The sequence below is a fragment of the Pantoea sp. Cr_R13 genome (assembly GCF_029222565.1).
GTDB classification, from domain to species: domain Bacteria; phylum Pseudomonadota; class Gammaproteobacteria; order Enterobacterales; family Enterobacteriaceae; genus Pantoea; species Pantoea eucalypti.
Window position 1 is genome coordinate 1 of sequence record NZ_JARHXL010000009.1, and the last position, 57,671, is coordinate 57,671.

General features: G+C 54.5%; 47 protein-coding genes (1 of these 47 running past the window's edge). 20 read left to right on the forward strand and 27 right to left on the reverse strand.

Annotated elements, in window-relative coordinates; genetic code table 11:
- Window positions 1–326 precede the first annotated feature (326 nt).
- Together P2R09_RS03990 and P2R09_RS03995 are read right to left on the reverse strand one after the other, a co-directional pair.
- Complete coding sequence (locus tag P2R09_RS03990; RefSeq protein WP_275767329.1) at window positions 327–1,523, reverse strand: MFS transporter; 1,197 nt, start codon at window positions 1,521–1,523, stop codon at window positions 327–329.
- Between the two features lie 259 nt (window positions 1,524–1,782).
- Window positions 1,783–2,676, reverse strand: coding sequence for an ABC transporter six-transmembrane domain-containing protein (locus P2R09_RS03995; RefSeq protein WP_275767331.1), 894 nt, complete (start codon window positions 2,674–2,676; stop codon window positions 1,783–1,785).
- 104 nt (window positions 2,677–2,780) lie between these two features.
- Here P2R09_RS03995 and P2R09_RS04000 point away from each other — a divergent pair, with 104 nt between their 5' ends.
- The 3 genes from P2R09_RS04000 to P2R09_RS04010 all read left to right on the forward strand — a co-directional run bounded on the left by P2R09_RS04000 (window position 2,781) and on the right by P2R09_RS04010 (window position 6,696).
- Entirely contained in the window at window positions 2,781–3,356 is a 576-nt protein-coding gene (locus P2R09_RS04000; RefSeq protein WP_275767333.1) for a TetR/AcrR family transcriptional regulator, read from the forward strand.
- 473 nt (window positions 3,357–3,829) lie between these two features.
- Window positions 3,830–5,215 (forward strand): diaminobutyrate--2-oxoglutarate transaminase, encoded by a 1,386-nt coding sequence (locus P2R09_RS04005; protein WP_003851454.1) that lies wholly within the window; start codon window positions 3,830–3,832, stop codon window positions 5,213–5,215.
- Between the two features lie 14 nt (window positions 5,216–5,229).
- Entirely contained in the window at window positions 5,230–6,696 is a 1,467-nt protein-coding gene (locus tag P2R09_RS04010) for an aspartate aminotransferase family protein (protein WP_275767338.1), read from the forward strand.
- Between the two features lie 62 nt (window positions 6,697–6,758).
- Here the strand turns inward: P2R09_RS04010 and P2R09_RS04015 are convergent, their stop codons facing one another.
- Together P2R09_RS04015 and P2R09_RS04020 are read right to left on the reverse strand one after the other, a co-directional pair.
- Window positions 6,759–6,908, reverse strand: a complete 150-nt coding sequence (locus P2R09_RS04015) for a hypothetical protein (RefSeq protein WP_275767340.1) — start codon at window positions 6,906–6,908, stop codon at window positions 6,759–6,761.
- Window positions 6,909–7,073: 165 nt separating this feature from the next.
- Window positions 7,074–8,387, reverse strand: coding sequence for an MFS transporter (locus tag P2R09_RS04020; protein WP_275767342.1), 1,314 nt, complete (start codon window positions 8,385–8,387; stop codon window positions 7,074–7,076).
- Between the two features lie 207 nt (window positions 8,388–8,594).
- Between P2R09_RS04020 and P2R09_RS04025 the strand changes: the two genes are divergently transcribed.
- Entirely contained in the window at window positions 8,595–8,903 is a 309-nt protein-coding gene (locus P2R09_RS04025) for a VF530 family protein (protein ID WP_039661404.1), read from the forward strand.
- 71 nt (window positions 8,904–8,974) lie between these two features.
- Here P2R09_RS04025 and mqo read toward each other — a convergent pair whose 3' ends face one another.
- Window positions 8,975–10,624 (reverse strand): malate dehydrogenase (quinone), encoded by a 1,650-nt coding sequence (mqo, locus tag P2R09_RS04030; RefSeq protein ID WP_008924706.1) that lies wholly within the window; start codon window positions 10,622–10,624, stop codon window positions 8,975–8,977.
- A 351-nt stretch (window positions 10,625–10,975) separates the two neighbouring features.
- Between mqo and dcuS the strand changes: the two genes are divergently transcribed.
- Window positions 10,976–12,565, forward strand: a complete 1,590-nt coding sequence (gene dcuS / locus P2R09_RS04035; protein WP_275767345.1) for a DcuS/MalK family sensor histidine kinase — start codon at window positions 10,976–10,978, stop codon at window positions 12,563–12,565.
- Window positions 12,562–13,281: a two-component system response regulator DcuR gene (dcuR, locus tag P2R09_RS04040; protein ID WP_003851470.1), complete on the forward strand. Its 720-nt coding sequence runs from the start codon at window positions 12,562–12,564 to the stop codon at window positions 13,279–13,281. The genes dcuS and dcuR overlap by 4 nt, the downstream gene beginning before the upstream one ends.
- Here the strand turns inward: dcuR and P2R09_RS04045 are convergent.
- Both P2R09_RS04045 and P2R09_RS04050 read right to left on the reverse strand, forming a co-directional pair.
- Entirely contained in the window at window positions 13,275–14,237 is a 963-nt protein-coding gene (locus tag P2R09_RS04045) for an FAD:protein FMN transferase (RefSeq protein WP_275767348.1), read from the reverse strand. The two genes, dcuR and P2R09_RS04045, sit on opposite strands and share 7 nt — an antisense overlap.
- Window positions 14,238–14,300: 63 nt before the next feature.
- On the reverse strand, window positions 14,301–17,081 hold the full coding sequence (locus tag P2R09_RS04050) for a flavocytochrome c (protein WP_275767350.1): 2,781 nt from the start codon (window positions 17,079–17,081) through the stop codon (window positions 14,301–14,303).
- Window positions 17,082–17,670: 589 nt separating this feature from the next.
- On the opposite strand from P2R09_RS04050, the gene P2R09_RS04055 reads away from it, so the two are divergent.
- Window positions 17,671–19,179, forward strand: coding sequence for a DASS family sodium-coupled anion symporter (locus P2R09_RS04055; protein ID WP_003851475.1), 1,509 nt, complete (start codon window positions 17,671–17,673; stop codon window positions 19,177–19,179).
- 156 nt (window positions 19,180–19,335) lie between these two features.
- Window positions 19,336–20,982, forward strand: coding sequence for a class I fumarate hydratase FumA (gene fumA, locus P2R09_RS04060; protein ID WP_275767352.1), 1,647 nt, complete (start codon window positions 19,336–19,338; stop codon window positions 20,980–20,982).
- Between the two features lie 224 nt (window positions 20,983–21,206).
- On the opposite strand, the gene P2R09_RS04065 is transcribed toward fumA, so the two are convergent.
- Both P2R09_RS04065 and P2R09_RS04070 read right to left on the reverse strand, forming a co-directional pair.
- A complete protein-coding gene (locus P2R09_RS04065; RefSeq protein WP_275767354.1) occupies window positions 21,207–21,863 on the reverse strand; it encodes an SDR family oxidoreductase in 657 nt (218 codons plus the stop codon).
- 86 nt (window positions 21,864–21,949) lie between these two features.
- A complete protein-coding gene (locus P2R09_RS04070; protein ID WP_275767356.1) occupies window positions 21,950–23,017 on the reverse strand; it encodes an SDR family oxidoreductase in 1,068 nt (355 codons plus the stop codon).
- A 100-nt stretch (window positions 23,018–23,117) separates the two neighbouring features.
- Here P2R09_RS04070 and P2R09_RS04075 point away from each other — a divergent pair, with 100 nt between their 5' ends.
- The 4 genes from P2R09_RS04075 (at window position 23,118) to P2R09_RS04090 (ending at window position 27,725) form a co-directional block, all read left to right on the forward strand.
- Window positions 23,118–24,020 carry a LysR family transcriptional regulator gene (locus tag P2R09_RS04075; protein WP_275767358.1) on the forward strand — a complete coding sequence of 301 codons (903 nt, stop codon included), beginning with the start codon at window positions 23,118–23,120 and terminating at the stop codon, window positions 24,018–24,020.
- A 319-nt stretch (window positions 24,021–24,339) separates the two neighbouring features.
- The gene (locus tag P2R09_RS04080) at window positions 24,340–25,782 is read left to right on the forward strand and encodes a sugar porter family MFS transporter (protein WP_275767360.1); all 1,443 of its coding nucleotides are present in this window, start codon (window positions 24,340–24,342) and stop codon (window positions 25,780–25,782) included.
- A gap of 94 nt (window positions 25,783–25,876) precedes the next feature.
- Window positions 25,877–26,704 carry a TIM barrel protein gene (locus tag P2R09_RS04085; protein WP_275767362.1) on the forward strand — a complete coding sequence of 276 codons (828 nt, stop codon included), beginning with the start codon at window positions 25,877–25,879 and terminating at the stop codon, window positions 26,702–26,704.
- A gap of 10 nt (window positions 26,705–26,714) precedes the next feature.
- Window positions 26,715–27,725, forward strand: a complete 1,011-nt coding sequence (locus P2R09_RS04090; RefSeq protein WP_003851488.1) for a Gfo/Idh/MocA family oxidoreductase — start codon at window positions 26,715–26,717, stop codon at window positions 27,723–27,725.
- A 108-nt stretch (window positions 27,726–27,833) separates the two neighbouring features.
- On the opposite strand, the gene P2R09_RS04095 is transcribed toward P2R09_RS04090, so the two are convergent.
- The 4 genes from P2R09_RS04095 to P2R09_RS04110 all read right to left on the reverse strand — a co-directional run bounded on the left by P2R09_RS04095 (window position 27,834) and on the right by P2R09_RS04110 (window position 31,260).
- On the reverse strand, window positions 27,834–28,307 hold the full coding sequence (locus P2R09_RS04095; RefSeq protein ID WP_275767366.1) for an OmpA family protein: 474 nt from the start codon (window positions 28,305–28,307) through the stop codon (window positions 27,834–27,836).
- 24 nt (window positions 28,308–28,331) lie between these two features.
- A complete protein-coding gene (locus P2R09_RS04100; protein WP_275767368.1) occupies window positions 28,332–29,540 on the reverse strand; it encodes a diguanylate cyclase in 1,209 nt (402 codons plus the stop codon).
- 1 nt (window position 29,541) lies between these two features.
- Window positions 29,542–30,096: a YfiR family protein gene (locus tag P2R09_RS04105; RefSeq protein WP_275767370.1), complete on the reverse strand. Its 555-nt coding sequence runs from the start codon at window positions 30,094–30,096 to the stop codon at window positions 29,542–29,544.
- 258 nt (window positions 30,097–30,354) lie between these two features.
- A complete protein-coding gene (locus P2R09_RS04110) occupies window positions 30,355–31,260 on the reverse strand; it encodes a LysR family transcriptional regulator (protein ID WP_275767372.1) in 906 nt (301 codons plus the stop codon).
- Window positions 31,261–31,516: 256 nt separating this feature from the next.
- On the opposite strand from P2R09_RS04110, the gene P2R09_RS04115 reads away from it, so the two are divergent.
- A complete protein-coding gene (locus P2R09_RS04115; RefSeq protein ID WP_275767374.1) occupies window positions 31,517–31,810 on the forward strand; it encodes a DUF1330 domain-containing protein in 294 nt (97 codons plus the stop codon).
- Window positions 31,811–32,144: 334 nt separating this feature from the next.
- On the opposite strand, the gene malT is transcribed toward P2R09_RS04115, so the two are convergent.
- Complete coding sequence (gene malT / locus P2R09_RS04120; RefSeq protein WP_275767376.1) at window positions 32,145–34,847, reverse strand: HTH-type transcriptional regulator MalT; 2,703 nt, start codon at window positions 34,845–34,847, stop codon at window positions 32,145–32,147.
- 281 nt (window positions 34,848–35,128) lie between these two features.
- Here malT and malP point away from each other — a divergent pair, with 281 nt between their 5' ends.
- Window positions 35,129–37,531, forward strand: a complete 2,403-nt coding sequence (gene malP / locus P2R09_RS04125; RefSeq protein ID WP_275767378.1) for a maltodextrin phosphorylase — start codon at window positions 35,129–35,131, stop codon at window positions 37,529–37,531.
- An 8-nt stretch (window positions 37,532–37,539) separates the two neighbouring features.
- The gene (malQ, locus tag P2R09_RS04130; RefSeq protein WP_275767380.1) at window positions 37,540–39,615 is read left to right on the forward strand and encodes a 4-alpha-glucanotransferase; all 2,076 of its coding nucleotides are present in this window, start codon (window positions 37,540–37,542) and stop codon (window positions 39,613–39,615) included.
- 187 nt (window positions 39,616–39,802) lie between these two features.
- On the opposite strand, the gene P2R09_RS04135 is transcribed toward malQ, so the two are convergent.
- The 5 genes from P2R09_RS04135 to malK all read right to left on the reverse strand — a co-directional run bounded on the left by P2R09_RS04135 (window position 39,803) and on the right by malK (window position 44,621).
- Complete coding sequence (locus P2R09_RS04135) at window positions 39,803–40,273, reverse strand: type II toxin-antitoxin system YhaV family toxin (RefSeq protein ID WP_039661390.1); 471 nt, start codon at window positions 40,271–40,273, stop codon at window positions 39,803–39,805.
- 6 nt (window positions 40,274–40,279) lie between these two features.
- A complete protein-coding gene (locus P2R09_RS04140) occupies window positions 40,280–40,624 on the reverse strand; it encodes a type II toxin-antitoxin system PrlF family antitoxin (protein ID WP_275767383.1) in 345 nt (114 codons plus the stop codon).
- 499 nt (window positions 40,625–41,123) lie between these two features.
- A complete protein-coding gene (gene malM, locus P2R09_RS04145) occupies window positions 41,124–42,062 on the reverse strand; it encodes a maltose operon protein MalM (protein ID WP_275767385.1) in 939 nt (312 codons plus the stop codon).
- A gap of 104 nt (window positions 42,063–42,166) precedes the next feature.
- Window positions 42,167–43,468 carry a maltoporin gene (locus P2R09_RS04150; RefSeq protein ID WP_275767387.1) on the reverse strand — a complete coding sequence of 434 codons (1,302 nt, stop codon included), beginning with the start codon at window positions 43,466–43,468 and terminating at the stop codon, window positions 42,167–42,169.
- A 43-nt stretch (window positions 43,469–43,511) separates the two neighbouring features.
- Window positions 43,512–44,621, reverse strand: a complete 1,110-nt coding sequence (gene malK / locus P2R09_RS04155) for a maltose/maltodextrin ABC transporter ATP-binding protein MalK (protein WP_003851511.1) — start codon at window positions 44,619–44,621, stop codon at window positions 43,512–43,514.
- 362 nt (window positions 44,622–44,983) lie between these two features.
- On the opposite strand from malK, the gene malE reads away from it, so the two are divergent.
- Genes malE through malG form a run of 3 tightly spaced genes read left to right on the forward strand, consistent with a single transcriptional unit; the run spans window position 44,984 to window position 48,656 of the window.
- A complete protein-coding gene (gene malE / locus P2R09_RS04160) occupies window positions 44,984–46,174 on the forward strand; it encodes a maltose/maltodextrin ABC transporter substrate-binding protein MalE (protein ID WP_275767390.1) in 1,191 nt (396 codons plus the stop codon).
- A gap of 55 nt (window positions 46,175–46,229) precedes the next feature.
- Window positions 46,230–47,756, forward strand: coding sequence for a maltose ABC transporter permease MalF (malF, locus tag P2R09_RS04165; RefSeq protein ID WP_003851515.1), 1,527 nt, complete (start codon window positions 46,230–46,232; stop codon window positions 47,754–47,756).
- A gap of 9 nt (window positions 47,757–47,765) precedes the next feature.
- A complete protein-coding gene (gene malG / locus P2R09_RS04170; protein WP_003851518.1) occupies window positions 47,766–48,656 on the forward strand; it encodes a maltose ABC transporter permease MalG in 891 nt (296 codons plus the stop codon).
- An 85-nt stretch (window positions 48,657–48,741) separates the two neighbouring features.
- Here malG and P2R09_RS04175 read toward each other — a convergent pair whose 3' ends face one another.
- The 6 genes from P2R09_RS04175 to P2R09_RS04200 all read right to left on the reverse strand — a co-directional run bounded on the left by P2R09_RS04175 (window position 48,742) and on the right by P2R09_RS04200 (window position 53,452).
- Window positions 48,742–49,350, reverse strand: coding sequence for a TetR/AcrR family transcriptional regulator (locus P2R09_RS04175; protein WP_105099695.1), 609 nt, complete (start codon window positions 49,348–49,350; stop codon window positions 48,742–48,744).
- Window positions 49,340–49,942, reverse strand: coding sequence for an NAD(P)H-dependent oxidoreductase (locus P2R09_RS04180; RefSeq protein ID WP_275767393.1), 603 nt, complete (start codon window positions 49,940–49,942; stop codon window positions 49,340–49,342). The genes P2R09_RS04175 and P2R09_RS04180 overlap by 11 nt, the downstream gene beginning before the upstream one ends.
- A 230-nt stretch (window positions 49,943–50,172) precedes the next feature.
- Entirely contained in the window at window positions 50,173–50,841 is a 669-nt protein-coding gene (locus P2R09_RS04185; protein ID WP_003851521.1) for a methionine ABC transporter permease, read from the reverse strand.
- Complete coding sequence (locus P2R09_RS04190) at window positions 50,829–51,617, reverse strand: ATP-binding cassette domain-containing protein (RefSeq protein WP_275767396.1); 789 nt, start codon at window positions 51,615–51,617, stop codon at window positions 50,829–50,831. Before P2R09_RS04190 ends, P2R09_RS04185 begins: the two co-directional genes overlap by 13 nt.
- Window positions 51,610–52,413: a MetQ/NlpA family ABC transporter substrate-binding protein gene (locus tag P2R09_RS04195; RefSeq protein ID WP_275768079.1), complete on the reverse strand. Its 804-nt coding sequence runs from the start codon at window positions 52,411–52,413 to the stop codon at window positions 51,610–51,612. The genes P2R09_RS04190 and P2R09_RS04195 overlap by 8 nt, the downstream gene beginning before the upstream one ends.
- Before the next feature lie 19 nt (window positions 52,414–52,432).
- Window positions 52,433–53,452: an isopenicillin N synthase family oxygenase gene (locus P2R09_RS04200; protein WP_275767399.1), complete on the reverse strand. Its 1,020-nt coding sequence runs from the start codon at window positions 53,450–53,452 to the stop codon at window positions 52,433–52,435.
- Between the two features lie 477 nt (window positions 53,453–53,929).
- On the opposite strand from P2R09_RS04200, the gene proP reads away from it, so the two are divergent.
- The gene (proP, locus tag P2R09_RS04205) at window positions 53,930–55,396 is read left to right on the forward strand and encodes a glycine betaine/L-proline transporter ProP (RefSeq protein ID WP_275767401.1); all 1,467 of its coding nucleotides are present in this window, start codon (window positions 53,930–53,932) and stop codon (window positions 55,394–55,396) included.
- A 114-nt stretch (window positions 55,397–55,510) separates the two neighbouring features.
- Here the strand turns inward: proP and P2R09_RS04210 are convergent, their stop codons facing one another.
- On the reverse strand, window positions 55,511–56,059 hold the full coding sequence (locus P2R09_RS04210; RefSeq protein ID WP_275767403.1) for a YbhB/YbcL family Raf kinase inhibitor-like protein: 549 nt from the start codon (window positions 56,057–56,059) through the stop codon (window positions 55,511–55,513).
- A 254-nt stretch (window positions 56,060–56,313) separates the two neighbouring features.
- On the opposite strand from P2R09_RS04210, the gene P2R09_RS04215 reads away from it, so the two are divergent.
- Window positions 56,314–57,192 carry a LysR family transcriptional regulator gene (locus P2R09_RS04215; protein ID WP_275767405.1) on the forward strand — a complete coding sequence of 293 codons (879 nt, stop codon included), beginning with the start codon at window positions 56,314–56,316 and terminating at the stop codon, window positions 57,190–57,192.
- A gap of 14 nt (window positions 57,193–57,206) precedes the next feature.
- Here P2R09_RS04215 and P2R09_RS04220 read toward each other — a convergent pair whose 3' ends face one another.
- A protein-coding gene (locus P2R09_RS04220; protein ID WP_275767407.1) for a dihydroxyacetone kinase subunit DhaK crosses the window boundary here: on the reverse strand, window positions 57,207–57,671 show its end. The gene runs 1,173 nt beyond the window's last position; only the last 465 of its 1,638 coding nucleotides appear in the window; its start codon lies beyond the right edge, outside the window; its stop codon occupies window positions 57,207–57,209.

Consider the following 57,671-nt stretch of genomic DNA (forward strand, 5'->3'; position numbering starts at 1 on the left):
GGGTATCTTGAGATATCGCTTACACTGAGGACTGCTTTACTAAAACTGCTTTGATAAGGTCTGTGTTCCAAACCGATGACGCTATTAAGCCAGACCTTACCGACTATAGCAAACATTATTTTAATTTACTTTTAACATCCAGACGTCCGGACCGCCTTTATTGATTTTCTTAGCCTTTTGAAATTTTCAGTCAGGCAGAATGATAATCTTCATTGAACGATCAGAGTAAAAGGCATTACTGACAATCAATGTTGAAAAATGATACGAGTAATAGTGTGAATAACGCGCAGCGATAAAATGTATCGCTGCGCCCTCTTCTCTTTATATCAGGCCAGCTGTGTCTGCTGACGGGCAGCATGTCGCGCCGTCATGACAAACACCATAAGACCGGCAACACCCAGCGCAACGCCCACCCAGGCGGTAGAGATCCAGCCGTAGCCCAGCGACACCGTCAGACCACCGAGATACGCGCCCATGGCATTAGCAATGTTCAGCGCCGAGTGGTTCATTGCGGCAGCCAGGGTTTGCGAGTCATTGGCGACATCCATCAGCCGAATCTGCAGCGACGGCAGCAACACCGAACAGGTGCCGATCAGGAAGGTCGCCAGCAGTCCGGTCGCCACATGCTGAACCAGCACCGGGAAGGCCAGCATCACCAGCACATTCCATAACAGCGTCCAGCCAATAATATTCAGCACCGAACCATCCGCCAGACGGCCACCGACCAGATTACCGATGATCATCCCCAGACCGAATGCCACCATCGCCCAGGGTATTAACGAAGGTGAGATGCCGGCAATATTAATTAGCGTCGGTGCGATATAACTAAAGATCGCGAACATTCCGCCAAAGCCTACCGCGCCCACCAGCAGGGTCAGCAACACCTGTGGGTTCTTCAGCGCGCCCAGTTCACGCAGCGGATGCGCATCAACATCACCAGGCGTATAGGGAACATAACGACCAATCAGCAGGCAGGTCAGCAGACCTATCGCGCCCACAAAGGTGAACACCACATGCCAGCTGAAAAGTTGTCCTATCCAGGAGCCCAGCGGCACGCCGATCAGGGTCGCTACCGTCAGTCCCAGCATCAGGGACGCCAGCGCGCGGCCACGTCGCTCAATGGGTACCAGCGATGCCGCCACCAGCGAAGCCACACCGAAGTAGGCGCCGTGCGGCAAGCCTGTGAGGAAACGCGCAACAAGCAGACCGTGATAGCTATCAGCCATCGCGCTGGCGACATTACCGATGCTGAACAGCGCCATCAGGATCAGCAGCAGTGATTTACGCGCCATCCGCGCCGCCAGTACCGCAATAAACGGTGCACCTACCACCACGCCCAGCGCGTAACTGGCAATGGCGTTACCTGCCTGCGGCTCAGTGATTGCCAGAGAGCGTGAAACATCCGGCAGCAGGCCCATCATTATGAACTCACCCGTCCCGATGCCAAAGCCGCCCAGCGCAAGGGCCAGTAATGCCCAGCGGACAAAACCGGCATCGTCGGTTTTATGATTTTTTCTTAACAAAATTGATTCCCAATGGCCTGAACTGAAAAAAACGGAAGTGAGGCGGAGGGAGAAAGCAGAACATGTTCCCGTCCGGATAGAGCGGTCAGACTATAAAAAGGAAGAACGTGCTTAGCAACCAATTTTGTGATCTGGATCACTATAAGCATTCAGTGACGTGCAATGCCTGCTTTGCTGATCGGAACCAGACCGCCGGGAACCCGTTCAGGATACGAAGGTCATTCAGGCCTGGAGAGCCGATAACTGCTTTACGGGCCTGTCAGCGCGTGCCTGTATTCACCCGGCGGCCAATGTCTTTCAGCTGGGAGTATTTCTCCAGCAGCTGTGGACCATCATCCAGGCTCATGGCAAACATCCACATATAGGTCATCACCGAATAGATGTGACCCGCATCAGTACCGCCACGGCTGGACATCACTGCAATGGTGGCAGCAAACAGCAGCGCCGCCACGCTGCCAATCGCCAGATAACCGCACGCTTCCCTGTCGGAGAGGCGGATTCGCAGGCTGGCCAGCACGCCATAGTGACGGCCAAGTGACGCGGCGTTCGCATTGCTGACAAAGCTCACCTCTTTCTCCAGCCGGTTATTCAGACGACCAAACAACGCGTCGTTTTTACGGGTAAACCCCGGCAGAAAACAGGCAAAGAACAGCAGGATCGCCAGACAGCCTGCGCCGGTCCAGAACTCGATAGCCAGCAGCATCACGGCGGCACCGGTCATCGACGCCAGCGAGGTTATCAGCACTGGAAGATGTTTCTCAAAAAAGTCGACAAATTCACGTGACAACGCCACCCGCGCGGCAACCGTTGAAGCGCTCTGGTTTTCGCTGCGCTGCGCCACGATCACCGGCACGGCCAGTTCGGCGTAGATCCGGGCAAAGGTGCGGGTATCCACACTACGTCGTGCTGCGCCAATGGCCCACATAGTAAAGACCATTGCGGCATAGAGCACTGCATGCCAGGTCCTGCCAGAGATGATCGCATTGATCGCGAAGCCTGCCAGCAGCGGATAGAGGAGATACATGACATTCTCCGCCACCACCAGTAGCAGCGTGAGGAACAGCTTGCGGCTATGGCGACGGCCGAGCATTTTTAATGTCAGAATAGCGCTGCGGGGAGCCGCAACAGGAAGAATAGTTTTTGAGGAATGCATAGTTTCTGTTTCTGATATAGTTATTATTGAGCGGCCGCTCAAGTACAAAAAACAGTCTATTTGAGCAATTGCTCAAAGTCAATGTAGCCATTATCGGGAGAATAATGAAAGAGTCAGCTGAAACATTAAGAACCAGGATACTGGATGCGGCGATAGTCCTGTTTATTGAAAAAGGGATCGAAAAAGTGACCACCCGGGAACTCACCGAATCAGTGGGTATCTCACGCAGTCATATCTACCACTATTTCAGTAACTGGCAGACACTCTGCCTGGCGGCGCTGGAGCGCTTCATGCAGGTGGATTTTGAAACGTTTGCTGACTCCCTGAAGATGCTCACACCCCGCCAGCGGCTGGCGACGCTGATCGAAAGCCATCTGCCGAGCGCACCGGATGCAACCTGGCAACTCTATGCGTCGTTCTGGCAGACGGCTGCACATAACGAAGCCTATGCGGCGCTGGCCGATGAGATGACGGATGCCTGGCAGGGTTTGATGGAAGCGATTATCCGTGACGGCGTCACGGATGGAACACTGCAGTGCAGTAACGTGCCCCGTACCGCCAGACAGATCAGCGCCATGCTCAACGGCTATGCCGACCTGCTGACCATCAATCCTTCTGAAAATAAAGCACGAGAAGCACTGGCAGACTTAAATAATTTTATTGATGCTGTCCTGTCATAAAACCGATTAACCGGTTTATTAGCGATACGGCAACGACCAGATATTAATTAAATGTTAATAAAAGGTTTATTATTTTAATTAGTCGGCGGTTTATTGCTACTATGAATGCAGCTTCCGCAGTAAAACAGACTTATACCGTTTCTGTCTGAAAAGGCCTCTTTTTGATAGCGTTTTTACCCGGAAACAGCTGTTTACACAGATTATTATCATTGACTTAGCGCAACCGGAGTCAGGTAAGCTGGTGTTTTTACGCCAGTTATTGGAAAGCAGCTAACGAAGCGGCAAGAATAGATGCGCTCATAATCCCACCAAATGATTGATTCCTATAGTAAAGAATCCGATATCTGATGATGAAATTAAACATTGAGTCGGACCTTAAAAACACCTATATTGGCCGCGCTTTATACATAGCCACCCATTTTAATTCATTTATTCAACTGTGACGCTACGCCCGTCCCGGTTGTAGGAGAGATATGATGACGGATAAAGTCCGTATTGATAGTTTGAATGCACAGAACGCAAACGCTACCAACGAAACGTATTTAGCCCGTCAGGCTGAATTTGAATCAAACGTTCGCAGTTATCCTCGTAAATTGCCATTCGCAATTGCGAAAGCTCAGGGTGTCTGGATTACAGATGTCGAGAATAATCAGTATCTCGACTGTCTTGCAGGTGCAGGAACGCTGGCGCTGGGACATAACCATCCCGATGTTTTGCAGAGCATTCAACATGTCATTACCAGCGGCTTGCCGTTACATACTCTTGATTTAACTACGCCTTTAAAAGATGAGTTCTCTGAGTACCTGCTCTCCTTATTACCGGGCCAGGGCAAAGAGTACTGCCTGCAGTTTACTGGCCCGTCCGGCGCAGATGCCGTTGAAGCGGCGCTGAAACTGGCGAAAAAGCACACCGGTCGTTCTGGCATTATCAGCTTCTCCGGTGCCTATCACGGTATGACCCACGGCGCGCTGTCGGTCACCGGCAACCTGTCTCCGAAAGAAGCCGTTGATGGCATGATGCCGGAAGTGCAGTTCATGCCTTATCCGCACCTTTACCGCTGCCCGCTGGGCATTGGTGGTGAAGCGGGCGTAAAAGCGCTGACTTACTACTTCGAAAACCTGATTAATGACGTTGAAAGCGGCGTTCGCAAACCTGCTGCCGTCATTCTGGAAGCGGTTCAGGGTGAAGGCGGTGTTAACCCGGCGCCAGCGGAATGGCTACAGCGTATCCGCAAAGTCACCAAAGAGCATGGCATTCTGCTGATCATTGACGAAGTCCAGGCGGGTATTGCCCGTACCGGTAAATTCTTCGCCTTTGAGCACGCGGGTATCGAGCCAGACATCATTGTGATGTCCAAAGCGGTCGGTGGTGGTCTGCCACTGGCGGTACTCGGCATTAAGAAAGAGTTCGATGCCTGGTCACCAGGTCACCACACCGGCACCTTCCGTGGTAACCAGCTGGCAATGGCCACCGGCCTGACTACCCTGAAACTGCTGAAAGATAATAACATCGCTGACAAAGTCGCGGCACAGGGCGAATGGCTGAAAGGCAAACTGGGCGAGCTGCAGCAGCGCTATCCGGTCATCGGCAATGTGCGCGGTCTGGGTCTGATGATCGGCATTGAGCTGGTGAAACCCGACGAGCCTGCTGACCACATGGGCAGCTTCCCGGCAGACGGCGAGCTTTCTGCGCTGGTTCAGAAGAAATGCTTCGAGAACGGCCTGATTCTGGAGCGCGGCGGACGTCACGGCAGCGTATTACGTCTGCTGCCTTCCCTGCTGATCACGGATGCAGAACTTGACGTGTTCATGGATAAATTTGAAAACGCCCTGCTGTCAGCTGGCGTGAAACCAGTTTGAGTGGAGTGAATGCAATGTCCCGGTTAAACCCGATTCTGGCGGCCTCAGCACAGAGTATCGAGGCCTACCAGCAGGCGATTGCCCAGAGTAGCGCGGCCGTCGTTAAATGGCTCGAACAACCTGAGATGTATCAGGGAAAAACCGTCGCAGAGCTGCGCGAGCGCATCACGCTGGACTTCAATCCTCAGGGCCTGGGCAACCAGGCCGCGATTGAACGCGCCATTGAGTACTTCCTCAAAGATAGCCTGTCGGTGCATCACCCGCAGTGTGTGGCGCACCTGCATTGTCCGAGCCTGGTTATCAGCCAGGCGGCGGAAGTGCTGATCAACGCCACCAATCAGAGCATGGATTCATGGGATCAGGCACCGTCTGCCACCCTGATTGAAATGAAGCTGATTGAGTGGCTGCGCACCCAGGTGGGTTATCAGCCTGGCGACGCGGGTGTCTTCACCAGCGGCGGTACACAGAGCAATCTGATGGGGCTGATGCTGGCACGTGATGCCTGGTTTGCCCGCCAGGGACATTCGGTACAACAGGATGGCTTAACAGGCGATCTGAAGAAGATAAAAGTCTTCTGCTCAGAGAACGCACACTTCTCCGTACAGAAGAACATGGCGCTGCTGGGTCTGGGTTATCAGTCCGTCACGCAGGTAAAATGTGACCGCTTTGCCCGCATGGACATGGATGACCTGCGCCACAAGCTGGCCGCATCCAAAGCCAACGGCGAAAACATTCTGGCGATCGTTGCCACAGCCGGTACCACCGATGCGGGTGCGATCGATCCACTGCGTGAGATCGCGGCGCTGGCGGCGGAAGAGAACATCTGGGTGCACGTCGATGCAGCCTGGGGTGGCGCACTGCTGCTCTCAGAAAAATATCGCGATTATCTGGATGGCATTGAGCTGGTCGACTCCATCACCCTGGACTTCCACAAGCAGTTCTTCCAGACCATCAGTTGTGGCGCTTTCCTGCTGAAGGAAGCACGTCATTATGAGCTGATGCGCTACCAGGCGGCCTACCTGAACTCTGAGTTCGATGAAGCGCAGGGCGTGCCGAATCTGGTGTCCAAATCGCTGCAGACCACCCGCCGTTTTGATGCACTGAAACTGTGGATGGGCCTGGAAGCGCTGGGTCAGAAGCAGTATGCCGAAATCATCGATCACGGTGTGACGCTGGCGCAGCAGGTTGCTCAGTACGTTGATGAACAACCTGCGCTGGAGCTGGTGATGAAACCGCAGCTGGCCAGCGTGCTGTTCCGCTATCGTCCGGCGCATCTGGCGCACTTCAGCAGTGCGGATATCGCCCTGTTGAACCAGCGTATCGGTGATGCTCTGCTGGAGTCAGGCCGCGCTAACGTCGGCGTGACCGAACACGATGGCGTGACCTGCCTGAAAATGACGCTGCTGAACCCGACAGTGACGCTGGATGATATCAAAGTGTTGCTGACACTGGTGGAAAGCACGGCACAAAAGCTGGTGTAATTTCCCTGCAATCCGCAGTCCGTCGCATACAACAAAACCAGCCGCCAGGCTGGTTTTTTCGTTCAGGCACCTCTGTTTTCCAGTCCCAGCTTTTCAGCCAGCCGATGCACGGCAGAAGCCGAAAGGTACTCCTCTGCGATCTCCGAAAATTCCGACCAATGCTGGCTCAGAAACCAGGCCACGACTTCGCTTTCCTCTTGTGACAATTCCATATCGTCTCCCGTTAGAATCAGGAAAGTATGGTTGGCGATATATATCGGGACATCAAGCGCGTATTGCCGGATGAGCGACAGAATCGGGTCCCATTTGACCCAACATACAGCCAAGGCACTGATGCAGACCTGGACGATTGCCAGATGCTCTGTTCCTGGTCTGTTTCAGCGCGTGGGTGGCTCATCCAGCATCCGCAGATGGTCATCTTTATTGAGCGTCATCAGTGCCACAATACTTACCAGTGCTGTCGCCATCACATACCAGGCGGGAATATCGGGGTTACCCGTCTCCTTAATCAGTCCGGTGATAATCAATCCTGCGCAGCCGGAAAACACCGCATTGGAGAGTGAATAGGCCAGCCCAAGCCCGGTATAGCGCACTCGCGTCGGAAACATTTCGGACAGCATCGCGGGTCCTGGCCCGGCGAGCAATCCGACTACCCCGCCCGCGATAAACACCACCAGCGCTTTTAGCAGCAATCCGGCGCTCTCTGACTGCAACACGTTTAACAGCGGCAGAGAAAGCACCAGCAGCAGTACCGCCGCCGAGACCATAACTGCCCGTCGCCCAATCCTGTCGCTCAGCATTCCGGCCGGAATAATCGTGGCGGCAAAGCCGAGGTTGGATATCACCGCAATCAGCAGCGCCTGGTTAAAGCCAGTATGCAGCAATGCCTGCAGATAAGTCGGCATGATCACCAGCCAGGTATAGCCCGCGGCCGACCACACCATCAGTCGGCAGATACCCAGCAGAATCGTTTTCAGTGTGTCACCCAGGCTGGCGTCGATTTTTGCTACAGGTTGCGCCTGCTGCTGAATAAATGCCGGCGTCTCCTCCATCTGAACCCGCAGCCAGAGCGCCAGAACGCCCAGTGGCAGCGCGACAAAGAACGGAATGCGCCAGCCCCAGCTCAGCATCTGCTCCGGCGTCAGCAGCACCGAGAGCAGCGCGACAATGCCCGCGCCTGCCAGCAAACCCAGCGCCACGGTAAAGGATTGCCATGCGCCATACAGACCCCGCTTTCCGCGCGGCGCAAACTCGGTCATCAGTGAAACCGCCCCGCCATACTCGCCCCCCGCGAATAGCCCCTGCAGGATGCGAAGACCGGTCACGATCAGCGGCGCCAGAATGCCCAACCGGGCGTAGGTGGGAACCAGACCAATAGCCGCCGTCGCCAGCGTCATCATGATCAACACAAAGATCAGCACAGGTTTGCGCCCGATGCGGTCGCCCATACGGCCAAAGATGATCGCACCCAGCGGACGGAAGAAAAAAGCGATGGCGAATGAGGCATAGGTCAGCAGCAGCCCGGTCAGCGCGGATTCCCCTTCCAGCCGGAAGAAGTTCTGCGCAATAACGGTAGCCAGAAAGCCATAAACCGCGAATTCATACCATTCAATGAAATTCCCTACCGAACCGGCAAGCAGCGCACGTTTACGGCTAGAGGAGCTGAGCAGATTTCCAACGGGTACGGACATGGGCGACGTTCCTTTTTACAGCATCATCAGTTGCTTATGATTAGCACAATCACTGCATGCCTGCGCGCTCTTCTGCACGTCACATTAACCTGAACACATAAAAGCAGCGATGATGCGCCGCGGGTGAGCTTTTTCACCTTCAGTCCTTGCACAACCGCTTTACGATTGTCAGGATGTGCGGCATTGACTGAATCAGGCGGATAGATGATGAACGCACACACCTCAAAAGATCCTCTGCATGGCGTAACGCTGGAGATGCAGATTAACAGTTTAGTCGCGCAGTACGGCTGGGCAGAGCTGGGAAAACGGATCAACATTAACTGCTTTAAAAGCGATCCCAGCGTTAAATCGAGCCTGAAGTTTTTACGTCGTACTCCCTGGGCGCGGGCTGAAGTCGAAGCGCTTTATCTCGACTCGTTAAGCGCGCAACCGGCAGCGCGTGAAGAACCGTCAGACGCGGATCAGGCCCCTGCTGAAGATCCCTGGGGCAACTGGCGCGACAAAACGCCGGAGTAATACCGATCAGGCGACAATAAAAAAGCCCGCACAGGTTAACCTGTGCGGGCTTTTTTTACGTCAGGTCGCTGTTACAGCGCCATATCGTGTTTCGCTGAAGGCGCAGCTTTCTCAGGCTGTGCGGCCGGCGCATCTGTGGTTTTGCCTTCCATGTTGATCACGGGCGGCGTGGTCAGTTGCAGAGTCTGAGCGGTCTCATTCCAGACCTGCTGCAGCAACGGCACGTTGTCATTCAGTTTCTGACCGTAGCCTGGGATCATCTTGTGGATCTTCGCCTGCCATTCCGGTGACTTAAACTCTTCCGGGAACAGTTTCTGCATCACGCTCAGGGAGATAGGCGCTGCGGTTGAGGCACCAGGAGACGCACCCAACAGTGCCGCCACGGTTTTCTGCTGATCGGTCACAATTTCTGTACCCAGCTTCAGCACGCCACCTTTATCAGCATCTTTCTTGATGATCTGCACACGCTGACCGGCCTGAATCAGTTTCCAGTCCTCTTTCTTCGCGTCCGGATAGTATTCCTGCAGTGCTTTAAAGCGATCTTCATCACTCAGCATGACCTGTCCGATCAGGTATTTCACCAGGTCGAAGTTATCCATACCCACATCGGTCATCGGCACGATGTTATGAGTCGTGGTGGTGCTCAGCAGATCAAACAGCGAACCGTTTTTCAGGAACTTGGTGGAGAAGGTCGCAAACGGTCCAAACAGCACGACGCGTTTGCCGTCCAGATAACGGGTATCCAGATGCGGAACCGACATCGGCGGTGCACCGGTTGACGCCTGACCATAGACTTTCGCCAGGTGACGATCGGCAATCGCCTTGTTTTCAGTCACCAGGAATGATCCGCCTACCGGGAAGCCCGCATAGTTATCCGCTTCCGGGATACCGGTCTTCTGCAGTAATTTCAGCGCACCTCCACCCGCACCGATAAAGACATATTTCGCGTCAACAGCACGTTCGTTGCCGTTTTTAGCGTCTTTAATAGTGACGTGCCAGGAGTTGTCGCCGTTACGTTTGAAGTCGGTAACTTCAGAGGAAGTTTCAAGACGGAAGTTATCGTTCTTTTTCAGGCTGCCGATCAACTGACGGGTAATTTCACCATAGTTAACATCGGTGCCAACTGGCGTCCAGGTTGCGGCCACTTTCTGCTGTGGATCGCGACCTTCCATGACCAGTGGTGCCCACTGCTCGATCTGCTTGTGATCGGTAGAGAACTTCATGCCCTGGAACAGCGCCGTTTTCTGCAACGCCGCATAGCGTTTGGTCAGGAAGTCGACGTTGTCGCCCCAGACGAAGCTCATGTGTGGTGTTGAGTTAATGAAAGAGCGCGGATCGTGCATTACGCCCTCTTTAACCTGTGAGCTCCAAAACTGGCGAGAAATCATGAACGCTTCGTTAATTTCCAGCGCTTTAGAGACGTCGATAGAACCGTCTTTACGCTCAGGCGTATAGTTCAGTTCCATGTTGGCAGAGTGACCTGTACCGGCATTGTTCCAGCCGTTAGAGGATTCCAGTGCCACGCCATCCAGCTTCTCAACCATGATCTGTTTCCAGCCAGGCTGCAGCTCTTCCAGCATGGTGCCCATTGAGGCGCTCATAATGCCGCCACCAATTAACAGGACGTCAGTTTTTTCTGGTGAGGTTTCAGCGTGAAGGGCTGAAGAAACTAACAAGGCCGCGAGGGAAAGAGTGGGAATAACTTTCTTTGAATTCATCATTTTAATCTACAGCTCAGACGGTACTGGTTAAAAAAAGTCCTCAAAGTTTAAAATAATGTTATTTGTGAGTTAATGTGAAAATAGTTATAAAATTAAAAATAGCAATTTAGCCTTATTTTAATTACAAAAGGCTTACTGAATTGCTCACATATTTTAACCACACATTAAGGGTGTCCTTTGAATTATACAATCCCCTAACACAAATATTGTTTGAGTGCGACTGCCCACGCGCAGGCCGCTAAAACTGTACTGATGCGGTGTGTTAGCGTATGTTTCCTGGCGATCTCCCATCCGTGCTGGACATTCATGAAAAGCCAAACACAGAATCGACATGCCGTGCCGAAACGACCAATGAAACTCAGTACTCTGACCACCCTGATGATGACCGCCGTTATCATCACTGTGTTGGTCGCTGTCCATCTGCTCTATTTCGTTCAGATTGATAACTTTGCTCAGTCGCATCTCAAAGACAAGGCGATGGCAGTGGCTCGCACGCTGGCAGACACGCCTGAAGTTCAGCGTGGTTTGTTGTTGCCGGACGGCAGCAGCCAGATTCAGCCGCTGGCTGAAGCGGCCCGCAAACGTAACGGTCTCCTGTTCGTGGTGGTCACGGATATGCAGGGTATTCGCTTTTCACATCCCAATGCGGCGGTGATTGGCAAACACTTTGTCGGAAATGATATCTATCCCACGCTGGGCGGGCGGGAAAATGTCGCCGTCAATCATGGCGTACTGGTGGAGGCACTGCGGGTATTTACGCCCGTTTATAACGCACAGCATCAGCAGATTGGTGTCGTGGCGATCGGCATCGCACTGAATGATGTGGCGGCTCAGATTGCTAAAAGCCGCTGGAATATCGTCTGGACCGTCCTGTTTGGTGGTCTGGTAGGCCTGCTGGGTATGCTTATTCTGGTCAGGCGATTAAAAACCATCTTACTGGGGCTGGAGCCGCACGAAATTTCCAGCCTGTTTGAGCAGCGTCAGGCCATTCTGAATTCAATTAAAGAGGGTGTGATTGCAGTAGACGATCAGTCGCGCGTCAGCCTGATCAACCACGCGGCTCAGCAGTTGTTACATGAGACCACCCGCAAGATGCCGTCAAGCGGCGATTTGATTGCAGAAGAGAGTGTGATGCATCGTCATCAGCAGGATGCACTGCATGCAGGTAAAGCCTGGTACGACCAGGAGTTGACGCTGGGTAACCGGATCCTGATCAGCAACACCGTGCCTGTTCGCAGTCGCGACCGCATAATTGGCGCGGTGACCACCTTCAGGGACAAGACGGAGATTAGCCAGCTGATGCAGCGGCTGGACGGCATGGTAAACTATGTGGATGCATTACGTGAGCGGTCCCATGAGTTCATGAACAAGCTGCATGTGATACTGGGCCTGCTGCATATGAAAAATTATGCGCAGATGGAAGAGTACATCCTGAAAACGGCTAACGCCTATCAGACTGAAATCGGTTCACTGCTGCAAAAGATTAAGTCGCCGATCATTGCCGGCTTCCTGCTCAGTAAAATCAACCGGGTGACCGATGAAGGCCATCAGCTGATTATTGATGAAGCGAGTTTTCTGCCTGACTGCGGCAGCGAGGAGCAGAACGCGGTTTTGATCACCGTACTGGGCAATTTAATTGAAAACTCGCTTGAGGCGATGGACCCGGAAACTGAAGGGGAAATTCACCTCATGCTGCATTATCAGAACGGCTGGCTGGCCTGCGAAGTGAGTGATGATGGGCCGGGCATTGACGGCAACCAGCTCAGCACCATTTTTGAGCGCGGTGTTTCATCAAAAGGCGATGATCGTGGTGTCGGATTATTTCTGGTGAAGCAGCAGACCGAAAGTCTGGGCGGCAACGTCAGTGTCGAGTCGGAACCGGGTGTATTTACCCAATTCTTAGTACAACTTCCGTGGGAGAGAGGAATGATTACCCAATGATCAATGTGTTAGTTGTCGACGATGATGCGATGGTAGCCGAACTTAATCGCTGCTATATCGGGCAGATCCCAGGCTTCATGTGCTGCGGCACCGCCTCGACCTTACAGCAGGCAAAAGAGCGGCTGGCTCAGGAGGAGCCACAGGTTGATTTAATCCTGCTGGATATTTATATGCAGCAGGAAAACGGCCTCGACTTACTGCCGGAACTGCGCAGTGCCGGACGTCCGGTTGATGTGATTATCATCTCGTCAGCCGCCGATGCCGCCACCATCAAAACCTCGCTCAACTATGGCGTAGTGGATTATCTGATCAAGCCGTTTCAGTTTGCCCGCTTTGAAGAGGCGCTGACCGGCTGGCGACAGAAAAAATCACTGATGGATAACCACCAGTTCTATCAGCAGTCGGACGTTGATCAGCTGTTGCATGGAAATCCGCCAGGCGCCAGCGAGCAGAAACGTCTGCCGAAAGGATTAACGCCGCAGACGCTGCGCACCCTCTGTCTGTGGATCGATTCGCATCCTGGCACCGAGTTCTCTACCGATGAGCTGGCAACGGAAGTGAATATCTCTCGCGTCTCCTGCCGCAAATACCTGATTTGGCTGGCGCAGATTAATATTCTGTTCACCAGTATTCACTATGGTGTCACGGGCCGTCCGGTTTACCGCTACCGCCTGCAGCCGGAGTATCACACCTTACTCAAACAGTACTGTCAGTGAACCAGCCGGTACCCGGTGTCCAGTAACTGAAACGAAAAGTGACGTTGTGACGAGCAGATGACCTGCCTGTCACGGGTCACAAAGATCGCTTCAATGCCCGGTTTATCTGCCAGGCATGCCATGCCCTTTTCGACACCTAAGCCATAGAGCAGTGTCGTGTAGATGTCACCATCCAGTGATCGATCAGAGATCACCGTGACGCTCATCAGGTCGGTATCGAGTGGATATCCGCTGTGCGGATTGAGGATGTGGTGATAACAGATGCCATCCAGCTCGAAATAGCGCTCATAGACACCCGACGTCACCACCGAGCGGTTGTTCACGCCAATCACGCCAATCAACTCATCGGCCTCACCAAAAGGTTTTTTCAGGCCAATTGCCCAGCCCGCCTCTTCGGGCGGCGCGCCCACCGTCTGCACGTTCCCGCCCAGATTAATCAGCGCACTGCTAACCTGCTGCTGGCGCAAAAACGCCTGCACTACGTCGGCGATATAGCCCTTGGCGATGGCGCCCAGATCAATCTCCATTCCCGGCCGGGCCAGCATGACACTGCGACTTGTGGCATCAAGGATGACGTCATGGGGATTCGTCAGCGCCATGCGCATCTGAAGGTCGGTTTCTGTGGGGACGCTGTGTCCCTGAAAACCGATTTTCCAGCACTTCACCAGCGGCCCGATAGCAAGATTAAACAGGCTGTCCGGCAGCAGGCTGACGGCATGTGCGCAGGCGATCAAATCAAAGACTGGCTGGCTGACGACCACAGGATGCTGACCGGCCGCGTCATTAACGGCCATCACTTCAGACGCCGCGCGATTCACCGTGAAAAGGTTCTCCTGCTGTTTGATCAGGCGGAAAACCTGAGCGGCCAGCGTCTGGTTGTCTTCGAAGAGCTTCAGCAGAATGGGCGACCCCATTAAAACAGCGGAGTAAGCATAGACACGCGCATCAGTTAACATAGGCGACTCTGCTTTGAATAGGAAAAGACCGGCACCCGCAGGTGCAGATGCCGGAGACTGCCGTTAACGTCGGGCGTAAGCGGCGGCGTTACCACCGGCCAGAATACCGAAGATGATGATATCTGCCACGGCGTTACCGCCGATACGGTTCGCGCCGTGGATGCCGCCAACCACTTCACCACATGCCCAGGCACCGTTAATCACCTGCTTCTGGCTGTCCAGCACCGCTGTTGTGGTGTCGATAGTGACACCGCCCATGGTGTGGTGGACGCCCGGAGCAACACGAATCGCGTAGAACGGTGCTTCACTAAGCGGATGACGCAGCGCGGTCTGACGACCAAAGTCTTCATCCTTCTGCATGATGACGAAGTTGTTGTAACGGGCCAGCGTTGCTTCCAGCGTGTGATGCTCACTCATGTTGAGTTTCACCGCCAGTTCTGCCACGGTTGGCGCGCTGATCACAAAGCCTTTGGCGATATATTCGTCAGCAGCTTTATTGTTCATACGCACCTGCTCATCAAACACAATCCAGGCACTCTTTTCTGGCAACGCGATGATCTGTGCGGAGACTTTATCGCGGGTTTCCATTTCGTTGTAGAAACGTTCGCCCGCCTGGCTGACCAGGATGGCGCCGCCGCCGCGAATGGATTCGGAGACCAGATAAGAGGTGGTCTGCTCAACCGTTGGGTGAATCTGGATTTCGCCCATATCCACGGTGCCGGCACCAATTTTTTCCAGCATCGCAATACCGCTGCCGGTAGCGCCTTTATGGTTGGTCGTTACGAAGCCATCGAGTTCAGGGCGGTATTTCACCACCAGCTCACGGTTAGCACTGAATCCTCCGGTCGCCACAATCACGCTTTTGGCGTTCAGGATACGGCTGTCGTTGTACTCATCGACCACTTTCACACCCGCGACTGCACCATTTTCGTAGAGAATCTCCGCAACGGAGGTTTCCAGCAGGACTTCGATGTTGCGGCTGTTGATATTTTTTACCAGGCCGCTAATCAGGAAGCCACCTACCGCTGAACGGTCAGCCGGGCGGTGCGTACGGTCGATGCTCATTCCGCCGGTAATAGTGATGTCGTTAAGCTCAATGCCTTTATCCGCCAGCCACTCAATTGCTTCAGGTGCCAGGTCAACAAACTCACGCAACAGCACCGGATTGTTTTTGAACTGACCGCCTTTCAGCGTCTCTTCATAGAACAACTCTTTGCTGTCTTCAATGCCTTTGAGTTTCTGGAAGCGGGTTTCAGCGGCGTTCATGCCTACTGACGCTTTAATTGTGTTGCCGCCAATGGTCGGCATCTTCTCGATGATCACCACGCGCGCGCCTTCATCGTGCGCCTGAATCGCCGCCGCCAGACCGGCACCGCCGCTACCCACAATCACCACATCGTAATTCTGTGGTGCGTTAGGGTTACCGCCTTCCTCGATCACGTGTTCCTTACTGGAGGTGGTCATCGCGCGTGAAACCGCTTTTTTAAGCGCCTCACTCTGAGTGGTTGCACCGGTAATCGCATCGACGTGTGGGCTGTTCGCCACCAGGATGCGGCTACGCAGGCTTTCAAAGGTGGTGGTGAAGTCCACATCCAGCGTGTCATCCGGCACCAGCGAGATGTCGGTGATACGGTCGGTATCCAGCGTGACGTTGATTTTCAGCTTCAGCGCTTCGGCTTCAACTTTTTCCTGATAGACGCCCGCTTTGTATTTACGGCCTGATTCGCTGGTGTCGCGGATCATCGCATCGACCAGCGAGAAGCGCCACAGCGGTTCAGGAATCTGCAGCTCTTCGCGTTTGTTGCTGTCGATGTAGAGCTCAAGGTGTTCATTGTTGATGATGCGATCGGCCCAGTTCGGATAGGCAATACAGGCTTTACCAATCGCGACCAGATCGTAGCCCTTCTCCAGCGCCAGCTCCGCATCCGCTTTGTTCACCACGCCGCCGACACCGATTACCGGTACTTTTGCCAGCTCAGGTGAGCGCATCGCGATGAATTTCTCAATCAGCGGCGTCGGGTCCTGAGTATCGACAATCGACGGACGCAGCAGCTGGCCGACAGAGAAGTGAACGTAATCGAGTCCACGCGCGGCCAGTTTTTCCAGCAGATAAAGCGTGTCATCAAAACGGATGCCGGGGACTTCGATCTCTTCCGGCGAGAAGCGATAGCCGATAATGAACGAGTTATGAGCGAAGCGCTCCGCCATCTTATGGGTGATTTCCAGCACTTCAAGCGGGAAACGCGCGCGGTTATCGCGGCTGCCGCCCCACTTGTCATCGCGCTGGTTAGAGTTAGGTGAATAGAACTGCTGAATCAGGTAAGTGTTGGCACCATGAATTTCGACACCGTCGAAACCGGCCTTGATGGCGCGGTTCACTGCGTCACCAAATTTGGTGATCATGGTATCGACCTCTTCAGCGCTTAGCGCGAGAGGCTGCGTTGCCCCTTCACGAGGCGCCGCGATGGCGCTGGGCGCAACCGGTGTTTTTCCGCCAATCAGTTCTGGCTCAACCATACGGCCGCCGTGATATATCTGCAGAATGGCGGTTGAGCCTTCAGATTTAATTGCGTCCGCAATACGTTTGAGACCGGGAATTTTATTGTCGCTGTCGATAGCAATGGCACCCGGAAATGCCGGGCCACGGTTATCAATAAAACAGCACTCTACAATCACCGTACCGATGCTGCCCGCGCGGGCGCGATAGTACTCGACCAGCTCGCTGGTGACCGTGCCGTCGTAAAAACCGGTACAGGTGGTCATCGGAGCCATGACCAGCCGGTTTTTTAAAACAGCGCCATTGGGCAGGGTAAGTGGATTAAGAATGGGAGTGAGAGATTTCATTGCGATAAACTCCAAAATTTATAAAGTCTGGAAATTTTTAGCGGACGCAAATTATCGCTTAATTAAGTGGTCCGATGTCATAACGTTAATATACTCTTTTCTTTGCTTTCTTAAGCGATAACTTTAATTTTATAACTTTTAAACGATTTTTATTTTTTTATTTGCCGGGAGAGTAAAACGAAGTTATATTAATTGTTAACTATCAGTTACCAAAAATCAACCATTCATTTACACAACAAACAATCTAAATAAAATCATAGAATTATAGAAAAACACTTGCTTTACAGAGTCATTTTGTTGTTGATCGGCTTCACAGAGTCGTGAAATATTTGACATCGCAAAAATAAATTAATAATAAATGTTAAAAAATGGGAATAATGAATTAATTTCTTTGATCTGGATCAAAATTCTTATTTCTAAAAATCGCATTATATTTACATGGATTTAAAAACGCTGCTCATTATCACAGCAGCAGATTATAGAAATCAGTGCATCGCGGTTTATTCACACTATTAAGAATATAAAAGAAAGTCATCAGTGAAGGTCCGGGGCGCAAATCGCATTCTTATTAACTTGCAGATAAAACACTATGAAAACACTCTCAGCTGTTACTGAACCCCCAAAAGCCGATCCTGTGGCGGCGGGTAAAAAGAAAGCTATCATGCTGGCTCTGCCGGTAATCGTTGCCGTACTGCTGTTGCTTGTTCCCACCCCAGCCGGACTCGAACCCTACGCCTGGCACTTTTTTGCCATTTTCGTGGGCGTGATTGTCGGGTTGATTTTTGAACCTTTGCCTGGTGCCGTGATCGGTCTGACTGGCGTGGTGGTCATCGCGCTGTTCAGCCAGTTTCTGCTCTTCAGCCCGGCTGAACTGGCTAACCCGAAATTTAAGGTCGCCAGTGAGTCTTTTAAGTGGGCGGTCAGCGGTTTTGGCAACTCTACAGTCTGGCTCATCTTCGGTGCCTTTATGTTCGCCGCAGGTTATGACAAGACGCAGTTCGGGCGTCGCCTTGCGCTGATTCTGGTGAAATATCTGGGTCGCCGGAGTCTGACGCTGGGTTATGCCATTACCTTTGCTGACCTGTTACTCGCACCCTTCACTCCGTCAAACACCGCGCGCAGTGGCGGCACGATTTACCCGATTATTGCTAACCTGCCGCCGCTGTATGGTTCTAAGCCTAATGACCCAAGCGCCCGTAAAATCGGCTCTTACCTGATGTGGGTTGCGATTACCGCAGCCTGTATCACCAGCTCAATGTTCCTCTCTGCACTGGCTCCTAACCTGCTGGCGCTGGCGCTGGTGAAAAGCATCATCGGTTTTGATATTTCTTGGGGCATGTGGTTCCTGGCCTTCCTGCCACTGGGCTTGCTGCTGATTCTGACCATGCCGCTGCTGGCTTACTGGTTCTACCCACCTGAAGTCAAAATCAACGATGAAGTGCCAAAATGGGCTATCGCTGAACTGGAAAAACTGGGCCGACTGACCCGCAATGAAATCCTGCTGCTGGTGTTTGTGGTCTGTGCCCTGCTGATGTGGATTTTCGCCACCTCGTGGATTGAGCCTGCGATGGCGGCGTTACTGGTTGTCGTGCTGATGCTGTGGACCGGCGTCCTGAACTGGAACGACATTACCAGTAATAAACCGGCCTGGAACACCTTTGCCTGGTTCGCAACCCTGGTCGCGCTGGCAGATGGCCTGGCCCGTGTCGGATTCATCACCTGGTTAGGTAAAGAGGGTGGCATGCTACTGCAGGGTTATGACCCGCAGGTTTCAGCCGTGGTGCTGTTAATCGCCTTCTTCCTGCTGCACTACCTCTTTGCCAGCACTACCGCGCACACTACCGCGCTGTTACCGGCCATGCTGACCATCGCAGCGTCAATCCCAGGCATCAACATGCCCGTCTTCTGCCTGATGCTGTGTACCTCTCTGGGTGTGATGGGCATCATCACGCCATACGGCACTGGCCCAAGTCCGATTTACTACGGTAGCGGCTATCTGCCTACCAAAGATTACTGGCGTCTGGGTACGATCTTCGGTGCCATCTTCTTAGGTTCGATGATGCTGATTGCTTATCCGTGGATGGTGTGGATGTTCTGACGGATACAACATGCAGATCAACGCGTTATAAGATACCATTCCAGCACTTCCTCACCGCACCCACGGTGAGGAAGCATAATAAACGATTAATTCGCCTATGATGTTGTGCCCCGCAGCCTGCACGCGGAGGTTCAGCCGGTCATTAAGTGAGAAAAAATGTCGAACAAACCTTTTGTCTATCAGAACCCTTTTCCGCTGTCCCACGAAGATACTGAATACTATTTGCTGAGTCGCGATCATGTCTCCGTCGCCGAGTTTGAGGGTCAGGAGATCCTGAAAGTTGACCCGCAGGCACTGACGCTGCTGAGTCAGCAGGCTTTCCACGACGCCTCTTTCATGCTGCGTCCGGCCCACCAGCAGCAGGTTGCCTCCATCCTTGATGACCCGGAAGCCAGCGACAATGACAAATATGTGGCTCTGCAGTTTTTAAGAAACTCTGAAATTGCTGCCAAAGGCGTGCTGCCTACCTGTCAGGATACCGGCACCGCGATCATCATGGGCAAAAAGGGCCAGCGCGTCTGGACCGGCGGTGGCGATGAAGCCGCGCTGTCACTGGGTATCTACAACACTTATATTGAAGATAACCTGCGCTATTCCCAGAATGCCGCGCTGGATATGTATAAAGAGGTGAATACCGGCACTAACCTTCCTGCGCAGATCGACCTCTATAGCGTCGATGGCGATGAGTACAAGTTCCTCTGTATCGCTAAAGGCGGCGGCTCCGCCAACAAAACTTATCTCTATCAGGAAACCAAAGCGCTGCTGAGCCCAGGCAAACTGAAAAATTACCTGGTGGACAAAATGCGTACCCTCGGCACCGCTGCCTGCCCGCCATACCATATCGCGTTTGTTATCGGCGGCACCTCGGCAGAGAGCACACTGAAAACCGTGAAGCTCGCCTCAACGCACTACTACGATGGCTTACCGACCGAAGGCAACGAGCATGGTCAGGCATTTCGTGATGTGCAACTCGAGCAGGAATTGCTGAAAGCAGCGCAGGACCTTGGCCTTGGTGCGCAGTTTGGTGGCAAGTACTTCGCCCACGACATCCGCGTGGTGCGTCTGCCACGTCACGGCGCGTCCTGCCCGATCGGCATGGGCGTTTCCTGCTCGGCTGACCGCAATATCAAAGCGAAGATTAACCGCGAAGGTATCTGGATTGAGAAGCTGGAATCAAATCCAGGCCGTCTGATTCCGGAAGCGCTGCGTCAGCAGGGCGAAGGTGAAGTGTTGCAGGTGAATCTTAACCGTCCGATGGAAGAGATTCTGGCCCAGCTCTCCGCGTATCCGGTTTCTACCCGCCTCTCACTGACCGGCACCATTATCGTGGCGCGTGATATCGCACATGCCAAACTCAAAGAGCGCATCGATAATGGCGAAGGATTGCCGCAATACATCAAAGATCACCCGGTCTATTACGCCGGTCCGGCTAAAACGCCTGAAGGATACGCGTCCGGTTCACTCGGCCCGACGACAGCCGGACGCATGGATTCCTACGTGGACTTGCTGCAAGCCCACGGCGGCAGCAAAATCATGCTGGCAAAAGGTAACCGCAGTCAGCAGGTGACGGATGCCTGCCATAAACATGGCGGCTTTTATCTGGGCAGCATCGGTGGTCCGGCCGCGGTGCTGGCGCAGCAGAGCATCAAGAGTCTGGAATGCGTGGAGTATCCTGAGCTGGGAATGGAAGCGATCTGGAAAATCGAGGTAGAGAATTTCCCTGCCTTTATCCTGGTCGATGACAAAGGTAATGACTTCTTCCAGCACATTGAGCGCGCGCACTGCGCGAAATGCGTGAAGTAATACCTGCGTCAGCTAAGCAAAAAGCCCCGGATTCGGGGCTTTTTTGTTGATAAAGTAAGGGCTATTGGCTGTCAGAGAGTCTGCGCAGGGAGCACGGTCAGAGGCGGAAAGCGTCCCGTACCAGGGACGGTGCGGGCCGAGCGTGTCACGGATGACGGCTTTTGAGTCTTTCCGAACTGACCGCGTTCCCTGAGCAGGCTCGATCCAGCAACAACCCTACCTTTCTATCCCCGCTGCAACCGCTGCAACGCCACATCAATCTGCACATCACCCTGGGTGAGTTCGATTATCTGATATTTAATCGCCGGATTCTCAATCAACCCGACCAGCGTCGCCGCCACATCTTCACGCGGGATTTCCCCATAAGGAATAGCGAGATCAGCATGCACCCGCCCTGTCCCGGCTTCATCGGTCAGCGTTCCCGGCCGCAGGATCACCCACTCCAGCTTGCTCGCCACCAGCACGGCATCCGCCAGACGTTTCACCCGCATGTAATTCTCAAAACCCTCTGATGGCGTTTTACCACGGCCTGCATCCGGAAACGCCGAGACCAGCAGGAAGCGCGAGACACCCGCCTGCTCTGCTGCAGCTACCGCCAGCTTCAACCCTTCACCGTCAATAGCATTGGTCAACTCGATCCCGGCACCGCCGGCACCCGCTGTGAAAACAACCACTTCGTGACCCGTCATTAAACCGGACAGAGCCGTCACGCTGAGATGCTGAATATCACCCGCAACAGGCTTCGCGCCTGCGGCCTGAAGAGTCTCAGCCTGTTCCGGTTTACGGTGCAGCGCCGTGACCGCATGGTTTCTGCTGCTCAGTTGACGCGTCAGCTTCTGGCCAACCTTGCCCGCCGCCCCGATAATGAAACATGTTGTCATCGATCTGCTCCTCCATTCACTGATTCAGTGCCTGAGTATAGTCTCTGCCAGAAACGAAACAGGCGCCTGATGCGGCGCCTGCTGGGTTATTCCGGAATCACTTTTTCCGCTTTCAGCTTATCAAACAGCTGAGTAAAAGAGTCGAGCGTGCTGCGATAGCCGGTAAAGCCCGCTTTGCGGCTCTTACTCATATCAGTAAAAGCTTCCATCGGACGGCCCAGATCCGCATCGGTGTGCCACCATGAAGCCAGCTTAGTTACATCTGCCTCACGCAACTGATTCTGCTCTGCAATCGCCTGCCATGCACTGGCGGCTTCCTGCATACGATTTTCCAGCGGCATCATCTGCGCCGGATACTCCGCAGCTTCAATACCGAAATAGTCTGCCAGTTTTGGCCACATCCAGTTCCAGCGGAAGACGTCGCCGTTTACGGCATTGAAATCCTCATTTGCGCCATTCGGTGAAGTGGCAGCCCAGTGCAACTGCTCAGCAAGCAGGCCCGCATCGGTCATATCCACAATGCCGTTCCACTGCTCAGGCGAGCCAGGGAAGATAAAAGGCCAGCCCTTCTCTTTGCACAGCGTCGCGTAAACCGCCAGCGTCTGCCCCATATTCATCGCGTTACCTACGGCATGACCGATGATGGTATGCGGACGGTGCACGCTCCAGCGATAGTCATACTTCTCAGCGCCCGCGAAAACTTCATCTTCCTGCGCGTAATAGAAGTTATCGACTGGCTGACGACCCTGCTCTTCGCGGAACGGCGTCACCGGCACTGCCCCTTTGCCGTAAGCTTCAAACGGGCCCAGATAATGCTTCAGTCCGGTAACCAGTGCCACGTGTGAACCCTTCAGGCGATCGCCAAGTGCTTCAATCACATTGCGAACCATGCCGCCATTAACGCGAATGTTCTCTTTCTCATTTTCCTGACGCGCCCAGACGCTGAAGAAAAGCGCATCCGGTTTTACCTCTTTCAGTGCGTCACGAACGGCGTCAGCGTCGGTCAGATCGGCTGTCAGACTGGCTGCACCTTCAGGAACCGCACCGCGTCCGCGTGAAAGACCGGTGACCTGCCAGCCTTCTGTTTGTAATTTCTCTGCCAGTGCGCGACCAATAACACCGCTGATGCCAACAATCAAAGCGTGCTTTTTCATTTGATTTCTCCTCGTTTTGCGTAATCCTAAGCCTAATAGAGAATTCAGTTCTTATCTCTGGCATTTATTCACAGCATTCTTAACCTGAGTTCATCAATCAATGCACGATCATCGCCTCAAAGATATTCTGCCGTTTGTTGCCAGCGTCGAGTGCGGCAGCTTTACCGCCGCGGCTGAGCGGCTGCATGTGACCGGTTCGGCAGTCAGTAAAAGCGTCAGCCGCCTGGAAACGCGACTGGGCTCGCGGCTGCTGGAACGCACCACGCGAAGCCTGCACCTCACCGACGCGGGCAGCGCCTATTATCAGACCTGCCTGCGCATCCTGGAGGATCTGGCCGAAGCCGAGGCAGTGCTGGCGGCGCAGCGCATCATTCCGTCCGGTCGTCTGCGTCTGGCGGTGCCCACGACCTATGGCCGTCTCAACGTCATGCCGCTCTTGATGCCATTTTGCCAGCAGCACCCGGAACTGGCGCTGAGCCTGAGTTTGTCCGATCGCTTTGTGGACCTGTTTGAGGAAGGCGTGGATGTGGCAGTACGGATCGGCGGTGCGCCTGACCTGCCTGCGTCCCTGGGATGGCGCAATATGGGCCGCGAGCAGATGCAGTTCTGTGCTTCTCCTGCTTATCTGGACCGTGAAGGTCGTCCGGAGAATGAGGCGGCGCTGCTGAATCATCCTGCCATCCTATATGAGCGCGTGGATGGCTCAACCAAACCCTGGCTGTTCACCACAGAAGATGGTCAGCCACACTGGCGCGAGGTGCCGTTCAGGCTGGCAGTGGGCGACGTTGATGCGCAACTGCAGGCGGTCATCGCCGGACTGGGTGTGGCCCAGATGCCTTCATGGCTGATTCAGCGCGCCCTAGCAGCCGGCGAACTGGAGATTATCCTGCCGCAGTTACAACCCGACGGGCTGACGCTAAGCGTGGTATGGCCACGGCGTAAACAGTTTCTGCCAAAAGTAGACGCGCTGTTATCCGCATTAAACGCACTCACCATCCGCTAACCTCAACATTCTCCCTTCTTCTGGTCAGGATATTTCATCCTGACCCTGATTCGTCACACTCTGCTTTCCCGAAATTATTCCCATTTTGCCCTGAAAAAAACACCGCCTTTTTATTACCGTGAATAATAACCCACTTTAATTTAACGCTTTTTATTACGCCCTGATGGAATCCAATCAAAATAAAAATGGCGCACGGGTTGAGCTCACATAATGAAAACTAAGTTTCAAATATAATTTAACCCGAAATAAAAATATCAGTAGGGTGATGGCTTCTTCATGTTCTGACGTTTTGTCTTTGCCGTAATGACCAGGAGTATTCATGGAAAAAGAACTTTATATTTCGTCGAACCCGGCCTCCGGTCCTAATAGCGCCACCCGCACCGAGCCTTTTGTGAAGATTATTGCGTTGGTTGCCACTTTAGGTGGGTTGCTATTTGGTTATGACACCGGTGTGGTCTCGGGTGCGCTGCTATTTATGCGTGGCGATCTGCATCTCACGCCGTTTACAACGGGACTGGTGACCAGCTCCCTGCTGTTTGGCGCAGCTTTTGGCGCGCTGGCAGCCGGCCATCTGGCAGATGGCCTGGGCAGACGACGCATTATCATCGCGCTGGCGCTGATTTTTGCTCTGGGTGCGGTGGGATCAGCCCTGGCACCGGACGTCACCTGGATGATCGCCTCGCGTCTGTTTCTTGGCTTTGCCGTGGGCGGTGCAGCCGCCACCGTGCCGGTCTACATCGCGGAGATCGCACCCGCGAACAAACGCGGCCAGCTGGTTACCCTGCAGGAGCTGATGATCGTCAGCGGTCAGTTGCTGGCCTACATCTCAAACGCCACGTTTAACGATATCTGGGGCGGCGAAAATACCTGGCGATGGATGCTCGCGTTATCGATTGTGCCCGCCGTTCTGCTCTGGATCGGCATGATATTTATGCCAGAAACCCCGCGCTGGCACGTGATGAAAGGCCGGAGTAACGCCGCCCGTGAGGTGCTGGAAAAGACCCGTGCCGCTGAAGATGTTGAGTGGGAACTGGAAGAGATTGAGGAAACCATCGAAGAGAACCGCCAGCGAGGCAAAGGCCGCCTGCGCGATCTTGCGACGCCCTGGCTGATGAAAATTTTCCTGCTGGGCGTGGGCATCGCCGCCATTCAGCAGCTGACCGGCGTCAATACCATCATGTACTACGCGCCGACCATGCTGACCGCTGCCGGACTGAGCAATGATGCGGCGCTGTTTGCCACTATCGCCAATGGCGTGATTTCGGTGGTGATGACGCTGGTCGGTATCGGGTTAATCGGCAAAGTGGGCCGTCGCCCTCTGGTGTTAATTGGACAGATGGGCTGCACCTGCTGCCTTTTCTTTATCGGGCTGGTCTGCTGGCTGATGCCGGAATACCTCAATGGCAACGTCAATCTGCTGCGGGCGTATCTGGTGCTGGCGGGCATGCTGATGTTTCTGTGCTTTCAGCAGGGCGCGTTGTCACCGGTGACCTGGTTACTGCTGTCAGAAATCTTCCCCGCCCGGATGCGCGGCATCTGTATGGGCGGCGCAGTCTTCTCACTGTGGATTGCTAATTTTGCCATCTCTATGGCCTTCCCGCTGTTATTAGCCGCGTTTGGTCTGGCTGGTGCCTTCTTTATATTCGCGGCTATCGGCATCGGCGGTTCTGTTTTTGTTGTGAAGTTTATTCCCGAGACCCGGGGAAGAAGTCTTGAGCAGGTCGAGCACTATTTCTATGCGCTTTATAACGGCAAAAAATAGTGCCTGCTGCGCAGTAAAAAAATAACGGCCCGCGTCATTACGCTGACGACCCGATTGCTATTAACACCGATACCCTACGTTCAAGGAAATTGTTATGAGCCTGAATATTCCGAACTCGCGCTTTTGCATCAACCGTAAAATAGCGCCCGGCCTCACCCTTCCGCAATTTTTTAACCTCGTCAGCCAGCTGGGAATTCACAATGTCGAGCTGCGTAATGATATGCCCAGCGGACGCGTCACCGACAATCTCAGCGGTGACGACGTCAGGGCACTGGCGCGTGAGTCAGGTATTCGTATTGTCACCATCAATGCGCTCTATCCGTTTAACCAGCTGAATGAAGAGGTACTACAACGCGCCCGCCAGTTATTAAGCGATGCGCAGGCAGTTGGCGCGGAATCACTGGTGCTCTGTCCGCTCAATGACGGCACGCCCATCAGCGCAGCCGATACCGTCGCTGCACTGAAAACCCTGGCACCACTTTTCGCCGACGCAGGTATTCAGGGACTGGTAGAACCGCTGGGCTTTCCTCAGAGCTCACTACGTTCGGCAACTCAGGCGCAGACACTGATTCATGAAGCAGGCGTGCCGTTCAGATTACTGATCGATACCTTCCATCATCATCTGTTTGAGGATGCGGAAAAGACCTTTGAACAGGAGATCGATATCGGACAGATCGGGCTGGTTCACCTCTCCGGCGTCACTGACCCGCGCCCGGTCAGCCAGCTCACCGACGAAGAGCGCATCATGCTCAGCGCGGACGACCGCCTGCACACTAAGCAACAGGTAGCGCGGCTGGAGAAGATGGGCTACAGCGGCCTTTACGCTTTTGAACCTTTCTCGTCGGTAATGAACAGCTGGCAGGAAGCGGACATCACCCGCGAAATACGCGACAGCATTCGTTTGTTAAATCACTCAGCTTAAAGGAATCATCATGACAATTAACATTGGTGTTATCGGCACCGGCGCAATTGGCCGCGAACATATCCGTCGTTGCAGCACAGTGTTACAGAATGCGCGCGTGGTGGCGCTCAACGACATCAACCGCGACAACTGCCAGCAGATTGTGAATGAGCTGACGCCGGAAGCACGCATTTATGACAATGCGCTGGATCTCATTAACGATCCGCTGGTGAATGCGGTGCTGGTCACCTCCTGGGGGCCGACACATGAAGCCTTTGTGCTGGCCTGTATCGAAGCGGGCAAAGCGGTGTTCTGCGAAAAACCGCTGGCGGTCACCGCTCAGGGCTGTATGAATATTGTTGAAGCGGAGATTCAGGCGGGACGGCAGCTGGTGCAGGTCGGCTTTATGCGCCCTTATGATAGCGGCTACCGTGCGCTGAAAGCGGTGATCGACAGCGGCGAAATTGGTGAACCGCTGATGCTGCATTGCGCACACCGCAATCCGGAAGTGGGTGACAGTTACACTACCGACATGGCAATCACCGATACGCTTATCCACGAACTCGATGTGCTGCGCTGGTTGCTGAATGATGACTATGCCAGCGTACAGGTGATCTTCCCACGCAAAACCCGCAAGGCGTCATCACATCTGCGCGATCCACAAATCGTGCTGCTGGAGACAGCCAAAGGCGCGCGTATTGATGTCGAAATCTTTGTGAACTGTGAATATGGCTACGACATTCAGTGTGAAGTTGTGGGTGAACGCGGCGTTGCCCGCCTGCCGGAGCCCGTTTCTGTGCAGACGCGCAGCGCGGCAAAACTCTCGACTACCATTTTGACCGACTGGAAAAAACGCTTTATCGATGCCTATGACGTGGAGCTACAGGCGTTTATCAACAACGTCATCAGCGGTGAGATGACGGGTCCCTCGGCGTGGGATGGTTACGCGGCGGCAGTCGCGGCCGATGCCTGTGTTGCGGCACAAACCTCTGGCGAGATTGTGCCGGTTAAGATGTCGGTTAAACCGGCGTTTTATCGCTGATAAAAACAACGCATGGTGGACTCCGCCGTGCGTTCATCTTTTCCCATAGTCAGCGGCGCGTCACGCGCGGGTAACCCCGCCGACAAACAGGCGTTGGCCGCGGGTTTATCATGGTGCAATGATCACAATAGCCACGCGGCGGTTTTGCGCACGCCCTTGCGCGCTGTTGTTGCTGGTAACCGGAGCACTCATCCCCAATCCACGCGTAACAATATTTCCACGGGGTATCGCCGCACCTTCCGCCCACTGTGCCGCTACGGCATTCGCTCTTTTCAACGAAAGGTGCTGGTTATAATCGGGTTTGCCATAATTGTCAGTGTGCCCATCGATGCGCACATGCTCAATACCGGTCGATGCCAGGTTTTTCGCCATCCCCTGAATATTACTTTTGCTTGAGGAAGTCAGTTCTGATTCGTTAACACCAAACAGGATTTTATCGGATAATCCCAACCCCCAGCCTTCACTATTCCGGGTAAATCCAGCACTTTTCATCGCGGCGATTTGTGCCTCACTAAAATGCTCTTTAGACTGACAACCCACCAAAGCCAGAGTCAGGAGCATCAGGGAAATATTCTTTTTCATATTCACGTCTCGTTCACGCCTTCATTAAACTTTATTTTTTCGCTTATTCTTATACATATTCATATCAGCACGTTCGAGGATCGATTCAACCGTATCACCCTGTTGTGACCAGGCATATCCGATGGTCATTGAGGTTTTTATCGGCATACCTTCTGCAATACTGATTTCTTCGCTGATCGCATCATGAATGTTCTGCATGAGTTGCTGCAATTGCTCATCACGGGTCCGGCTGCTCACCAGCATGGCAAATTCATCTCCGCCTAATCTGGCAACCAGATCCTGTTCAGAAGCCTGTGATAAAAGGCGCGTTCCTATCGCTTTCAATACCTCATCCCCGGCGGCATGTCCCCAGTTATCATTAATGCTCTTAAAACGATCGCCATCGAGAAATAACAGCGCAAAGCGCTTATGGGCAGATTGCAGAGCGAGGAGTTGGGTCAGCCGGGCGGAAAACGCAGTGCGATTGGCAAGGCCGGTCAGTGGGTCTTCCAGCGCTTTAGCGGCCAGCGAGCGATTATCACGCATAAGCGAAGCCTTCAGCGATTGCATTTCCTTAAGCAGTGAATTCAGATCGTCTGAAAAGAGCTGAAATTCTTTAATTGGGCCACCCTGAATTCGCAGCGAAAAATCACCAGAGTGAATCACATAGTGAATTGAGCTGGTAATGGTGCGTAGTGTTGCAACCATACCCCGATGCAGAAATTCACTCAGCAGAAGCGAGATAACCAGCACACAAAGCATGCCGCTGCTAAGAATCATAAATGAGTAACGTAAGAAGTTTAACGCGCCGGTCACCGTCCCTTCCAGCGTTAACGTCCCGACGACAGCATCAGCATGAATGATATTGACGTTAAGAGGTTTGATATAAATCCACTCGCGCAGTAAGCGTGAATACCAACCCGACTGTTCCTGTTGTGCATTCCACTGAACCAGAACAATTTGATCACGGGTAACCAGCTTCGCAGAAGCGAACATGCCTTCATTGCCAAGCCGTTCGATTTTATTACGTGCGTCGTAGCTGTCGGCAAAAACGGTAGCCGCAGTTAGCGTAGTACTTAGCGTCGAACCGATTAATTCGAGATTTCGTTTCTCATATTTTTTAATAAACAGCAGCGACGTTGATGAGAGCAATAACCAGCACAGCAGGAGTATCACTGCAGCGTTGATGGTGCTTATCTTCCGCAGTTTATTGCGGATGGACGATTTATCATGTCTTAATTTATCAAATTTCATCTTATTCGCCTCCCTCGCGGGAGAGCAAAAGCACATCAGGACTCACCCTGACACCGCTTCTGGCAAGGGAATCGAGGTTAACGGAAAAATGCGTATGATTAGGCTGAAAAATCATGCAAAACGCGGCACCCACCGTACACTCCGCATTATTCTCCGCGAGGCTAAGAACGGCCCTTCCCGTATAATGCTGTAGAGAGTCAACCTGCTGCTGGGGCGTCTGATCGCCGAAATAAACAGCATCGCATCGGTGCATACTTAAGTCGTTAACAGTAGCAAGATACACAACAGTAAATGTCGCGGTCGAAGACGCAGAATTTTCCGGTAAAGAGAGATGTCGCGCTGAAGATAAAACACATAATTCTGGTCGTTTCACACCCGGCCAATGGGTAAAACTGATAATACCACTGACAATGCGATTAGCTTTGCCATCCTGTATTTCGGCACAGGCAAAATGAGGAATGACGATGAGCAGAAGAAACGTCAGGGCGATTGTGCAGATGTGTCGAAGCAGAAGCAGTACAGCGACATCGTGATGGGTTTGATATTTATCTATCATACTGCGTTCCAGTAATACTACACACGGCAGGAAACCTGAATAAACGTCGAAATGTTAGCACAGCAACAGTTACAAATGTTAACAAACTTCAGTCACTATAATTTATATCGGCCCTGATATTTATCTCAGCTTACACGCTCATTTGCGATTTTATCATCAGATTAAGCAAACCATCAGAAAAAGCGCAGCGTGACCTGCACGATTAGGCTTTTCCTTTGCCTCGCCTTTTCATATCTGGCGTAAATACCGCGCATATAATCAGTCAAAATAGGGTTTTAAAATGTCTTCGGTCCAGTGCATAAAAGCCCTGACACGCCGCGACAGATTGCGGCGGTGTGCGACAACAAAGGATGCGCTAAGCGGCTCGGGACGCAAATCGGGAAGCACTTCAACCAGTTCACCACACGTTAACCAGGGCGCAAGCGTCGAATATCCGCCCTGTATTAAGCCCAGTCCAGCCAGCCCCGCATCATGATAAGCCGGTACGCTATTAACTCTCATCGCACCCGGTAACATCAGCGTTTTATAGCGATCACCGTCTGGATACACCCACCCATCGGGTTTCGAACCAAAACTCCGTTGATAATGAACCATCCTGTGACCCTGATTAAGAAGATCATCAAGGGTTTGCGGCACGCCGAAACGCGCCAGATAGGCCGGGCTGGCAGCATTGATCATGCGTAACGTTCCCAGGGGACGGGCAATGAGGGTTTCATCCATGATCGGTCCCAGGCGAATGACACAATCAAACCCTTCATGAACCAAATCGACACGACGGTCAGTGCTTGAGAGCTCAATCTCCAGTTCAGGGTGCGCTTCCAACAGCTGAGGCAGCGCCGGGATTACCACGCTTTGTGCCAGCACGGCTGGCATATCAACGCGTATCCTGCCTCGCAATGTTATCCCCTCATGAGAAAACATTGACTGCAATTCCTCCACTTCCGATAGCAGGTCACGTGCGCGTGTATAAAAAGCCCGCCCATCCTCCGTTAACTGCACGGTACGCGTGGTCCGGTGCAAAAGCGTGGCACCCATCTCCTTTTCAAGTTCCCGGACCACCATTGATGCGCGCCCTTTTTGAATACCCAGACTTTCGGCTGCCTGCGTAAAACTCTTCATTTCAGCCAGACGCGCAAAAATAGTCAGCGCCTCAAGATTTTTCATTGTTCCCCTTCGGAGTAACAGTGCGTTCTTTGCAGCATAATTTATGGCTCGATCAATAGCTAATAGACTGTTTTCACACCGAGGAAAGCAGGTACGACTGCTTAAGCCGGAGGGTTACGACGCAAGGGCTTAGCTGTAAAGCGTCTGATCTCACACCCGGCAAGAGAATTAAACGTCAACACATTCATTCCCGACTGAATTTATGGCAATCGCACTGTTATTTAGCTGAATCCCACCCCATGAAGGAGAAAGAGAAATGAACAAAGGTTATTTAATCGCTCACGTCACCGTGTCAGACCCTATCGCTTACGCGCAATATGCCAGCGCGGCCGGTGAAGCAATGCAGGCATTTAATCCGAAGATCGTTGCCTGGTCAGGTCAGTATGAAAATCTGGAGGGTGAGGCTCATGAACGGCATGTGGTTTTTGAGTTTAGCTCTTTTGCCGAAGCCAAACGGTTTTATGACAGCCCTGCTTATCAGGCTGCCCGATCACTGCGTGAAGGAATTGCGCAGGGAACGTTTGTATTGGTTGAGGGGGCGCACCATTGAAATCGTGACACTGTCACGCCGAAGGGTGCAATACTCCACTTGTAAGGCACTCAACAGTGCGCAGACGGCGGCCGGAAATTGCCAGAGATGCCAACGTACAATGGTTCGCGCGGCCTGCGCCATCGACAGTGAGTCGTGTTAACAGATGATAATACGATTGGGGATGCCGGTGTGATTGTGGCAGCACACTCCCGCTCTGCTTTACTCTTCCAGAACTCTTACAGACCTTGTCAGACGCCTTTAACCGGCGTCTGATTCCTGTGCCCGGCTTTACATCAGAACAGCCTTCTGCCTGGGCAATTTTCATCAATCAATGAATAATCGCCCCCTATTCTCAGACATAGCCCATCATTTTTAACAGCGCCTGCACCTGATTCATTGCCTCGCTGCGATGGGTTACGCCCAGCTTCTGATAGAGATTACGGATATGCGTTTTGATGGTGGTGGATGCCACCGCCAGTTCCCCGGCAATTTGATCGTTGCTGTATCCTGAATAGATCAGGCCCAACACCTGCCACTCACGCTGCGTCAGTGGACTGGTGCGGATCAGTTCCGGCACGTCAGGATGGTTGAGCAACCGGCTGACAAAACCTTCATCGAAATGGGCGAACTTATGTCGATGATATTTATTAATTTCAAGCAGGATACGGCGGGCGCGGTGACTGTCCAGCTCATTCAGGGTATTTAGCTGAATCAGCTGCCGCAGTTGTTGCGCCATCATCTCGCCTTCAATGACAAAATGACTGATAAATCCGGTGCTGCGTGCCAGTTTCAGCGCCTCAATCAGCACACGCTGCGCCTCCGCTTTGCGGTCAGTCTGCCAGTAGATCTGATTCAGCAGCAGCAGATTACGGTTTAAATCGCTCATCAGGCGCAGGGCACGGGCGTTCTCATTCAGTTCCTCCAGCACCACTTCTGCCTGGCTGACATCACCCAGCAGGATCTGTGCACGGGCAATGTTACGCCACTGTCCCTGCAGGAAATGGTTGTTAGCGAAAGCGGGTTTGGGTGTCTGCCGCATCCAGTCGCGTGCGTTCTGGCTGTCGCCGGTCATCTGCCAGTAGATCACCCGAACCTTATCGGCATTGGCGATCCAGTCACTGTGCCAGTTACCGTTGTTCAGCAGGTTTTCCAGCCGGTTCAGGTAGCTGCGGGCGTTATCAATGTTGCCGCGCGCCAGTGAGCACTGCACCAGCAGTCCCAGACACTGAATCTGCTGTTGCGGTTGGTAACCGTTCAGTACGTTGATCCCTTCGCGCGCCGCCTGCTCTGCCTCTTCCAGCCGGCCCCAGGCCCATAACAGCTGAGCGCGAATGCGCAGCAGAAACTCATGCAGCGGGAACTGCGACAGATGCTGCTCTTCCACCAGCACAAAGGCGCGGCTCTGGATCTCATAGGCGGCCTGCAAAAAGCCCTGAGCAAACAGAATCTCGCTCTGCTGAATCATGCTCCAGAGCGCGTAGTGCCACACCTCATCGCGACGCGCCATCTGTTCGGTCTGACGCATCAGCTTGAGTGAATCATCTAACTCACCTTTGCAGTGCATCACTTCGCCATGTACGGAGGTCGCCACAATGCGGCTGTAGTGACGGCTGGCTGGCAGGGTGTCGAGCGCCACTTTCGCCAGCCGCTCCGCTTCGTCGGTATTGCCATCGTTGATCGCCACCTGGGCTCGCAACGCATTAAATTCACCGCGCAGAGCAGCATCAATCTCGCAGCGGCTGGCCTGCTCAAAACGTGCCAGCAGACTATCGACTTCAGAAAAGCGATGCTGGGTCTGCATCAGCCACGCCTGCAGCAGCACCAGCATAGGATTCTCCAGCATCATCTCCCACGGCAGCGCTTTAAGGGAGTTCTCCAGTAACGGCAGTTCGCTTTGATTAAACAGCGTCCAGGCGTGCTTCTGCAGCACATCCCGCAGCATGCTCGCGTCACCGGAGGCGAGCGAGTGGTGAATCGCCTCGCCAGGAAACCCCTGCGCCATCCAGCTTTCAGCCGCAGCCCGATGCAGCGCAGGCAGCTCTGCGGCCAGTTCCCACTGACAGCGCTGACGCAGAAAGTTGCCAAACAGCGGATGGTAGCTGAACCAGCAGCCGGAATCGTCCATGCGCTGCAGAAATAACCCCTGACGCTCAATCTCCTCCAGCCGCATCTGGCCGTTATCTTCGTGGGTTACGCAGGCTATCAGCTCATCGTTCATTGAACGCAGCAGCGCAGTTTTGAGTAAGAAATGGCGGGTGGAGAGATCAACGTTATCCAGTACCTCTTCCACCAGGTAGTCAGAGAGATGGCTGGCATTAATACCTGAAAGCCGCCGGGCTGAATGCTGCGCAGAGCTGGCACCCTGTCGTGCCGACAGCACGATCAGTTGCAGTGCCGTCGCCCAGCCTGCGACATCATCACAAAGGCGGCTGCTCTCTTCGCTTTCCAGCGGCGCCGCCAGACGGCAGTCAAAGAACTGGCGCGCTTCCTGATGTGTAAATGCGAGCTGCTGGCTGCCCAGTTCAATCAGTTGCTCACGCACCCGCAGGTTAGCGATACCCAGCTGCGGCAGGTTACGCGACATCAGAATCAGCGTCAGATTCTCCGGCTGATGACGCAGGAAAAAGCGCATCGCGTCATGAATGACCGGATTGGTGATGAGATGGTAATCATCAACAATCAGCCACAACGGCTGCTGCCACTCCACCAGTTCGATAAAAAGCTGAGAAAACAGCGCATTGAGATTCACATATTGCCGCTTCTGCGCCAGCAGCTCAGTGCGTGGACAGCCGCCATGTGTGGCCTGTTGCAGTGCAGCTATCAGGTAATCGACAAAGCGTTCCGCCTGATTGTCGCCCTCGTCCAGAGATACCCAGCCCAGATCGCGCTTTCCCGCCGCCCACTGAGATACCAGTGTGGTTTTGCCATAACCTGCCGGACTGGTGACCAGTACCAGCCGATAGTTACCGGCAGCGGTGAGCTTTTGCAGCAATCTTTCACGGATGACGGTGCCTTCAAGACGGACCGGGCGGCTGAGTTTGGCGGGTATTAACATGGGCGCGCGTTTCTCCATTCGTCGAGCGCATCATTATTTTACGCTTCGTAATTATTCCTTACACAGGTTCAGCATTTCGTCTGATGAATGCAAGCAAACCCATTAACTAAACTTTACAAAAGCGTGCGCAATCACACTCCTGCGTCGATTTAGGAATAGCCTCATTCTCTCCACCCTCCCTATCCTCCTGCCCTAATCCTTTTCGGGAGGATGAGTGATGATTTCCGCCCGGGCACACTGTGACCACATTGACCCACTTTCTTTTTTTCAGGACATCAATCATGACACAGCCCGATTTTAATCCGACTCAGTTTACTGCTGCCCTGACCCGTCAGTGGCAGCGTTTTGGCCTGCACGACGCGCAGGAGATGAACGCGTCGCAGTGGTGGCAGGCCCTCAGCGGTGCACTGGCCGATATGCTGGCGGCGCAGCCAGCTCGCCCGGCTACAACTGAACTGCGCCATGTTAACTATCTGTCGATGGAGTTTTTGATGGGTCGCCTGACCGGCAACAATCTGCTGAATCTGGCCTGGTATGACGCGGTGAATGATGCGCTGGCCGCCTGGAATGTCTCACTCACTGACGTGCTGGAAAACGAAACCGATCCTGCGCTGGGCAATGGCGGTCTGGGTCGCCTGGCGGCCTGTTTTCTGGATTCCATGGCAAATGTGGGTCAGCCTGCAACGGGCTATGGTCTGAACTATCAATATGGTCTTTTCCGCCAGCGTTTCGAACAGGGCGCGCAGATTGAAGGGCCGGATGACTGGCAGCGCGATCGCTATCCGTGGTTTAACCATAACGCTGCGCTGAACGTGCGCGTCGGTTTGGGCGGTAAAGTGATCAGTGTCGAAGGTGAGCCGCAGTGGCAACCGGCAGTTGAACTGGTCGGGGAAGCCTGGGATCTTCCGGTAGTAGGTTATGAGAATGGCATCAGCCAGCCACTGCGTTTATGGCAGGCGAAACATGCTCAGCCGTTCAACCTCAGCCGCTTTAACGACGGCGATTTTTTGCGTGCGGAGCAACAGGGCATTGATGCAGAAAAACTCACCAAAGTGCTCTACCCCAATGACAATCATCAGAACGGTAAAAAACTGCGTCTGATGCAGCAATATTTCCAGTGCGCCTGTGCGCTGGCTGACATTCTGCGTCGTCACCATCTGGCCGGACGCAACATCGAAACCCTGGCTGACCATGAAGTGATCCAGCTTAACGACACCCATCCGACGCTGGCGATCCCGGAGCTGATGCGTCTGCTGCTGGATGAGCATCAGCTTAGCTGGGATCGCGCCTGGCAAATCACCCAGCACACCTTTGCCTACACCAACCATACGTTGATGCCGGAAGCGCTGGAATGCTGGGATGTGCGACTGGTGCGCAGCCTGCTACCGCGCCATATGATGATCATTAATACCCTGAACGCGCAGCTGAAAACGGCAGTCACCGCACGCTGGCCGGATGATGACGCAAAATGGGCAAAACTGGCACTGGTGCACAATAACCAGCTCCGCATGGCCAACCTTTGCGTCACCAGCGGCTTCGCGGTCAATGGTGTGGCGGCACTGCACTCAAAACTGGTAGTGCAGGATCTCTTCCCGGAATATCACCAGATGTGGCCGGAAAAATTCCATAACGTGACCAATGGCATTACACCGCGCCGCTGGATTAATCAGTGCAACCCGGCGCTGAGTGCGTTGATTAGCCGAACGCTGCAAAAGTCCTGGTTGAACGATCTTGATGCCCTGCAGGGACTGGAAGCTTTTGCTGATGACGCCACGTTCCGCGCGGAATATCGCGCCATCAAACAGCAAAATAAGCAGGCACTGGTCGGGTGGATCAAAAACCGGACGGGTATTGAGATCAACCCCACCGCGCTGTTTGACGTGCAGATTAAGCGCCTGCATGAGTACAAACGTCAGCATCTGAGCCTGCTGCACATTATTGCGCTGTGGCAGACGCTGGTCACCGATCCCCAGGCAAACCGCGCACCGCGCGTGGTGCTGTTTGGTGCTAAAGCCGCACCGGGTTATGCGCTGGCTAAAAACATCATCTACGCCATCAACAAAGTGGCCGAGGTGATCAATCAGGATCCGCGCATCGGCGATCGCCTGAAAGTGGTATTCATTCCCGACTACAACGTCTCCGTCGCTGAGCGACTGATTCCGGCTGCTGATCTTTCAGAGCAAATTTCAACCGCCGGCAAAGAGGCTTCCGGCACCGGTAACATGAAGCTGGCGCTTAATGGCGCGTTAACCATTGGCACGCTGGATGGGGCCAACGTCGAGATCGCTGAGCAGGTCGGCAGCGAAAATATCTTTATCTTCGGGCATACCGTAGAAGAAGTCGTGGCGTTAAAAGCCAGTGGCTATGCTCCGGCGCAGTGGCGCAAAAAAGATCCGCAGCTCAATCAGGTGTTACAGGCGCTGGAAGATGGCACCTTCAGCCAGGGCGATCTCCACGCCTTTGACGCGATGCTGCACAGTTTGGGTCCGGAAGGCGGCGATCCGTATCTGGTGCTGGCTGACTTTCAGCCCTACCTGGATGCGCAGGCGCAGGTTGAACGGCTGTGGAGCGATCAGGAGGCCTGGACGCGTGCCACTATCCTCAATACCGCACGCTGTGGCATGTTCAGCTCTGATCGGGCGATCCGCGATTACCAGAAGCGCATCTGGCAAGCGAAACGCTAAGGAAAGCCATGAAAACAGAACCGGTTATGGATGATTTTTCTCTGGCAGGCATCGCTGCTGAGTATATCAATGCTCACGGCAAGCCACAGGCGATCCCGACCCTGACCCGCCAGCGTTTGCTGGCGGTGATGCAGCCTCCGCATACGCTGAGCACGCCGCTGCCACCCGTGGTGATTTTCCGCAGCGGCGATCTGCTGAGCCTGTCGCCACAGCTGAGTGAAGATGCACACTGGCATCTCACCCACGAGTCGGGTGAGATGAGCTCGGGTCGCTGCCAGCCCGCGCAGCCACTGCATCTGCCGCCGCTGCCCGAAGGCTATCATCAGCTGACGCTGCAACAGGGCACGCAGCAGTGGTCGTGCCGGGTGATTATCGCCCCGGCCCGCTGTTATGAACCGCCAGCACTGCTGGCAGGTGAATCCCTGTGGGGCGCCTGCGTGCAGCTTTACACTCTGCGCTCGGTGCAGAACTGGGGTATTGGTGACTTTGGCGATCTGCGCCGGATGCTAGCGGAAATCGCCGCACGTGGTGGCGCGTTTATCGGCCTCAACCCTATTCATGCACTGTTTCCCTCCAGCCCGGAGAGTGCCAGCCCTTACAGTCCTTCGTCCCGGCGCTGGCTCAATGTGCTTTACATTGATGTGGCCGCGGTCACTGACTTCCAGTTGAGCGTGGCCGCGCAAACCTGGTGGCAACTGCCCGAAACGCAGCAGACGCTGGCGCAGGCACGCGCAGCCGAGTGGGTCGATTATGCTGCGGTAACCCGGCTGAAAATTCAGGCGCTGAGCCTGGCGTGGCCGCAGTTTATCCAGCGTGATGCCGCTGATCCTGAGGTGCAGGCGTTTAATGCGTTTATCCAGGAAGGTGGCGAAAGCCTGCAGCATCAGGCGCTGTTTGATGCGCTGCATGCCGACCAGATGGCGCAGGATAGCGGGCGCTGGGGCTGGCCGGTCTGGCCGGAGGCGCTACAGCATCCTGGCAGCCCTGCGGTGCAGACCTTTTTAAAACAGCATGAGGATCAGGTGCGCTTCTGGCTGTGGCTGCAGTGGCTGGCCGCGCAGCAGTTTGAAAACTGCTGGAACAGCTGCCAGCAGCAGCAGATGCCCATCGGACTGTACCGCGATCTGGCGGTGGGCGTCGCGCAGGGTGGCGCAGAGACCTGGAGTGAGCGGGATCTTTACTGCATGGAGGCCAGCATCGGTGCACCGCCTGATATTCTCGGCCCACGCGGTCAGGATTGGGGGTTGCCGCCCATGGATCCGCAGGTGATGCGTCAGCGTGCCTGGGAGCCGTGGATTGCCCTGCTGCGCGCCAACATGCGCCACTGCGGCGCACTGCGTATTGATCATGTGATGGCGCTAATGCGGCTGTGGTGGATTCCCGCTGGCGAAGGCGCGAGGCACGGGGCGTATGTGCACTACCCGATTGACGATTTGCTGGCGATTCTGGCGCTGGAAAGCCAGCGTCATCAATGCATGGTGATTGGCGAAGATCTCGGCACCGTGCCGGAGGCGATTGTCGATAAGCTGCGGGATGGCGGGGTTTACTCCTACAAAGTGCTCTGGTTCGAACAGACCTCCGAAGCCGGTTTTCGCCCGCCCGCCAGCTGGCCACGGCAGGCAATGGCAGTTGCTACCACCCATGATCTCCCCACGCTGCGCGGCTGGTGGCAAAGTGACGATCTGACAACTGGCGCACAACTCGGTCTTTATCCGGACAAAGTGGTGCTGGCCGGACTGTATCAGGAACGAACGAGGGCAAAGCAGGCGCTGCTGAACAGTTTGCATCGCGTGGGCGCGCTGCCGAAACGTGCCGGACGTGATGCACGCCGTACCGGTATGAGCAAGGCATTAAACCGGGCGATGCAGCGCTATCTGGCCGACAGTCACAGCGCCCTGCTGGGACTGCAACCGGAAGACTGGCTGGATATGGCCGCGCCGGTCAATATTCCCGGCACCAGCGACGAATACCCAAACTGGCGACGCAAGCTGAGCGTGCCGCTGGAGGCGCTGTTCAGTAATTCGGAGACCCAAGGGTTGTTGCACGATTTGACGGCGCGACGGAAGCGGTCAGTGCGTGGTTGAAGATTAACGCGTGACTCAGACGCGTGTCTGACGCCGCCTGATTTACATAATTTTCAGTTATTACAGCGTGCGGGCCGCCAACGGCTCGCACGCTGCTATTTTACTCAGCGCCTTTAATCAGAGATGAATTACCCATGAGCAAGGCGTCTGAAAACACAAACAGGATCGTGGTCAGGATTTATGACACTTACGAGTTTGTATTATCCCAATCCTGAGATTGCTTTAACAGCAATGCCCAGTCGTCTGGTGGGTAGCCGTTATGCAACATTCCTGAAAATACCTTATAAGCGTCACGTTTACTGCCATAGGCACGTTTGGTCTCGGCGTCATTCATCCATGCAAGGATAATGGTTTTATGTTGTTCGCTGAATCTAAAGAACAAACGATACTGCATTAAAAACTTCGCACTGAACCAATGCTTATTTTGTTCTCCCAGCGTATCGCCCTGGCGAAACTTTGCATGATGTGGATCGGCGCAAATCTCACTATTGATAACTTTAAACACCGCGGCTAAAAGCTTAGTCGTCGCTTTTCGCTGGTAACTTTCAGGATATTTAGCCCTGAGTGACTCCACTTCATTGGTCAGCGCAATCAGCTGTGATTCAAAACAGGGATGAACATAAACGTGCCATCCATTCATAACCGTGCCATCTTCCATACCTGATTACTCATCGTCCATGAGTGGAGCATCCAAATCAACGTCCATACCTTCGGTCAACGAAGTAATGCGAGTTAATAATCCTCGATCCAGCGTTTTGATATTTGAAGGCGTGTTGCACATATCAGCAGCAAGAAAACTCAGAAAGCTCGCCATCACCGGATCATCATCAGTCACCGTTTCCTGACGGGTAATAAGGACTTTGCCGCCAGGCAGAACAGCGTATTCGATATTCTCACCAGGTTGCAGATTCATCGCATCACGAACTGCGGCAGGGATAGTGGTCTGGCTGCGGGCTGTCAGTTTTGATGTAGCGCGCAGAGAGATGCTGGTATGAGTCAGCGTTCCCATTTCAGATTCTCATCAGGAAAAACAAGATAACGCAACAGTAATGCAAGTGCATTGGCAATGCAAATGCATTGATCGCGACAACCACGACTGTTTTGTTACTCAGTCACCATTAAAAGTTTCTGATTACTCTTTTCCGTATCGCCTGAAAAGTGACACCCTGTTTTACTTCCTGCCAGATATCACACTCTTCGCGGCTGATATGCACAGGAGCAGAAATACTCCGACGGGTGATAACCCCAGGTTCACCCGCCATCACGATACCCATGATTTCAGAAAGATATTTCGGGTCTGAGTTGCCATGTAACTTCGCCTGAAATGGCCAGAAAATTCATCCCTGAAACAGCTCAGGAAGCCTATATTCATCGAACGCTATTGCCCACAGCCTGACTTACGCAATGCGTAAAGCCACACAAAAAAAACTGCAATCAGGATCTCCACAACAAAAAAAGGTGCGCCGCAGCGCACCAGATGGGACAACATCAATAGCGTCGGGGCAGCTTCACCCCTTGCCTTTAACACTACTGATAAAGGTCTGCCGTGCAGAGGTGGAACCCAGCCGCTCGGCTTCATCCAGCAGTTTCAGCGCCTTGTCGATATTGCCGCTGTTCACCGCCTGGGTGATCTTCTGGTTAAAGTAACTCTCGGTGTCGCTCATGATCGGTTCCGCACGGGCTTTTGGCGCGGGCGCTGCAGCCGGTGCAGGCGCTGGTGCTGCGCTGTACGCTGCCGCAGGTGCAGTATTGCCGACGGTGACGGCACTCGCGCCGGATGAACCAAACAGCGGTCCGACAAGAATCGAGGAGCCGGAACTGGTCTGCATCTTCAGCTTGATCGTGCCTTCGCGGCTGTGGCTGGCGACCGGATCGGGAATATCCGGTACCGCATGGCCGGTGCCCTGGGCGTAGGCCTTGGCAGGATCGAGCAGCGTGGTGGTCTGGGTCAGATCGCTGTCGGTGGTAAACACCAGCAGGTAGATTTTTTGCTGACCCAGCGCCGGGGTCAATTTCATCACCCCTTCCAGCCGATCTGCCGCCATTACGCCCGGCTTCTGATAAGTGAAATAGCGGCTGGGGAACCAGGCCGCTGGGCGCAGGTTTTCGTCCAGCACCAGCACGTTCGGCGCGAAAACCCGACCGTTCGCCACTTCACTGCTTAGCGTCAGCGTCAGTTCGCCGATATTCGCCGGCAGACTGTAAGCCGCGACCGGCCCGGCAATGTGGGGCGCATTCAGCGTCTGTCCGCTATTAGCGAGTTTTGTAGTTTGCGTCTGAGAGGCCGCCAGCGGCTGCCAGCTCAGGCGTTGCAATGTTTCAGGTGCCACGACGGGTGCAGAAGAGAGATCCTGCGGCACCAGATTGACATCCGCCAGGGCGGGAAGCGTATGTCCTGTCAGTAACGCTGCAGTCAGGCAGAGTGCAGCCAGTTTTTTCATTTTCATTATGCGTACCTTATTGCAGGTCGCGGCATGAACCAGGCAATGGCACACCGCGACCAAAGAGATCCATCAGGCGCGAGTCCGCGCCCGTCAGAAAAGGCTCTGGCTTACCACCAGATTTCCATCTGCGCGCCGAAGGTCACTTCGTCGTCTTTGCCACGGCTATTGGTCAGGATGCCGTTTCCGGTGGAGTCCGCCGAGGCGAAGGAGGTGAGATCGCCGGAGTTATCTTTGCTGTAGCCCCACTTCTCATCCCATTTGGCGTAGGTTGCGAACAGACGCAGCGCCGGACGTGACCAGATACTGTCACCCGCCTGCCACTGCTGTGCCAGCGTCACTTTGTACTGGCCGTTGCGCTCGTTAGCCTGCTGCGATTTGACGTTGTCGTAGCCCAGTTCCAGCAGGGTGCTCATGATTGGCGTCCATTTGTACATCGGGCGCACACCCACGGTGTACCAATCGGTGCCACGGTTGTTGTCCAGATCGATGTTCTGATACATGGCGACGTACATCAGGTCCCAGCGTTCTGCCAGCGAAATGGCACCGTGGTCAAGCACGCGGTACATCTTGCCGTTGTTATTGATATTGGTACCCTGCGGTACGCCTTTGCCCTGCGAAGTCATCGCGTCGGTGGCGTATTGCAGCACAAATTTGTTGTAGCCTTTCAGCATGCTCTGGGTATGTTCAGCGGTGAACATCCAGCCATCTTTCGACGCGCCATCTTCAATGCGGTAGCCGTCACGGGCATTGGCACGACCATAATCGACACCCAGTTCCAGCACGCCGTTCGGGTTGGTTTCCAGTCCGGCCAGACGCACATCAAACACGTCGTTGGCGGTGCTGGTCGCGAAGTCACGGATACGGTCGCTGGAGAACGTGTACGAGCCGCCCGCTTCAGACGAACGGGTTGCGGCGAAAGAGAGTTTACCGAAGCCGAGATCCACATCTTCCAGACCGGCTCCCGGACCCGAGATATCCCAGTAGTAGAAGTCGATCATGTGGACGTCATGACGCTGATAGAAACGCTTACCGGCCCAGATGGTCGATCCTGGCAGCGAATCAATCAGGTTTTTACCTTTGACGTTAGCTTCACGGAAAGCGGGTGAGGTCGCTTCCCAGTCATTTTGCTGTGCTACGGAGTAAGCCACGTTGGTGTCGAAATAGAAGCTCTTGTCGCCCTCTTTCCACACTTCCTGGCCTAATTTCAGTTCGGCATAGGTTTCACATTCGTTGCCCAGACGGTACTTACTTTGGGCGCCAGTGGCCTGGAAACATTGCTGTTCGCCACCGCTACCTGTCCAGCCAATGCCGGAACGGGCGTAACCGGTAAAATCAACCGCCATCGTCGGGGCGGAGAGGGTGCCCACCGCGACGGCAACGGCAATGGGAAGTTTGCGCAGAGTTAACATTTTCTATCTCCTGAGGTCATTGCTTTTATTGTTTTTGGCAGGGCTATACACCCGGCTCCTGATAAAGCCTGCGGCACGCGCTCCCGTCCTCACGGAACAGGTGACAACGCTCGGGCGGCAGGCCAATACCGAGGATGGCGCCCTCTTTCACCAGCACGACGTCCTCCTGGCGGTAGACCAGGTTTTGACGGATAGCGGGAATCTCGATGTGGATCTGTGTTTCATGCCCCAGCTGTTCCACCACCTGCACTTCCCCTTCCAGGGTAACGTCGGCGATATCGCTGGAGAGCAGATGTTCCGGGCGAATACCCAGTGACATATTGCTGCCAACCTGCACGCCAGCGCTGTCAACCGGCAGCCAGACCAGTTGCTGATTCGGCAGCCGTACCTGAACCTGATCGATGGCGGTGGCGGTCACTTTGACCGGCAGAAAATTCATTTTGGGTGAGCCGATAAACCCGGCGACAAAGCGGTTAGCGGGATAGTGGTAGAGCTCAAGCGGCTTGCCGACCTGCGCAATTCGCCCGGCATCCAGCACCACGATCTTGTCAGCCAGCGTCATCGCTTCGATCTGATCGTGGGTGACATAAATCATGGTGCGCTTCAGGCGCTTATGCAGACGGGAGATCTCAATGCGCATCTGGACGCGCAGCGCGGCGTCCAGGTTTGACAGCGGTTCATCCAGCAGGAAGACGCGGGGTTCGGCCACCAGCGTACGGCCAATTGCCACGCGCTGACGCTGCCCACCGGAAAGGGCCTTAGGGCGACGATCAAGCAGATGCGCCAGCTGAAGGATCTCTGCCACCTGATTGACGCGCTGATGGATCTCCGCTTTTTTCACTCCGGCCAGCTTCAGGCCAAAAGACATATTTTCCGCCACGGAGAGGTGTGGATAGAGCGCATAGGATTGAAACACCATGCCAATGCCGCGTTCAGCAGGTGGCACTTCATTCATTCGCTGGTCGCCGATTAACAGCTCGCCGCTGGTGATGGTTTCCAGACCGGCAATCATGCGCAGCAGTGTCGATTTTCCACAGCCTGATGGGCCGACGAATACAACAAATTCCCCTTCACGAATAGTGAGATCGATATCTTTCGACACCACAGTTTCGCCCCAGGCTTTCGTGACATTGCGTAACACAACGCTCGCCATGATCCCTTCCCTCTTAGCTGCATAATCGTGTCTGCTCAGCGGCAGACGGGTTCCGGGGCTCACTATGCGAGAGGAAACAATCGGTAACATCCTCCGCCGTAACGCAAACTGCTGGGGGAGGAGTCGGGAGGAGGAGAAACACGGGCTGACGCGTCAGCCCGCGCCTTGCAACGCTTTTTTGTGATCGCTAACGCAGACCCGAAGATTGTTTTGCCGCTTAAGCACCCGCTTAAGGCGCTTTTTGCCAGTGGGATCACAGAGGCAGGCTGAGGGGCGTAGAGCGGAGGAGGATGAGATGCCGGTGTGGATACGCACAATGATGCCGACAGAGCATTCACCACTTCCGCTAACAGGATGGATTTATGACGACGAAAACCGGAGCACGCATTCTGGCCCTTTCTGCCCTCTCTGCTGTGCTCTTTTCAGCAAGCGCAATGGCAAAAATTGAGGAAGGTAAACTGGTCATCTGGATTAACGGTGACAAGGGCTACAACGGCCTTGCCGAAGTGGGTAAGAAATTTGAGCAGGAGACCGGCATCAAAGTCACGGTCGAACATCCTGACAAAATGGAGGAGAAGTATCCGCAGGTTGCGGCGACCGGCGATGGCCCGGACATCATTTTCTGGGCGCATGATCGTTTCGGCGGCTACGCGCAGTCGGGCCTGCTGGCGGAGGTCACGCCGGATGCCAGCTTCCGCGAGAAGATCTTCCCGTTCACCTGGGACGCGGTACGCTTCGACGGCAAGCTGATTGGTTATCCGATCTCGGTTGAGGCGCTGTCACTGATCTACAACAAAAAGCTGCTGCCGAACCCGCCGAAAACCTGGGAAGAGATGGCCGGTCTCGATAAGCAACTGCGCGCCAAAGGCAAGAGCGCGATTATGTTCAACCTGCAGGAACCCTACTTCACCTGGCCACTGCTGGCCGCGGGCGGTGCTTACGCCTTTAAACTCACCGACGGACACTATGACGTGAAGGATGTCGGCGTCGATAACGCCGGCGCGAAAGCGGGCATGCAGTTCCTGGTCGATCAGGTCAAAGCTAAAACGCTGAATGCGGATACCGACTACTCCATCGCTGAGGCTGCCTTTAACAAAGGCCAAACCGCCATGACCATTAATGGTCCGTGGGCGTGGGGTAACCTGGACAAGAGCGGCATCGACTATGGCGTCACTGAACTGCCCACGCTGAAGGGTAAACCGTCGAAAGCCTTTGTCGGCGTGCTGAGTGCCGGGATCAACGCCGCCAGTCCAAACAAAGAGCTGGCGAAAGAGTTCCTGGAGAACTATCTGCTGACCGATTCCGGACTGGAAACGGTTAATAAAGACAAGCCGCTGGGTGCCGTGGCGCTGAAATCCTACCAGCAGACGCTGGAAAAAGATCCGCGTATCGCCGCCACCATGAGCAACGCTAAACAGGGCGACATCATGCCAAACATCCCGCAGATGGCGGCCTTCTGGTACGCGATGCGCACCGCCACGCTGAATGCGCTGGGCGGTCGTCAGAGTGTTGACGCCGCGCTTAAAGATGCCCAGGCCCGCCTGAAGAAGTAATAATCCCATGCCGGGGTTATCCCCGGCTTGAGTGACCGTTAAGGAAAACCGCATCATGTCAGGAAAACCGAAAACGCACAGTCTGTTGCTGAAAGGCGTTCTCATTGGAATCGGCTGTCTGCTGGTCGGCTATCTGCTGATACTGATGTACGCGCAGGGTGAATATCTGTTTGCGTTACTGACGCTGATCCTCAGTGCAACCGGACTGTGGATTTTTGCAAATCGTCGCGCCTATGCGTGGCGTTATGTCTATCCCGGCGTGGCTGGAATGTCGCTGTTTGTGTTGTTCCCCCTCGCCTGCACCATCGCTATCGCCTTTACCAACTACAGCAGCACTAACCAGCTCACCTTTGAGCGGGCGCAACAGGTACTCCTTGGCCGTACTTTCCAGTCGGGCGAGGCAGTCAGTTTTTCTCTGTTCCCGGCAGGCGATCGCTGGCAACTGGTACTGAACGATGGCAAAGCAGACTTCGTCTCTCCGCCTTTTCAGTTTGGCGCTGAACAGACTCTGAAAATGATGCCTGCCACGCCACCCGCTGGCGAACGGGCGACGTTCAGGGTTATCACGACTAACCGCCAGGCACTGAGCCAGATCCGCGCTGAGTTGCCGGATGGGCGTCAGTTGCGCATGAGTTCGCTCCGCCAGTTCTCCGGCACCCAGCCGCTCTATCGGGTTGGCGCAAAAGATGAACTGATCAACCAGCAGAGCGGCACGCATTACCGCGCCAATCCGCAGACCGGCTTCTATCAGGCCGTGAACGCGGACAATAAGTGGGGCAACGAAACCTTAAGCCCCGGCTTTACCGTGAATACCGGCTGGAAGAACTTCGTGCGGGTGTTTACTGATGAAGGGATTCAGAAGCCGTTCCTGGCGATATTTGGCTGGACGCTGCTTTTCTCGCTCATCACGGTGGTGCTGACCGTAGCCGTCGGGATGGTGCTGGCCTGTCTGGTGCAGTGGGAAGCGTTACGCGGCAAAGCGATCTATCGGGTGATGCTGATCCTGCCCTATGCGGTACCGGCGTTTATCTCGATTTTGATTTTCAAAGGACTGTTTAACCAGAGCTTTGGGGAGATCAACGTGATGCTCAGCGCGCTATTTGGCGTGAAGCCTGCGTGGTTCAGCGATCCCACGCTGGCACGCACCATGCTGATTATCGTCAACACCTGGCTGGGCTATCCCTACATGATGATCCTCTGCATGGGACTGCTGAAAGCGATTCCCGATGATCTCTATGAAGCCTCGGCGATGGACGGAGCAGGACCGCTGCAGAACTTCTTCCTGATTACGCTGCCGCTGTTGCTGAAGCCGTTGATGCCGCTGATGATTGCCAGCTTTGCCTTCAATTTTAATAACTTTGTGCTGGTGCAGTTACTGACCAACGGCGGACCGGATCGTCTTGGCACGACCACGCCAGCCGGTTATACCGATTTGCTGGTGAACTACACCTGGCGCATCGCCTTTGAGGGCGGTGGCGGGCAGGACTTTGGCCTGGCGGCTGCGATTGCCACGCTGATCTTCCTGCTGGTGGGTGCGCTGGCGGTGATTAACCTGAAAGCCTCGCGGATGAAGTTCGACTAAGGAGTTGTTATGGCTATGGTACAACCCAAATCACAACGGCTGCGTCTGTTCACCACGCATCTGCTGCTGCTGGTATTTATTGCGGCGATACTCTTCCCGCTGCTCATGGTTATCGCAATTTCACTGCGATCCGGTAACTTCGCCACCGGCAGCCTAATCCCGGAACAGATCTCCTGGGAGCACTGGCGGCTGGCGCTGGGTTTCAGCGTTGAACATGCGGATGGAAGCGTGACACCGCCGCCCTTTCCGGTGCTGTTATGGTTATGGAACTCGATCAAAATTGCGGCCATTAGTGCGCTGGGCATCGTGGCACTTTCGACCACCTGCGCCTATGCGTTTGCGCGTATGCGCTTTGCCGGTCGTGCCAGCCTGCTGAAAGGGATGCTGATATTCCAGATGTTCCCGGCGGTTCTGTCACTGGTGGCGCTCTATGCGCTTTTTGATCGGCTCGGTCAGTATCTGCCGTTTATCGGGCTGAATACCCATGGTGGCGTAATCTTCGCCTATATGGGCGGCATCGCGCTGCATGTCTGGACGATTAAAGGCTATTTCGAAACCATCGACGGATCACTGGAAGAGGCCGCCGCGCTGGATGGCGCAACGCCATGGCAGGCGTTCCGGCTGGTGCTGCTGCCGCTGTCAGTGCCGATTCTGGCGGTGGTGTTTATTCTGGCGTTTATCGCAGCGGTCACTGAAGTGCCGGTTGCTTCGCTGCTGCTGCGCGACGTCAACAGCTACACCCTTGCGGTCGGGATGCAACAGTATCTCAATCCGCAGAACTATTTGTGGGGAGACTTTGCCGCCGCGGCGGTGCTCTCCGCGATTCCGATCACCCTGGTGTTCCTGCTGGCACAGCGCTGGCTGGTAAGCGGTTTAACCGCAGGCGGGGTGAAAGGCTAAACAATCATCATTGTACGTTGCCACTGCTTACACAACGCCTGTTGTGGTTGAATGATTCGGCGGCCTGCGGGCCGCCTTTTTTATCCTACGCTGACTCCGATGCACTACTGCCAGTCACCAGCGCGACGACCATGGCCGTTATTGCCTGCTCGCCTTCCGGCTTAGCGACATCGCCACGTGTCACGGCGGCGGCGATAGCATCCGCGCCCCCCAGCAAGCCCCACATGCCTGCTTCCGCAATACCTTTGCTGCCCGTAAAAGGAGCAAACCAGTGCTGACAACGGGCGATAAAGTCGAGCTGATAATGACGTTTGACGGCGGCCAGTTCCGGTGAGGTGCTGAGTGCTGACAGCAACTCTGGAATCTCACGTCCTTCTGTCATCACACAATCCACATAACAGGCGGCCAGCACTTCCGCTTTTTGCTGCATCACCATCGGCGCAGCATTCATCGCCGCGTCCATTCGCTCGGTCTGGCGACGATCAAAATCGTCATACAACGCTGCCAGCAATCCATGACGGGTGGTGAAATGATCGTAAACCACCGGTTTACTGACGCCCGCCGCTTCGCCGACCCGTGCCAGCGTCAGCGCTTCGCTGCCTTCGGTTTGCAAAATCTGCCACGCGACATCCGACAACTGCCTGCGTCGGGCCTCACGTGACAGTCGTTTCCGCGGTACTTTCTCAACGGTCATGTTTTTCCTGATGGGGGAACAGACGCTGGCCCAACGCCTGCGCCAGCTGATAGTGTGACTCAGGATAACCCTCATCGCCGCTTAGCAACAGTTCACTGGTCACCACCGGCGCGCCACAGTAGTCAAAAATGCCGTGATCAATCTGATTTCGCATGCTGCTGAAATAGCCGCGCCGCAGAAAAGTTCGCGTATCCGCGCCCCCGATTGCAATCAGATGCACAGGAAGATGATTGAGGCGCTTCACTATCCGACCCTCCTGCTCATCAAAGGCCCATCCGGCAATGAAAACCCGATCTATCCAGCCTTTGAGCTGGGCAGGAAATGACCACCAGTAAACTGGATAGACCAGCACCAGCGCATCAGCGCGATTTAACCGCTGCTGTTCAGCCAGCACATCCGGCGATGCCTCCGCCTGGCCGTTGAAATGCCGGTGGTCGGTGAGCGTGAAACGCGGATCAAATCTTTCAGCTGCCAGATCGGCTTTTTCAGCCGTGTGCTGGCCGGTCGAGATAATGCCCTGCGCCAGCTGGTCCGCCACGCGGTGGGTATGCGCATCCTGATTGGGATGAGAAGTCACTATTAATGCATGCATCGTCGTCACCTTACCTGTTCAGCCATTAAGCTACTAAAGGTAAGTTACTATTGGTAGGTTATCAAGCGTCGCTGTTAACTCTTTTTGCAGACCGCATCTCAGGTTAAACGCACCTGATGCCGGAAGGGTCCGCACAACATGGTCTGAACACAGGCGGAATAAAAATGCTTCCTTCCTGTTCACCGTTAAAAACAATCTGCAGAGCTCTGTGCTAACGTCAGATATAAAACCTACCGACGATAAGCCAGTGAGCGCACCAGCCGGTCGCCGAGTTTCTGAATCAGCATTACCAGCGCCAGCAGCACCACAATGGTGGCCGCCATGATCTGGTTGTCGAAGCGCTGATAACCGTAACGAATTGCCAGATCACCCAGTCCGCCGCCACCGACCACGCCCGCCATCGCCGAGAAGCCAATGAGCATCACAATCGTCAGGGTAACGCCCGCCACCAGTGCGGGTAGCGCTTCCGGCAGCAGCACACGGCTGACGATATGCCACAGCGTGCCGCCCATTGATACCACCGCTTCAATGCGACCGCGATCAACCTCATCCAGCGCGTTCTCCACAATGCGGGCAAAAAAAGGAAACGCGCCCAGCGTAATCGGCACAATGGCGGCAGTGCTGCCCAGCGTGGTGCCGACCAGCAGACGGGTAAAGGGGATCAGCGCAATCAGCAGCACCACAAACGGCAACGCGCGTCCGGTATTGACCAGCGTATTCAGCAGCAGTGAAATCCCACGATTGGGCAGAATGCCTTTTGGCCGGGTCAGAAACAGCAGTACGCCCACCGGCAGCCCTAGCGCGACCGTGAAAAGTGCCGCCAGCAGCACCATATAGAGTGTTTCACCAGTGGCATTCAGCAGCAGTTCCTGGAACCGCTCACTACTCATGCTACGCATCGGATTAATGCCTCATGCTGATATTTTTTGATAAACGCCCGGTCTGCTTCGCCATCCCTCAGCAGCATTTTGCGCAGGCGTCCCTCTTCACGTCCCATGATCTGGCTCAGGCTGCCGCTTTCAACCAGCTGGCCATTCTCCAGCAGTGCCGCTCCGTCACAAATCCGCTTCACCACCGCCATTTCATGGGTGATCAACACAATGGTGATGTTGAGCTGCTGCTGAATGTCGGCAAGCAAATCGAGAATCGAGGTGGTGGTTTCGGGGTCCAGCGCGCTGGTGGCCTCATCACACAGCAGATAACGGGGTCGGGCGGCCAGCGCACGGGCGATGCCGACACGCTGTTTCTGCCCACCTGAGAGTTGTGACGGCCAGGCTTTGCCAGACGATTCCAGCCCCACCAGCTTCAGCAACGAGGCCACACGCTGGCGCCGCTCCGCCGCTCGCAACCCGGCAATCTCCAGCGCCAGATCGACGTTGTCCTGTACATTGCGCGAATGCAGCAGATTGAAGTGCTGGAAGATCATCCCCATCTGCTGTCGCTGCTGACGCAGTTGCGCCAGGCTCATCGCGGCGAGATCCTGTCCGTCAATCTCAATCTGACCGCTGGAAGGGCTTTCCAGCCGGTTCAGGCAGCGTAGCAGCGTGCTTTTACCCGCCCCGCTTCGTCCGAGGATGCCAAAGATGGTGCCCTCTTCGATGGTGAGTGAGATGTCGTCCAGAGCTGGCGCAGGTGCGCCAGCGTAATGTTTACTGAGATGGCTGATTTTAATCATGCTGCTCGTCCGCAACCGGAATCACAGAGCCCTGATAATTTTTACGGATAAATTCGGCCACCTGCGGCGAGCGCAGATCTTTTGCCAGCTGTAACACGCGAGGATCTTTAGCCCGTTCAGGCGTGGTCACCAGCAGGTTGGCGTAGGGGTTATGGGCCGCGGACTCCAGACCCAGCGCATCTTTCGCGGGCGTCAGCCCGGCTTCCAGCGCGTAGTTGCCATTAATCACGGCGGCATCCACATCATCCAGCGAGCGCGGCAGCTGTGGCGACTCAATCTCAACGATTTTAATATTCTTCGGGTTTTCACTGATATCTTTCGGCGTCACCAGCGTCGAACCCGCCTCGCCCTTCGCGCTTAGCTTGATCACCCCTTTGTCCTGCAATAGCCACAGTGCACGGCTCAGGTTGGTGCTGTTATTCGGCACAGCAATGCTGGCACCCTCTGGCAGCGCCGCCAGTGATTTCACCTTGCGCGAGTAAATCCCCAGCGGCTCAATATGCACGCTGACAACAACGGCAAAGGTTTTACCCAGCGCTTTCTCCTGATCTTTCAGATAAGGCAGATGCTGGAAGTAGTTGGCATCGACATCTCCGGCGGCCAGCAGTTCATTGGCATTCACGCCGCCGCTCAGCTCGACAATTTTGATATCCAGTTTAGGATCCAGAGTTTTGACATACTCCAGGATTTCCGCGTGCGGCAGGGGATCAGCCGCCACGCGCAGCGGTGCAGCCTGTAAGCTTTGAGCAATCAGCAGTGAAAGACCGGCCAGGACCAGAAAGCGCTTTTTAATCATCATTTATCTCTTATCGTTATCAGTGAGTGTTATGTTCGGGATAGAAACGCCGGGCGACGTCCGGATGCGAACGCAGCCGGCCCTTGAGGTAGTTCCAGCCCACTTCGCGCAGCAGTGGGTTGAGCGGATCGCTGCCCGGTCCCTGTGCCAGCCGAGCCAGCTGGGGAGGCAGTTGATAGACTGGCACCACCGCATCCAACTGGGCACCCAGGAAGAAGGCAATGGATAAGCGCTCGCTGCTTTGAGGTGGCGAGACCACGCGATGCACCGTCGCGCGCAGGTAGCCGTTGGTCGCCAGCTCAAGCAGTTCGCCAATGTTCACCACAAAGGCACCCGGCAGCGGCGACGCATCGATCCAGTTGTCCGGTGTCACTTCAACCTGCAGGCCCGGCTGGTCATCCTGCAACAGCATGGTCAGGAAGCCGGAATCTTTATGTGCGCCAACACCCTGGCGTGATTCGCCCTCGGTGCGCCCCGGATAGCGAATCAGTTTGATATGTTCGTTGGGATAGTCGCCGTAGAGGTTGTCGAAAGCGTTGCGCGGCAGATTAAGTGCCTGGGCAAAGGCGCGCAGTAACTCCAGCGCTACCTCTGTCATCTGCTGCTGCAAGCGGGTGACCACGGTTTGCAGTTCAGGTAAGCCTTCAGGCCACTGATTCGGCCCCTGCATCCGTTGCCAGGTGGGGGAATCGGCAGTAACGGGCAGTGCTTCCCGTTCCGCACCAATATCGAACTGCTCACGATAGTCGGGCTGGCTGCGGGTTATTTCCACGCCCGCCAGGTTATAACCACGAAAATGAGGCGAGTTAGCCATCGCTACTGCGGATTTTTCCGCCTGTGGCAGGGCAAAAAATTTCCGCGCGACGTCCTGAACCTCATCTGATAATTCACGGTCGATGCCGTGATTGATTAAATTGAAGAAACCGACATCACGCGCGGCCTGGCTTAACTTTTCCAGCACCTGTTGCTGCTGCTGTTGATTACCTGACAATAATGCGAAATCGATAACCGGCAATTCTGCTGTTGTTAACGCGCTCATGAGAGAGACTCTGTTTGCATGGAATAGCTTTACACTGCCATTTCAGTTATGCGTTAACTACCAACTAATCCTGCTATGGATATACGGTGGATGGAAATATACCACCACCCCTTAGCCATCCCTGCCGCAGATTACTCTGCAGGCGAGATCCTCTTTTTCGGCAGTCATTGTGGCGAAAACAGCCATAAACAGATCCACACATAAAAAGAGCTATTAACAGGCAATATTTCCAAATGTTTATGGCCGTAAGCACTCATTAGTCAGAGCGCCGTGCTGAATTTTCACTCAAAGTTAGTTTTTTCGGCTGAAAACTTGCAAAACCTTACAATCATGGTCTATGGTTAACCGGCTGCGGCTTTTGCCGCTTCACTTAAATTTTTTCGGCTTCTTATAGCTTTCATTTCCACGGTTTCTTCTGAACATTGTTTGCGGCTGCGAAAGCTATAAGACTCCTTCATTGATGCACCTGAGGAGAATATGGACACCAGAAACTCATCGTCTGAACACCCAAAGAAACATTTCTGGAACAGGAAGCCTAAAGAGCTGACTGTCGACGACATTACTGTGATCGATAACGACATGCTGAAGCGTGCGGTTGGCGCAGCGGCATTAGGTAATGCGATGGAATGGTTCGACTTCGGGGTATACAGCTATCTCGCCGTGATCATCGGCAAAGTCTTTTTCCCTGATGCCAACAACACGGTTCAGTTGATTGCCACCTTTGGTACGTTCGCAGCGGCCTTCCTGGTGCGTCCGATTGGTGGCCTGGTATTCGGGCCGCTGGGTGACCGTATCGGCCGACAGAAAGTACTGGCGATGACAATGATCATGATGTCGATCGGGACATTCTGTATCGGTCTGATCCCGGCATATTCTTCAATCGGCATCATGGCACCCATTCTGCTTCTGGTGGCGCGCCTGATTCAGGGCTTCTCGACCGGGGGTGAATATGGCGGTGCCGCGACCTTTATCGCAGAGTACTCCACCGATAAACGTCGTGGCTTTATGGGCAGCTTCCTGGAATTCGGCACCATTGGGGGCTATCTGATGGGCGCCAGCCTGGTGACGGTCATGACGACCGTGATGTCCAATGAGGCTATGATGTCCTGGGGCTGGCGCGTGCCGTTCTTTATCGCCGCGCCGCTGGGCCTGTTTGGTCTCTATGTGCGACTGAAGCTGGAAGAGACGCCAGCATTCCAGCAGCATATGGAAAAACAGGAAGCGCTGGAGCAGAGCAAACCGCGTCTGACGCTGATGCAGATGCTGAGCAAATACCGTGCGCCGATGATGAAGTGTATTGGTCTGGTGCTGCTGTTTAACGTATCTAACTATATGCTGACGTCGTACATGCCGAGCTACCTGACCGGGATACTGGGTCTGCCAGAGTTAAGTGGCCTGCTTCTGGTGATGGTGGCGATGTTTGTGATGATGCCGCTGACGCTGCTTTGGGGTCGCTGGACTGACCGTATTGGTCGTCGTCCGGTGATTGCCTTTGGTGCGGTGGGCCTGATTCTCCTCGCTATCCCAAGCTTTATGCTTATCGGGTCCGGGAATATGTGGGCGGTATTTGGCGGACTCATGATTCTGGGTGTGTTACATACCTGCTTCAGCGGCACCATGCCTTCGACGCTGCCAGCCCTGTTCACCACCGATATCCGTTACAGTGCGCTGGCCATTGGCTTTAACCTGTCAGTTTCGCTGTTTGGTGGTACGACACCGCTGATTACCGCATGGTTGGTGGATACCACCAAAAACACGATGATGCCGGCCTACTACATGATGGGCGCGGGTATCATTGGCCTGCTGACTATTCTGACCGTTCGCGAGACGGCCCGTCAGCCGCTGACCGGTTCTTCCCCTGCGGTGGCGACTAAGGCAGAAGCACATCGATTAATCGACAAGCTGCGCAAACGAAATAAACCTGCCGCGACAGCGGGTAAATAATCGTTCTGACACCCTGCTCTGCAGGGTGTTTTTTTATCTGCGCCCGAACGCTCGGCCCACCTTATTTTACCGCCCTTACGCGTGCCACAAGCGTTTGTTTATTCCGGGTGCCGATTATTCATTACTGAAGCGACCCACTGTGCTGGCCGCCCCCAGCGCATGGCCTTTCAGTTGCGTGACCAGCTCTGCCTGGGTTAATCCCGCCTTCAACTGACCTGCCGGTAAATCGGTGGCGATCAGCACAAAGTTATAGTGATGCAGACCACTGCCTGCTGGCGGACAAGGCCCGTAATAATGCAGCGTGCCTGGCGTATTTTTTCCACCGGTATAATCCTTGCCCTTTGTCAGCGCCCCCTGCGCAAACGACGTGCGACTGGCAGGAATGTTATAGGCCACCATGTGCGTGACCCCCAGCCCTTTGGCCCCGACCGGATCGGTCATCAGCAGCGCAAAACTGCGGGTTCCCGCAGGCGCAGCAGACCAGTTCAGTTGAGGAGAAATATTCTCACCGGTACAGGAAGGGTTACTTTTATTGGCACCGGCAAACTTTTTATCCAGTAGCGCATTATCGCTGAAGTCCTCAGATTGCAGCGTAAACACCGACGCCGCCAGCGTGGTCATGGGCAACACGGCCAGCACCGTTGCGCAGAGTAATTTTTTCACCAGCCACTCCTTATCGAATTAACCCGAAAATTTTCCAGACGCATTACATCACTGCATGCTTACTATAACGGCTTTCGCACAATTGACCCGGCAGCCTGCCCGTTTCGTGGCAGCGGAACGGCAAATCTATGATCTCCGTCGCGCAGACGCCGGCAGCTGACGCGTTGCCCTGTCGCCCATTACCCGATATAAGTTAACGTCTGCGGCTGAAATGTCGCCTGAATCCCCATGACTGTCACCAATAAGTGGACACTATGCAGATTGAAGACCTCCGGATTTATGTCGCCGTGATGCATGCTGGCAACTTTACTGCAGCGGCTGAGCAATTGATGTTATCGAAACAGTATGTCAGCCGCCGTATGGCTGCGCTGGAGGCGTCATTAGGGGTTCGCCTGCTGATTCGCAATACCCGCAAGCTGTCAGTAACGGATGCGGGGCTGCTGTTTGCGCAGCATGCTCAGCGTATCCTGGATGAGATTCAGGAAGCAGAACTGGCAGTGTCTGAGCAGCAGCAGGCGCTGCGCGGCACCTTCCGCATTAATATGCCGATGTCCTTTGGTATGAGCCACCTGTCGCCGCTGATCGCCGAGTTCCTCAGCCACCACCCGGCATTGCAGTTTCAGATTGAGCTGGCGGATCGCTATGCGGATGTCATTGGCGAAGGCGTGGACATGGCGATACGCATCGGCACCCTGGCGGACTCAACGCTGATTGCTCGACCGCTGGGCGAGCTGAAACGGGTGATCTGCTGCAGTCCCGATTATCTGAAACGGGCTGGCACGCCGCAGCATCCCGATGAGTTACTGCAACACGCCTGTCTGCGTTATGGACGAGAAGGTCAGAATGGCTGGGTGTTGCAGGTCAACGGCAAAGCGAAATGGCTGGCAGTTCAGGGACCGATGGTGAGTAACAATGGCGAAGTGCTGCGGGATGCGGCACTGGCGGGTTTAGGACTGGTGCTGCTACCCGCCTTTATCCTTGAGACTGCGCTACAACGTGGTGAGCTGGTGACGGTACTGGACGGCTGCCAGCCGCCGCCCCTCTCACTGAATGCGGTTTACCCGCAGCACCGTCAGCGCAGCGAAGTAAACCGTCAATTACTGGCGTTTTTACAGGCGCGTTTGGCGCCATAAGTGTGCCGGAAAGTTTAAAGCTGTTTTAACGCTGCAAACACTCTGGCCACCGCAACGGCACCTGGATCGGGCACGCCGTTGAGGTTAGCGCTATTGAGATAGGATGATCGGCCCGCCTTTGCTTTCCCCATACTGGCTGTCGCATCACTGCCCTGGTTTGCCGCATCCGACGCCTCAGTCAGCGATTTACCCGCCACCAGCGCCTTGATGGCCGGTTGCAGCGCATCAACCAACGTACGATCGCCGGGTTGTGCCCCGCCATACTGTTTCATCTTGTCCAGACCCTGCAGCAAGGCTTCGGGCAGTGCACCACCTTCTGCCATCTGCTGCGCGGCAGCCGTGAAAAAGATCGCCATCAGCACGCCGCTGGAGCCGCCCATCACCGTCGCCAGTCGTTCACCCGTTACCGCGAGCAGATCCGGTAAGGCATTTAACGGCAGTTTTTTATCCGCACATTCACGCTGGATCTGACGCGCGCC

Excerpts from the sequence above, each read along its gene's own strand:
- P2R09_RS03995 (WP_275767331.1), bottom strand. The coding sequence starts at position 2,676 with ATGCATTCCTCAAAAACTATTCTTCCTGTTGCGGCTCCCCGCAGCGCT.
- P2R09_RS04000 (WP_275767333.1), top strand. The coding sequence starts at position 2,781 with ATGAAAGAGTCAGCTGAAACATTAAGAACCAGGATACTGGATGCGGCG.
- P2R09_RS04005 (WP_003851454.1), top strand. The coding sequence starts at position 3,830 with ATGATGACGGATAAAGTCCGTATTGATAGTTTGAATGCACAGAACGCA.
- P2R09_RS04010 (WP_275767338.1), top strand. The coding sequence starts at position 5,230 with ATGTCCCGGTTAAACCCGATTCTGGCGGCCTCAGCACAGAGTATCGAG.
- P2R09_RS04015 (WP_275767340.1), bottom strand. The coding sequence starts at position 6,908 with ATGGAATTGTCACAAGAGGAAAGCGAAGTCGTGGCCTGGTTTCTGAGC.
- P2R09_RS04020 (WP_275767342.1), bottom strand. The coding sequence starts at position 8,387 with ATGTCCGTACCCGTTGGAAATCTGCTCAGCTCCTCTAGCCGTAAACGT.
- P2R09_RS04025 (WP_039661404.1), top strand. The coding sequence starts at position 8,595 with ATGAACGCACACACCTCAAAAGATCCTCTGCATGGCGTAACGCTGGAG.
- mqo (WP_008924706.1), bottom strand. The coding sequence starts at position 10,624 with ATGATGAATTCAAAGAAAGTTATTCCCACTCTTTCCCTCGCGGCCTTG.
- dcuS (WP_275767345.1), top strand. The coding sequence starts at position 10,976 with ATGAAACTCAGTACTCTGACCACCCTGATGATGACCGCCGTTATCATC.
- dcuR (WP_003851470.1), top strand. The coding sequence starts at position 12,562 with ATGATCAATGTGTTAGTTGTCGACGATGATGCGATGGTAGCCGAACTT.
- P2R09_RS04045 (WP_275767348.1), bottom strand. The coding sequence starts at position 14,237 with ATGTTAACTGATGCGCGTGTCTATGCTTACTCCGCTGTTTTAATGGGG.
- P2R09_RS04050 (WP_275767350.1), bottom strand. The coding sequence starts at position 17,081 with ATGAAATCTCTCACTCCCATTCTTAATCCACTTACCCTGCCCAATGGC.
- P2R09_RS04055 (WP_003851475.1), top strand. The coding sequence starts at position 17,671 with ATGAAAACACTCTCAGCTGTTACTGAACCCCCAAAAGCCGATCCTGTG.
- fumA (WP_275767352.1), top strand. The coding sequence starts at position 19,336 with ATGTCGAACAAACCTTTTGTCTATCAGAACCCTTTTCCGCTGTCCCAC.
- P2R09_RS04065 (WP_275767354.1), bottom strand. The coding sequence starts at position 21,863 with ATGACAACATGTTTCATTATCGGGGCGGCGGGCAAGGTTGGCCAGAAG.
- P2R09_RS04070 (WP_275767356.1), bottom strand. The coding sequence starts at position 23,017 with ATGAAAAAGCACGCTTTGATTGTTGGCATCAGCGGTGTTATTGGTCGC.
- P2R09_RS04075 (WP_275767358.1), top strand. The coding sequence starts at position 23,118 with ATGCACGATCATCGCCTCAAAGATATTCTGCCGTTTGTTGCCAGCGTC.
- P2R09_RS04080 (WP_275767360.1), top strand. The coding sequence starts at position 24,340 with ATGGAAAAAGAACTTTATATTTCGTCGAACCCGGCCTCCGGTCCTAAT.
- P2R09_RS04085 (WP_275767362.1), top strand. The coding sequence starts at position 25,877 with ATGAGCCTGAATATTCCGAACTCGCGCTTTTGCATCAACCGTAAAATA.
- P2R09_RS04090 (WP_003851488.1), top strand. The coding sequence starts at position 26,715 with ATGACAATTAACATTGGTGTTATCGGCACCGGCGCAATTGGCCGCGAA.
- P2R09_RS04095 (WP_275767366.1), bottom strand. The coding sequence starts at position 28,307 with ATGAAAAAGAATATTTCCCTGATGCTCCTGACTCTGGCTTTGGTGGGT.
- P2R09_RS04100 (WP_275767368.1), bottom strand. The coding sequence starts at position 29,540 with ATGAAATTTGATAAATTAAGACATGATAAATCGTCCATCCGCAATAAA.
- P2R09_RS04105 (WP_275767370.1), bottom strand. The coding sequence starts at position 30,096 with ATGATAGATAAATATCAAACCCATCACGATGTCGCTGTACTGCTTCTG.
- P2R09_RS04110 (WP_275767372.1), bottom strand. The coding sequence starts at position 31,260 with ATGAAAAATCTTGAGGCGCTGACTATTTTTGCGCGTCTGGCTGAAATG.
- P2R09_RS04115 (WP_275767374.1), top strand. The coding sequence starts at position 31,517 with ATGAACAAAGGTTATTTAATCGCTCACGTCACCGTGTCAGACCCTATC.
- malT (WP_275767376.1), bottom strand. The coding sequence starts at position 34,847 with ATGTTAATACCCGCCAAACTCAGCCGCCCGGTCCGTCTTGAAGGCACC.
- malP (WP_275767378.1), top strand. The coding sequence starts at position 35,129 with ATGACACAGCCCGATTTTAATCCGACTCAGTTTACTGCTGCCCTGACC.
- malQ (WP_275767380.1), top strand. The coding sequence starts at position 37,540 with ATGAAAACAGAACCGGTTATGGATGATTTTTCTCTGGCAGGCATCGCT.
- P2R09_RS04135 (WP_039661390.1), bottom strand. The coding sequence starts at position 40,273 with ATGGAAGATGGCACGGTTATGAATGGATGGCACGTTTATGTTCATCCC.
- P2R09_RS04140 (WP_275767383.1), bottom strand. The coding sequence starts at position 40,624 with ATGGGAACGCTGACTCATACCAGCATCTCTCTGCGCGCTACATCAAAA.
- malM (WP_275767385.1), bottom strand. The coding sequence starts at position 42,062 with ATGAAAATGAAAAAACTGGCTGCACTCTGCCTGACTGCAGCGTTACTG.
- P2R09_RS04150 (WP_275767387.1), bottom strand. The coding sequence starts at position 43,468 with ATGTTAACTCTGCGCAAACTTCCCATTGCCGTTGCCGTCGCGGTGGGC.
- malK (WP_003851511.1), bottom strand. The coding sequence starts at position 44,621 with ATGGCGAGCGTTGTGTTACGCAATGTCACGAAAGCCTGGGGCGAAACT.
- malE (WP_275767390.1), top strand. The coding sequence starts at position 44,984 with ATGACGACGAAAACCGGAGCACGCATTCTGGCCCTTTCTGCCCTCTCT.
- malF (WP_003851515.1), top strand. The coding sequence starts at position 46,230 with ATGTCAGGAAAACCGAAAACGCACAGTCTGTTGCTGAAAGGCGTTCTC.
- malG (WP_003851518.1), top strand. The coding sequence starts at position 47,766 with ATGGCTATGGTACAACCCAAATCACAACGGCTGCGTCTGTTCACCACG.
- P2R09_RS04175 (WP_105099695.1), bottom strand. The coding sequence starts at position 49,350 with ATGACCGTTGAGAAAGTACCGCGGAAACGACTGTCACGTGAGGCCCGA.
- P2R09_RS04180 (WP_275767393.1), bottom strand. The coding sequence starts at position 49,942 with ATGCATGCATTAATAGTGACTTCTCATCCCAATCAGGATGCGCATACC.
- P2R09_RS04185 (WP_003851521.1), bottom strand. The coding sequence starts at position 50,841 with ATGCGTAGCATGAGTAGTGAGCGGTTCCAGGAACTGCTGCTGAATGCC.
- P2R09_RS04190 (WP_275767396.1), bottom strand. The coding sequence starts at position 51,617 with ATGATTAAAATCAGCCATCTCAGTAAACATTACGCTGGCGCACCTGCG.
- P2R09_RS04195 (WP_275768079.1), bottom strand. The coding sequence starts at position 52,413 with ATGATTAAAAAGCGCTTTCTGGTCCTGGCCGGTCTTTCACTGCTGATT.
- P2R09_RS04200 (WP_275767399.1), bottom strand. The coding sequence starts at position 53,452 with ATGAGCGCGTTAACAACAGCAGAATTGCCGGTTATCGATTTCGCATTA.
- proP (WP_275767401.1), top strand. The coding sequence starts at position 53,930 with ATGGACACCAGAAACTCATCGTCTGAACACCCAAAGAAACATTTCTGG.
- P2R09_RS04215 (WP_275767405.1), top strand. The coding sequence starts at position 56,314 with ATGCAGATTGAAGACCTCCGGATTTATGTCGCCGTGATGCATGCTGGC.